The following is a 56,379-nucleotide window of genomic DNA, read 5'->3' on the forward strand; positions in this document are numbered from 1 at the left end:
GACGGGTTTAAGGGCACACTCGGCGCATTTGGGTGAGCGGGCTATGCACACGTAGCGGCCGTGCAGGATCAGCCAGTGGTGAAACCGGGGCACCAGTGCCGTCGGGATGTGGGCCATCAGGCTTTTCTCAACGGCCAGTGGCGTAGTGGCCGTTCTGGGCACCAGCCCAAGCCGGTGCGATACCCGAAACACGTGCGTATCGACCGCCATCGCCGGTTGGTTGTAGACCACCGACACAATCACGTTGGCCGTCTTGCGCCCCACACCGGGCAGCCGTTGTAACTCGGCCACCGTCGCGGGAATTTCACCGCCAAATTCACTCATCAGGAGCCGGGCCATGCCGACCAGATGCTTCGCTTTGTTGTTTGGATACGACACCGAGCGGATGTAGCTAAACACCTCCTCGACAGAGGCTGCCGCCAGCGACTCGGGCTCGGGAAAACGGGCAAACAGAGCGGGCGAAATCTGGTTGATGCGCTTATCGGTACACTGCGCCGACAGGATTACCGCCACCAACAACTCATACGGATTACTGAAGTGTAGTTCGGTTTCGGCGGTGGGGAAGTGCGTGGTAAAGTAGTCGATCAGGAAGCGGAAACGGTCTTTCTTCAGCATAGCCAAAGATACGGCTTCCGCGCCGCTACATAAACTCAAACCCTTTCATGAATTCGTCGCGGTACGACCGGCCAATCGGCAGGGCGTGTTTACCCACGATCACCTCGCCTTCGCTGAAGCTGTCGATGTGGCGCGTATTGACGGCGTAGGAGCGGTGAATGCGGCAGATTTCGGGGCTCTGCATTTTCTCGATTACCTTGCTGAGCACCTCGCGCAGCGTGTATTTCAGGTCGCGCGTCACGATGTCGGTGTAGTTGCCTTCCGATTGCAGGAACAGTACATCGTCGAGCCGAAACTTCACGAACCGGTAGTTCTGCTTGATAAAGAAATGATCTTTCACCAGCAGCAGCGTTTCGTTTTTCAGCATCGCCTCGCTGGCTTCGCTGGTAACGTGCCCCGGCGACAGCGCCGATTTTTGCAAGGCAAAATTGTGAATCGCCAGATCGATGGCGATGCGCAGATTGAGGTCGTTGAAGGGCTTGGTAATGTAGGCCGAAGGCGACACCTGCCGGGCGCGCTCGATGGTGGGGCCGTCGGTGAGGGCTGTCAGGAAGATAAACGGGATGGGCTGCAACTGCCGCAACCGCCGCGCCGACTCGATACCGTCCCACTCACCTTTGATGTTGATATCGAACAGCACCAGATCGACGGTCATTTGTTTTACGATGCCCAGGGCCTGCGGGCCATTGTCGACGGTATCGACAACAGTATACCCCAGATCGGACAGCCGTTGGGCAAGGTCCATCGCCAGGATCGCCTCGTCTTCCACAATCAATATAGAAATCGCATTCATAGGGTAAGCTAAACGAAATGAAAGGGCATGTCGAGCTGAAACACCAGCCCGTTGCCCGATCGGAACTGGCAGGTGGCCCGCAGCTGCTTTGTGAGCGACTGCACCAGCTGCATCCCGAACGTTTTTGATCGAATGGCGGGTGGCACCGTAGCCGTAACCTCGCCGGGCAACGTACCCATATCTACCAGCATCGCCTCGGTGCGAAACAGACTCGGATGGCCGTCGGGCAGGCCCGGTCCGTTGTCCTGCACCGTCAGCCGCAACTGCGCGGGTCGGCCAGCGCCCAGTATTGGCGGATCGATGGTCTCCAGCCGCACGGTCAGCGCCGGCCGGTCGACGGTACGGTAGGCATATTTAAACGAATTTGTGATTAGCTCATTAATAATCAACCCGAGCGGAATGGCCGTGTCGGTATCGAGCCGTTGTTGCGTAATGTCGAGCGTCAGGTCGAAGTCGTCGGGCCGGTAGCCGTAGGTCGTCATCAGGTTTTCGACCAGATCGGTCACGTAATTGCTGAAGTTAATGGCCGTTACGTCGTCGTTGGTGTAGAGGCGTTGATGTAACATCGACATGGCTTCGACCCGGCTCTGCCCCTCGCGCACCGCCGCCCGCGCCTGTTGATCGGTGAGCCGCCCCGATTGCAGACTCAGCAGACTCGACACGATTTGCAGGTTGTTTTTCACGCGGTGGTGCAGTTCGCGCATGAGCAGCGTCAGTTGGTCCGACTGGCGTTCGATCTGCTCTTTCTGGCGCTGAATCCGCCGGGCGTCGCGCTGTTTGAGTCGGTACAGCGCCCATACCACCGCCAGCAACCCCACCACCAGCAGCAACCCGGCCACCAGCCACCGCAGCTGCCATTTACGCAATTCATTCTCCCGGTCCAGAAAGGCAATCCGCTGCTCTTTCTTTTCGGTTTCGTAGGTTACCTGCAGGTACGAAAACTGATCACGAAAGCCCGCCGTGTAGAGCGAGTCGCTCAGGGCTTCGTTGGCTTTGCGCACAGCCAGCGCCTCGGCGGGCTGGCCGGCATCTTCCAGCACCTCGGCCAGGATGGTGTTGGCTTCGCGTCGTTCGTTTTTGTTGTGCGCCTGAAAAGCCGCCATTACGGCATCGCGGGCCTGCCCAATCGCCACATCCTTGCGACCCAGTGCACTGGTGGCCTTGGCCAGGTACATCAGCGATTGCGCCAGCATACCTTCGTTTTCCTGCCGGGCCAGTGCCAGCGCCTGGCGGGCGTGGCGCTCGGCCTGCAAAGCCTGCCGTTTCACCAGACACAAGCGGGCCATCAGCACGTGCGCCATGGCCAGCTGGGTCTGCATGTTGGTTTTGCGGGCCTCGCGTAAGCCCCAGTTGGCAAGCGGCTGCGCCGAATCGGGCCGGTTCATGTCGAGGTAGTTCCCAGCAATCATCAATCGGCACAAATTAGTCGACTGCGGATCGTTGGACGCCATAAAATGACCAGCGGCCTTCCTGAGCATCTGAATGGCCCGCTGCGGATTGTCGAGTTGCGAATAGATGTTGGCGATGTTCCCCTCGGCCAGCCCCATCACGTTCTGGTCGTTTTGCCGATCGGCTTCGCGCAGGGCCCGGTGGTAATGGCTCAGCGCCTGCCCGTAGTTGCCCAGATTGTCATAGAGCATACCCAGGTTATTGACGATCAACGGCCGGATATCATCCTGCTCGGGACCAGCGGCGCGCGCGAGGGCTTCGCGCATCATGGGCAGGGCTTCGGCGTTGCGCCCTTCGTCGACGTAGGTGAGGGCCAGGTTCATCAGCATCCTCACCAGCTTGTCATTGTTGTGCTGGGTTTTGGCCAGTTGAACGCCCACTTTGAAACATGAATCGGCGCGGTGTGTCTGCCCCATCGTCGAATAGGCCCCCGCCAGGTTATTGATGGCGATCAGGTGGAGCGTATCGTTGGGAAAGCGTTTCAGCAAGGCCAATCCCTGTAGCGCATAGTCACGGGCCTGCGTTACGTGGCTGTACAGCAGCGCATCTGACAGGCGGATGGCTAGTTCGGCATGCCTCGGGCCAACCGGGCGGCTATACAACGTGCGCAGGCTATCGATCCGCCGCAACTCGGCCACCTGCCCGAAGGCAAGCTCAGTTGTGGCCAGCCAGCCACTAATCGACGATATGATGACCAATAAACGCACAGGGAGGCGGGCAATTTCGCATAAACATACGCCGATTGCCCGCCTCCCTGGCCAATTCTATTGTTCGCTTTGTTGCTTATTTGTTAAGCGGTAGGTAACTACCTAAGCGTATACTTACTTCGTTATCAATGGCTCGCAGTGAGTTCGCTATAATGAGCCAGGCAGGCATCCCATAGGCCGATGCGGGCTTCGATGGACCGGATAGCCCAATCGGTGGCTTCCTGCCAGCGCCCCGACTCATCGCCGCACAGTTCGCTCACCATCTGCATGGCCAGGTGGCTGTGGTGGTCGCCGTCGACCTCGATGTGGCGCTCCAGGTAATAGCGGAACGTTTTGAGCGGGCCGGGCGCGGCTTCGTCCATCCGTTGCACGAATTCCAGAAACATGTCGGGGATGAGGTCTTCACGCCCAAACGTAAAAATCGACGCCATGATGTGCGGCTGTTGGGTGGCAATGGCCTCGAAGGTAAACGCCACGAACCGCCGAACGCCCTCTGGCAGGTCGGTCGCTTGCAGGGCGGCCTCCACCGACGTCCCCCGCCGCAACTGATCCAGGAAACCATCGATCAGCGTGGGTTCAGCGCCCATCTGCTGCATCGCCAGCCGGTAGAGTTCGAAGTGGCTGATCCGGTCGTTGGGGTCACCGAGCCACGCGGGCATTTCGTCGCTTTCTTCGCCCGTCACGATCTCGTTAATCAGGTAGCGGGTGGTGCCGGAGCCCACGGGCATCCAGGGTACCGTTACGCAGGTCAGGTCGCGTTGCAGGGCTTTCAGCAGCGACATAAAATCCCACACGGCAAAGGCGTGGTATTTGGTCAGGTCGCGCAGGCCGTCGAGATCCTGCACGGCCTGGTAGATGGGGTGAGTCAACAAGCGTTGCCGTACTGGCGCCAGGGCGGTGTTCAGGCTGTCGATATGAGCGTTCATGGAGTTGGATGATCAACTGTGATCTTGTTGATTGGGTAATCGTTTGTTGGGGAAAATGGTTTGCGCCGTTGCTACCGAAACGGGCCTTATCCTGAACTATTCTTTCCCAAACGTTAGCAGAGGCTACGCAAACCGTTCGCAGGCCGTGCGGGCTCATAAAAAAACCTGCCTCGATGCCGAGGCAGGCTTCAGGTACGTTACCCGATCTCTACGCTATTCTTCCTGCAACACAGGTACGTGGTTGAGGTCGAGTTCGTTTTCCCACTTGGCGACCACGGTGGTTGCCACAGCATTACCCATCACCGACGTGGCCGAACGCCCCATGTCGAGGAAGGGGTCGATGCCCAGGATGAGTGCCAGCCCTTCGGTGGGCAGGTCGAACAGCGCCATCGTGCCGGCGATGACCACCAGCGACGCACGCGGTACGCCCGCAATGCCTTTGGAGGTGACCATCAGCGTGAGCAGCATCAGCACCTGCTGTTCGAGCGACAGCGGCACGCCGTAGGCCTGCGCCAGAAAACCCGTGGCAAAGGTCATGTACATCATCGAGCCGTCGAGGTTGAACGAATAGCCCAGCGGCAGCACAAAGCCGATGATGCGGTTGGAGACGCCGAAGTTTTCCAGCACCTTGATCTGCTGCGGCAGCGACGCCTCCGACGACGCCGTACTGAACGAGAGCAGCAGGGCGTCTTTCATCACCTTCAGCAGCCGGAAGAACGGGATTTTCATGAACGTGCAGATGGCGAACAGCACCACAAACACGAAGAACAGCAGCCCGCCGTAGAAGCACAGTAGCAGGTAGGCATACGAGACGAGGATGCTCAGGCCTTTCGACGCCACGACGGCCGCCATCGCGCCCAGTACGGCAAACGGGGCCAGCTGCATCACGTACCCCACCATCTTGAACACCAGCTCACTAAGGGCATCGAGGGCTTTAGTAATACTCTTGCCTTTGTCGCCAATGGCGCCCAGCGCCACGCCGAAAAAGAGCGAAAACACCACGATTTGCAGGATTTCGTTCTCGGCCAGCGCCCGAAACGCCGAGTCGGGAAAGATGTGCAGGATGAATTCTTCGATTGAGTTGAGCTTTTTGCCTTCAATGCCCACCGACGTACCGGCGGCCGGCCGTGGCCAGCTCTGAATGGAGCCCGGCTTGGTGATGTTGACGACCACCAGCCCAATGATCAGCGACAGGATGGTGGCAAAATAAAAGTAACCCAGCGTTTTGATACCGATCCGGCCAACGACTTTAAAATCACCGAGTTTGGCAATCCCCACCACCAGCGTTGAGAACACGAGCGGGCCGATGATCATCTTGATGAGCTTGAGAAACACCTTGCTGACGATCTGGAATTTTTGCCCGATGGCGGCTGCCGCGTCGGCATCGTAGGTGCTGTGCAGGATTTGGCCGATCAAAACGCCCAGCACAAAGCCGATGACGATTTTGGTGGTAATGGTAAGTTTCATTGATGATAGGTTAATCGAGTGCCTGATAGACGGCAATGCGAAACTTACGAACGAAATCGGAATAATACGCGTAAGGGTGCACATTGGTGAAGACCAGCATCACGAGGTTTTCGGTGGGGTCAATGGTGTATTCGGAGCAATACATGCCGCCCCAGGTGTAGGAACCGGGCGTGGCCTGATCGCCGTAATGGCTGTTAGGCGTGATGAGTTGCAGGCCCAGCCCAAACTTATCCTGCCGGTCCCAGACGTTGGCATCGCCCAGCTGATTGCGCAGCATCATCTCCACGGTTTTGCGCCCCAGAATGCGTTTGCCGTTGAACGAGCCACCGTTGAGCAGCATTTGGCAGAAGCGGGCGTAGTCTTCGACGGTACCCACCAGCCCCGCCCCGCCGGAGAAATACGTTTTGGCCCCCGACACCGAAAAGGTGCGGTACGTATCGTTGGGGTTCACGATCAGCGGCCCGTCGGTGGTCTTCGAATACAGCTCCACCAGCCGACCCACCTGACCGGGCGGCAGGTAAAAATGGGTGTCGTTCATGCCCAGCGGATCGAGTACGCGTTTGCGCATCGCCACGTCGAGCGGTTGGCCCGACAAAATCTCGACCAGCCTCCCGATGATGTCGGTGTTGAGGCCGTAGGTGAAGCCGTCGCCGGGATCTTTCAACAACGGCCGTTTAGCCAGCCGGTTGACCACGTCTTCCAGCTTATCGGGGTCTTTCGAGCCGAAAAACGGCACCCGAAACTCGACGCGCCCATCGAGCGGGTGTTCATAGGGAATACCGGCGTTGTGTGCCAGCAGTTGCCGAATCGTGATCTCCGATTTGGCCGGTCGGGTTTCGTAGTTGCCTTTGGCGGGGTCGTTTTTGTCGTAGCTGACCAGCACCGTGGGGTTTTTGAACGCCGGAATATAGGTCGAGATGGGGTCGTCGAGCAGGAATTTACCTTCCTCGAAGAGCGTCATCAGGGTGGTGGTGGTGATGGCCTTGCTCTGCGACGCAATGCGGTAGATGTCGGATGTTCGGGCGGGCGTCTTTTTTTCAAGGTTGCTGTAGCCATAGGCTTTGTGCAGCACCACCTGCCCATTGCGCGCCACAAACGCGACGGCATTCGGGGCGATTCCCTCATCGACAAATCCCTGCAACACCGCGTCGACGCGCTTGAGCCGTTCCGCCGAAAAACCGTGCGTAGCGGGCAGCGCATTGGGCGAAAACTGCTGCGGTTTCGGCTGTGCGATCAGCGTTATGGGAAGCAGCAAAAAGTAAAGTGCTTTCATAGAAGCAAAAACACGTAGAGACGCATAGGAATGCGTCTCTACAGATGTTGGTTACTGGCCGAAGGCGTACACCGTCGTTTGGGTGTAGGTCTGCCCCGGCTTCAGGATGGTGTTTGGGTACGTGGGGTGGTTAGGCGAATCGGGGTAGTGCTGCGTTTCGAGCGCCAGCGCTTCGCGCAGGTTGATGGCCCGGCCGTATTTGCCTTTGTCTTTCCCGTTGAAGAAGTTACCCCCGTAGAACTGGATGGCGGGCTCGGTCGTCATGATCGTCATCTTGATGCCCGATTTGTCGCCCGTGACTTCCGCAATTTTGGCCAGCGTGCCCACTTTCGTGTTTAGCACCCAGTTGTGGTCGTAGCCACCCGCGAATTTTAGTTGCTCATTGTTCGGCGTATCGACCCGCGCGCCAATGGGCGTGGGCTTCCGGAAATCGAAGGGCGTACCGGCCACCGGCTGCGGCTCTCCCTGCGGAATCAGCCCTTTGTCGACCACCGAGTACCGGTCGGCATCGATCATCAGCACGTGGTTGTTGATGGTGCCGCTGCCTTCGCCGTTCAGGTTGAAAAAGCCGTGGCTCGTCGGGTTGACGGGCGTCGCCTTGTCAGTCGTGGCTTTATAGTCCAGCTTCAGCGCGTTGCCGTCAACAATCGAATAGGTAACGGTGGTGGTGAGGTTACCGGGGAACCCGCCCTCGCCGTCTTTCGACAGGTACGTTAGTTGGAGCGTTTTGTCGTCGATCTGCTTGGCATCCCAGACATGGCTATGGAAGCCGCTCGGTCCGCCGTGCAGCGTGTTGCCGTTGTTGTTCTGCTCTGTCTTGTAGGTCTTGCCATCGAGCGTAAACGTAGCCTTACCAATCCGGTTTCCGAAGCGCCCGACAACCGGCCCGAAGAAGGCCGCACCCGGCTTTTCGTAGTCGCTGATATTGCTGAACCCAAGCGCTACGTCGACGGGTTTGCCGTCTTTGTCGGGGGCAATCAGGCTGACGATGCGGGCACCGTAATTGGTGATGGCCACCTGAATTTTATCGCCTTTGAGGATATAAAGGGCCGTTTTCTTGCCCTCGATGGTGCCGTCGAAGGCCTTAGGATCGGGCAGGGCGTAGTTGATGGCGCTGGTATCCGCCGTGGTCGAATCGGTTTCGGGCGTACCGGCAGCCGGGGTATTAGCCATTTCAGTATCTGCTTTTTTGGTTGAAGATTGGCAGGCAGCGGTCCAGAGCAGACTTAGCACCGCGGCCGAAAGCATCAGTTTTTGCATATTGAGCAAGAAAAAGGGTTTAGCGAGAAAACACAAAGAACGGCCTCATCAGGCCACGCAACAAAAAATACGTCGGCCATAGACCGACGTATTTTGCGATTACTAACCTATGATGAAACAAGTTCACAATCCACAAAGCAGTTTGGGTCCTTATTCTACATCATGCCTCTGAGGCAACGGGAAAAATGGTTATAATGAATAATGTATAATGCACGATGTACAATGCTCGCCTCCTGCGCTGATGGCGATCGCGAAACCATTGTACATCATACATTGTGCATTATTCATTACAACACCGAGTTCATGCTGCGGACGGCGTCGGCCGATTTGGCAAAGGCAGCCTGCTCTTCCTCATTCAGTTTGTAATCGATAATTTCTTCCCAGCCGTTTTTGCCGATCACCACGGGTACGCCCAGGCAGATATCTGACTGACCGTATTCGCCGTTGAGGGCCACGCAGCAGGGGAAAATGTGTTTCTGATCGCGCACGATGCTCTCCACCAGTTCGGCCACCGCCGCGCCGGGTGCATACCAGGCCGACGTACCGATGAGCTTCGTCAGCGTGGCACCGCCCACCATGGTGTCGGCGGCTACTTTCTGGAGCGTGGCCTCATCGAGGAATTGGCTCACGGGCACACCGTTGCGGGTAGCCAGGCGCGTCAGCGGGATCATGGTCGTGTCGCCGTGGCCGCCGATTACCGTGCCGTGGATATCGTTGGGCGGGCAGTCCATCGCCAGCGACAGGTACGTCTTGAACCGGGCCGAATCGAGGATACCGCCCATGCCGATGATCCGGTTTTTGGGCAGACCCGACGTTTGCAGCGTCAGTTGGGTCATGGTGTCCATCGGGTTCGACACGATGATGATGATCGCATCGGGCGAGTGTTGCAGGATATTCTCGGTTACGCCTTTTACGATGTTGGCGTTGGTGCCGATGAGTTCTTCGCGGGTCATGCCCGGCTTGCGCGGAATCCCCGACGTGATGACCACCACACCCGAGCCAGCCGTTTTGCTGTAGTCGTTGGTGCTCCCGGTGATCTTGGTATCAAATCCGCAGAGTGTGGCGGTCTGAAACATGTCGAGGGCTTTGCCTTCGCTCAGTCCTTCCTTAATGTCGAGCAGTACGACCTCCTCGGCCAGTTCACGGCGGATGATGTTATCGGCGCAGGTCGCCCCAACGGCACCGGCTCCTACTACGGTAATTTTCATGCAGAATTGTGTTAAAACGGGTAAAACAAGGGCAGTAAAGGTAAGTGAAAGGGTGAATGCCTGCTAAAACTACTCCGAAATCATGACGGCACGGATGCGGTTGGGTAGCCAGCTAGGTTAAGCAAGCGCCCAGGCTTTTGTTTACCGGTATGCGAACAGGCCATTGGCTTAGTAGCGGGCTTCGATGCTTGCTGTCAACAGCTTATAAAGCTGGGCTACCTGCGGCCGGTCGCTCAGGTACGTTAGGTGGGCATCGATCACCTGCCTGTCGTGCCGCCGGGCGGGGCCGGTTTGTACGTCGGCAGGATGGTCGGCGTCGAGGGCTTTCCGCACGGTTTCGCGGATCAGGGGTTTCAGCAGGTCAAACTCGAGGTCTTCGGCGCTCGTGATGTCGTTGGCCAGCGCCATCAGGTGGTTGCTGAAATTACAGGCCAGCACCGCCGCTACATGCAACACCCGCCGCTCGGCCGAACTGACCAGATAAACGATGGTGCTGACGGCCTGCCCCATCGTAACCAGTTGCGTTTCGGTGTCTTTGTTGTCGGCTTCGATGCAGATCGGGATTTGTTCGAAATCGAGCAGATTCCGGCCCCGCGTAAACGTCTGTAACGGATAAAAAACGCCGGTATGCACCGGTACGTCGCTGTACACGTCCATCAGGTGCCGCAGTTTCGCCAACGATTGCCCGCCCGAGGTATGAATGAGCGTGGCTCCTTCGGGCAGCACCAGCCGCGAGCACACCTCGTCGATGGCGTCGTCGGGCACCGACAGGATAAACAGATCCGACGAGTTGTCGGCCATGTTGAGGTCGGAAACGGGCCGGGCATCGTAGAGGATGCTGGCGAGCTGCCGGGCGTGGGTGAGTTGTCGGCTGTAGACCGCAACGACATAATGGCCGATGTTTTCTAACGCGGGGGCCAGGTGCCAGGCAACATTCCCCGCACCGATAAACGTGATGGACATGCGGGAAAGTTAATGGACAATGTACAATGAACAATGGGTGATGTAGCCTGTATGATAAACAATGCACGATAGCAACGTACCCATGACGAAGGCAGGCATCACACGACCAATCGCCAAGCCATTATGCCTCGTACATTGTTCATTCTACATCGTTCATTGTACATTCACCCCATGCGCTACCCATCGTTCCTTCGCCCGCTTGGCCTTGGCCTGTTTCTGTTTGGTTTTGCCGTCTGGCTCTACACGCTCACACTGGGTACGTTCCGGCTGACCGACGAGGTGGTTCGGCAAACGCTGAAGCCCGAGCATCAGGTGGCGCTGAAAACATCACTGGCCCCGTTGCTGGGCCGCGACTATAGCTCGAACCTACGCTTTATCAGCGACCTGCGTGGGGCCATCGACAGCTACAATTCGTCCCAACAGGCCAAGCAAAACTGGAAAGCCGTTATCTACGACGAGTACTTATTTGACCTGGTCAAACGCTCGACAATCGGCGGGCCCATGGAGGCCGCCGGGCTGTGGTTCTGGCTGAGTATCGGGCTGGCGATACTGGGCGGGCTGCTATATGCGTTACCCCGCCTCAACGATCAGCCGGGCATCCGCAACGACGGGCTGGTGCGCCACCCCGCCACGCATCGCGGTTGGATCGGTATCGCGCTGGGTACGTTCCTGATCGGGTTTTACATCCTGCTGTATTTTTACCCCGAATACCTCACCAACTGGACCGCGCTGGTCGATCCTATCAGCCGGGCGCTAAACGGTGGCCCCGCCAGCCGGTGGTTTCTGTATGGCTTTCTGTATACGGCGATCGTGCTGGTGATGGGCGTCCGGATGCTTATCAACTACCGCCACAGCCGCTACCAGCAGTACCGCACCTACTCGGTAATGGCGTTTCAGTTGTTTTTTGCCTTCCTCATTCCCGAGCTGATGAGCCTGCTCAACGCGCCGTATCAGGATCTGAAGAGCATCTGGCCACTCGACTACGACTTCTTTTTCGACTACGAAATCAAGGCCAAACTACAGGCCGGCACGCTGGGCATTTTCATGTTTGTGTGGGGCACGGGCCTCTCGGCCGTGGGGGTGCCGGTAATCACCTATTTCGTGGGCAAGCGCTGGTATTGCTCGTGGGTGTGCGGCTGCGGCGGACTGGCCGAAACGCTGGGTGACCCCTACCGCCACCTGTCCGACAAATCCTTAAAAGCCTGGAAGATCGAGCGGGTGCTGGTGCATGGCGTACTGGTCTTTGCCGTGGTGATGACCGCGCTTGTGTTGTATAGCTACCTATCGGGGCAATCGGCACTGTTTGGCTTTCTGGATTCGTATACGGTGCGCAAAACGTACGGGTTCCTGATCGGCTCCATCTTCGCGGGGGTAGTCGGTACGGGTTTTTATCCGCTGATGGGCAACCGCGTCTGGTGCCGGTTTGGCTGCCCACTGGCGGCGTATCTGGGGCTGGTGCAGCGGTTTAAATCGCGGTTCCGCATCACCACCAACGGCGGGCAGTGCATCTCCTGCGGCAACTGCTCGACCTACTGCGAAATGGGCATCGACGTGCGGGCTTATGCGCAACGTGGGCAGGACATTGTGCGATCGTCGTGCGTGGGCTGCGGTATCTGCTCGGCGGTTTGCCCCCGCGGCGTGCTCAACCTGGAAAACGGCCCGGTTAATACCCGGCGCATTTGAGTAACGCATTGACTGTCTACAGCTTACCTTCCGCTATCCCGATAGATTCAGCGCTAATACACACCTCTATTCATCATGCACCCTTACGTACAAGCCAGTTTGCGGGCTTTCTTCGGTGGCATCCTCCTAGCGCTGTACCATGCATTCATTACTGGCCTGAACCCGTTTTTGGGATCGGTTGCGCTATTTCTGGCTTTACTAGCGATAGGCGCCTACCTCTTCTCGTTGCGGAAGAAAGGCATGCTCTACGTAGGTGTCTTTCTCGTCAGCCTGACGGTGTTCACCAGTCTCTTTGTGGCGCTGGACAATGGCTTTTTCGAGCATAGCCGGCGCTACTACGCCGTTGAATAAATCGCTTATCTTCCTGAATATCAGATCTTTAACGCTCCGAAACGGACCGCCCAGGTATAGGTTTATCAGGGCGCTTTTGAAGGCGCTACGGTCTGCTGGCTCGCTTTGAGGCGGAGAATTTCCTGTTCCAGGCTGTTGGCTTTGAAGTACTGATAGAGCCCGAAGACCAGGAATATTTTCGACAGCACAAACACTGCGATAAAGGCCGCCCGCCAGTATTTGTGTACGCGCAGGTACGTGTCGCTGACCTCTACGTCTATGTAGGGCGAACGACTGGGTTCGGGCTCGGGGGGCGGGGGTGCCTGGGTCGTTTCCGGTTCCCATTTTTTCAGTTCCGAGCCGAACAGCCGCTCCTGCAACGCCAAACCGACACTGGGGGGCGGGGGCACGGCGCTTTCCAGAAAATGCGCTTCCATAGCTAGCTCCAGTTCGTCCAGTTGAGCCATTACGTCCGGATCAGTAGCAAACAGTTGCCGTGCTTCCTCCCGTTCAGCCTCAGACAGCACGCCGAGCAGGTAAGCCTCCAGCAAGCCATCAGTCATGTACTGGTAATTTTTCACAGTCAGTAGGATTTGTGGGAAGGAGAAAAACCGAAAAATTCGCGAACAGCCCGAAACACCGTCGGGCGCTGAATCTGTAGCCCTTCGGCAATGGATTCAGGCGACTGATTGTGGTAGAAGAGCAGGTTAAAGATATGTTCGGCTTGTTGAGCCGCTTCCGTTGTCTTGTGGGTGGGTAACTGCCGGTTTTGCCTGTACTCAAGCGCCTTCTTTCTGGCGAGCCGGATGATGGTGCAGGTAGTACTGGCCGAAAACGGTAGATCGGCCTGTAATTCCGGCGCGGCAAATACCTCGATCAGCACGTCCTGTGCCTGTTGCGGATTTGGCACAATTTTTAGGATAACCCCGTGCGCTACAGCCCCATACCGCTCATATAATCGGAGCCGATTGGAGCCGGTATTGGCCGTTTCGAGTACCGCCGTTTTACCCACAGACCGGTTTAACACATTCATAAGTTGTCAGCCGTTGATTTGTAGACTAGTTGACGTAGCTGGCACCAAAAACCAGACCATTCGCTGCACGTACGAAGGCATAAATTTACAGAAATATGTAGCACAAGCTTACCAAAATCCCAACTAAGTCAACAACGAAGCAGCACGGCCCCTTCCTGCCGACGGGGGTGAACGATCCATAACGCACCAAACGACCGGTAAGCCGGATCAGAATCAGCCGACTCAACGAATGGCGGGGTGGGGCATCTGTCGCAATGAGCGTTGCCACTCTGGCTATCCTTGTCTAATTTTGCCCCGTCTTCTGAACGGCTGTTGCTAACTGTCGTTCGGTTCGTAAGCAGCTTTCAACGCACAGTTCCATGAGAGAAATACAATTCCGCGAAGCCCTACGTGAGGCCATGTCGGAAGAAATGCGCCTTGACCCGAAGGTCTACCTGATGGGCGAAGAAGTAGCCGAATACAACGGAGCTTATAAAGTCAGTCAGGGTATGCTCGACGAGTTCGGGGCGGAGCGCGTCATCGACACGCCCATCGCCGAGTTAGGCTTTGCGGGTATCGGTGTCGGGTCGGCCATCAACGGCCTGCGCCCCATCATCGAATTCATGACCTTCAACTTCTCGCTCGTTGCCATCGATCAGGTGATCAACTCGGCGGCGAAAGTGATGTCGATGTCGGGTGGCCAGTACTCGTGCCCCATCGTGTTCCGTGGTCCAACCGGCAACGCGGGCATGCTGTCGAGCCAGCACTCGCAAAACTTCGAGAACTGGTTTGCCAATACGCCGGGCCTGAAAGTGGTGGTTCCGTCGAACCCCTACGACGCCAAAGGGTTGCTGAAAAGCTCGATCCGCGACAACGACCCCGTTATTTTCATGGAGTCGGAGCTGATGTATGGCGACAAAGGACAGGTGCCTGAAGAAGAGTACCTTATCCCCATTGGGCAGGCCAACGTAGTGCGGGAAGGCACCGACGTGACCATTGTGTCGTTTGGCAAGATCATGAAAGTGGCGCTGGCGGCGGCCGAAGAACTGGCTAAAAATGGGGTGAATGCCGAGGTGATCGACCTCCGGACGGTGCGCCCCATCGACTACGCCACGATTATCAATTCGGTGAAGAAAACCAATCGTTGTGTGATTGTGGAAGAAGCCTGGCCGCTGGCGGCGATCTCGTCGGAGCTAACCTACCACATCCAACGCCACGCGTTTGATTACCTCGACGCGCCAGTGGTTCGGGTCAACAGCCTCGACTTACCCCTCCCCTACGCACCTACCCTCATCGAAGCCATTCTGCCCAACGTGAAGCGGACACTGGCGGCGGTTGAGGCGGTTACGTATCGCTAACTGTACCGATAGCGCATACTAACTTTGGTATACATGCAAAAAGCCCGCTGCCAGTACTGGCAGCGGGCTTTTTTGGCACTATTTTACCATCAACAGAAAAATAGTTTGATAATTTATCGTCAACTCGCTGACTCTTACCCTAGATTGAGTGGATTATGCGCAGTCAGGCTCTTACCATCTACGAAGTCACCGTATTACCCATTGGCTCACTCAACACCGTACGGCAACGCGAACCAACGGTCGTCTTTTTTTCCAACCTGCGCAAGGCAGTCGATGCCATTATGGGCGAACTGGCGCTTAACGGCTGGCCCGCCAAAGTCAATTACACGGCCGTATACCGGGGCGTGAAGGAACGCGGGTTCTACAGTTGTGACTTCGACGTAGCCGGGGCGCGGGTTTTCCGGGTCAAGGTTTTACCTAAGCTACTCAACCCACCGCTCCCCCGGCTTGGCATGGACGAGCATCCGGGGGGCAAATGAAGCAAGCCTACGCCCACCAATAGACTAATGCGCTGACTGCGTAGTCACGACAGGTATGTTGGTCTTTTTAATGGCGCCCATGCCGCCTTCCACGTTTACGACATTGTCGAAGCCACGCGCTTTCAGCATGGAGTTGGCCACCATCGACCGGTAACCGCCCGCGCAATGCACATACACCGGCTGGGTACGTGGCAACCGCGCTAAGTGGTCGTTCAGGTTATCAAGGGGCATATTCTCGGCATCGGCTACGTGTTCGGCCTCAAATTCGACGGGTTTCCGAACGTCAACAATGAGCGCACCGGGCTGCTCGGCCAAACGCCGGGCAAATTCATCCGCTGAGATCGACTCGACGGTGTCTACTTCGTGGCCCGCTGCCTGCCAGGCGGCAAAGCCCCCATCGAGATAGCCGATGCACTGATCGTAGCCAACCCGCGCCAGCCGCACGATCGTCTCGTTCTCTAGCCCGACGGGCGTTACCAGCGCGATGGGCTGTTTCAGATCGGGAATCAGCGCACCAACCCAGGGAGCAAATTGCCCGTTCAGGCCGATATTGATGCTGTTGGGGATGAAGCCGTTGGCAAACTCAGCGGCTTCGCGCACATCGAGCACCAGCGCCCCGACTTCGTTGACGGCGGCTTCAAACGCGGCGGGCGATAGCGCCTGACTACCCCGTTGCAGCACCCGGTCGAGCGATTCGTATCCTTCTTTATTGAGCCGGGCATTTTCGGCAAAATAGGCCGGGGCCTGCGTCAGGCCGTTAAGCACCTGTTCGATGAATTCGGCCTTCGAGCCCGCCCGCAGCGCGTAGTTGAACCGCTTCTGATTGCCCAGCCGGTCGGTGGTTTCCTTGCTCATGTTCTTCCCGCAGGCCGAGCCTGCCCCGTGCGCCGGATACACAATCACATCGTCGGGCAGGGGCAAAATTTTGGTGTGCAGGCTATCGTAGAGCATACCCGCCAAATCCTGCTCGGTGAGGTCGCCTTTGATCGCCAGATCGGGCCGACCCACGTCGCCGATAAAGAGCGTGTCGCCGGTAAAAATGGCGTGTTCGCGCCCTGTTTCATCGAGCAGCAGGTACGTTGTCGATTCGAGCGTATGACCGGGCGTGTGCAACACCTTGATCTGTACCTTACCCAGTTGAAACACCTCGCCGTCTTTTGCATGATGCACCGGATAGGCGGTGTTGGCATTGGGGCCGTAGACGATCTGCGCGCCGGTTTTACGGGCCAGATCGAGGTGCCCCGACACGAAGTCGGCGTGAAAGTGCGTCTCGAAAATGTACTTGATCTGCGCGCCCGCCTGCTCGGCTTTCCGCACGTAGGGCGTAGTCTCCCGCAGCGGGTCTATGATGGCCGCTTCACCTTCACTTTCGATATAATAGGCGCCTTGTGCCAGGCAGCCGGTATAGAGTTGTTCAACAAGCATAGGTTGTGACCTCACCCCCGGCCCCTCTCCTTAAATTAAGGAGAGGGGGGAATACAACGACTAGCTAATCGCCCTTCAGCAGACTGAGTCCAGTCAGACGGAACAAGAGCGGGTTATCCTTGAAGTCTCCCCTCTCCTTGGTTTAAGGAGAGGGGCCGGGGGTGAGGTGTTAAAGCAATTCTTTCCAGATCATATAGAGGGCAACCGTCAGCACAAACCAGCCGAAGCCCTGACGAAGCCGGTTGGGCGGCACAAACCGGGACAGATACATCCCCAGAAAGATGCCGCCAATGGATAAACCCGTGAACGGAAGAATAAAATTCCAGTTCAGCTGCGTGTGCTGCACATCGCCCAGAAAACCAACGAACGAATTGATGGCAATGATGAGCACCGACGTGGCCACGGCCCGATGAATGGGCAGGCCCGCCAGTAACACCAGCATGGGCACGATGAGGAAACCGCCACCGGCACCGATGATGCCCGTCAGCAGCCCAACGGCCAGCCCGTCGAGCGCCAGGGGTACGTAGCGCGGCCGACCATCGGGTGCCAGCCCCTGTTCGGGCTGTTTGTCGCGGATCATGGCGCGGGCGGCCAGCAGCATTACCACGGCGAAAAACACCAGCATGGCGTTGCTTTTCGTTACAGGCAACGTACCCAGCCAGAACAACGGATCGGGCAGGGCGGGCACCAGGTAGCGCCGACTCAGGTAGACCGACAAAAAGGAAGGCAGCGCAAACGTAGCCGTCAGGCGCAGGTCGACGCGCCCCTTCCAGATATGGTTGATCGACCCGATCAGCGAGGTAGCCCCCACGACAAACAGCGAGTAAGTGGTAGCCAGCACCGCTGGTATGCCAAAAATATACACCAGAATAGGCACCGTCAGGATGGAGCCACCGCCACCGGCCAGCCCAATCACCACCCCGACCAGCACCGCCATGGCATAGCCAATAACTTCCTGCACGGTCATCACGCGACAAAGCTACGCGACGCCGGGCAACAGTCGACCTGCTGGTTGGGCGGGTTCAATAGAGTACCCAGGTGTCTTTGCCGCCCCCGCCCTGCGAGGAGTTGACCACCAACGAGCCTTTGCGCAGGGCCACGCGGGTCAGCCCGCCGGGAATCACGTTGATCTGCTCGCCGTAAAGGATATAAGGGCGCAGGTCGACGTGGCGGCCTTCGGCGTGGTCATCGATGAGGCAGGGCACACGCGACAGCGAGATAGTCGGCTGGGCAATGTAGTTACGCGGGTTGGCGGCAATTTTCTTGCGGAACGCGTCGTGTTCTTTCTTGGTCGCTTTGGGCCCGATCAGCATGCCGTAGCCGCCCGCTTCGTTGGCTTCTTTCACCACCAGATCGGCGATGTTGTCGAGTACGTACTGCCGGTCATCGTCTTCGCCGCAGATATACGTCCTGACGTTCTGGATGAGCGGTTTTTCGCCCAGATAATATTCGATGATCCGGGGTACGTAGGCATACACCACTTTGTCGTCGGCCACGCCCGTGCCCGGTGCGTTGGCCAGCGCCACACGCCCTTTTTTGAACACCTCGAAAATACCCGGCACGCCAATGAGCGAATCGGGATTAAAGGTTTTGGGGTCGAGAAACGTATCGTCGATGCGGCGGTAAATCACGTCGACGATCTGGAAACCTTTCGTGGTCCGCATTTTCACGTACCCACCCGATACCACCAGGTCACGTGCATCGACCAGCTCGACGCCCATCTGTTGTGCCAGATACGAATGCTCGAAATAGGCTGAGTTGTAGATACCGGGCGTCAGCACTACCACCGTCGGGTTAGGGCGGTCGGCAATATGTTGCAGCATCTGCAACAGGCGCGTGGGGTAATCCGATACGGGCCGAACGCCCGTTTGGGCCAGCACTTCGGGGAAGGTCTGCTTGGTCAGCTCGCGGTTTTCGAGCATGTACGACACGCCCGATGGGCAGCGCAGGTTGTCTTCCAGCACCATAAACTCACCGTCGTCGCCCCGGATCAGGTCGGTGCCCGTGATGTGGCACCAGATGTCTTTGGGCGGCCGCAGCCCCAGGCAGGGCTCCAGAAAACACTTGCTCGACTCGATCAGCTCGCGCGGCACCACGCCATCGTTCAGGATGCGCTGCTCGTTGTAAAGATCGTGAATGAAGAGATTGAGCGCTTTGATCCGCTGAATAAGCCCCTGCTCCATCTGATCCCATTCCGCCGATTCGATGATGCGCGGAATGATGTCGATGGGCATGATGCGCTCGGTGCCTTCCCCTTCCGAATACACGTTGAAGGTGATGCCCATGCTCATCAGCGTCCGCTCGGCGGCCTGCTGCCGGCTGATCATCTCCGTGCGCCGAAGCTGCTCGACCCGCTGCCGGAAAGCCCGGTAGCCGGGACGTACCTGACCGTCGGGCGAGAACATTTCGTCGAAGAAATTCTCGGTCTGGTAATCGCTAAACGTGAAGGTTTGCGGCTCGGTGCTCTGCGACTGCGTTTGTCCGTTGAGCGTCTGCTTTTGTTTCATCAGGCGGGGTTGTATGCTACGGTGGAGCTGGTAAAGGCTACGGTGAAGCACCCAAGATACGAAACCAACGCAGTCGGCTCAATAGTCCTGCAATTTATCGGACTCAAAAACGTGTTTGCCGCTTAGTTGCTGCTGCATGGTCGAGAGCATGGCGTTGGCGACTTTCTCCGCTTCGATACCTTTGTATTTGGCCGGTATGAGTGGCGAAAGCAGGCGCATCACCCCCGCCCCGATGCGTTCGCCCAGCCGGTTTTCCTGCCGATCACCCAATAACAGGGAGGGCCGGAAAATCAACAGCGTAGGATACCGGAGTGCCGCCAGGTCCCGCTCGACCTCGCCCTTGACCCGGTTATAAAAAAAAGACGATTCCACACTGGCGCCCATTGCCGTTACAATCGCAAATTGCGAGGCGCCATTCTCCCGGGCCAGCCGGGCAATGTCGACTGGATATTGGTAATCAACCTGCCGGAACGCTTCTTTCGAGCCCGCTTTTTTGATGGTCGTGCCCAGGCAACAATAGACATCATCGGCCCGAACGAGCAGGCCATTGGGTGCGTCGAACTGAAAGGGAATCTCCTGAACACGGGGATGCTGCCACGACAGCGGCTTGCGCGTCAGTACAGTAATCCGGTCGTACAGTGCCGAATCAACCAGCCGATGCAGCAATATGTCGCCGATTAGACCGGTTGCACCGACTAGTAACGCAGTTTTTAAGGCAGAAGTGGTCATCAGAGGCGGTTAGAATTTGCTAATTTAACCGTCCGACTAGTAAACGGACGCTACATTTGTTTAAAACCTATTCAAATTCCATGCCCCTTTTTCGCTTTCGCCCCCTACTCCTCATGTACGGCGGGGTGCTGTGCCTATTGGCTGTCGTTGCCTTTCGCGCGGCCGACGAAGACCCCATCAACCGTATCCTGGACAAAATCCGCCTTTACACTGAGCAGTATCCACACGAAAAGGCCTACCTGCACACCGATCGGAACGCCTACCTGCCGGGCGAGACCATCTGGCTAAAGAGCTACCTGTTTCTGGGTGGTAACCGCAACATCGACTCCGCCAGCGGTACAGTCTATGTCGACCTGATTAACCCCAACGGGCGGCGCATCCTGCTCGACACGCGCCTGCGCCAGACAGGCGGCGTTGGTGAAGGCTACCTCACGCTCCCCGATTCCATGCCCACGGGCCGCTACACGCTACGCGGTTACACCAACTGGATGCGCAACTTCTCGGAAGACTGGTATTTCCGCAAAACCGTCGACATCATCAGCCCCAAATCGCCCGCCCCCAGTGGCTCTATGGGCGACGATCAGCTGCGATTCGACATGCAATTCCTGCCCGAAGGCGGCCAACTCGTCACGGGCCTGACCAGCCGCGTCGGCTTCAAGGCGGTAAGTTCGTCAGGGGTAGGCCTCGATGTGCACGGGTTTGTGTTGGCCGACAAAGACACGGTGATTGGGTTTGATAGCCAGCATCTGGGCATGGGGCAGTTTCAGTTCATGCCCGAAGCCGGTAAAACCTACACCGCCTACGTGCGGCCGGCCGGCACCACGACCCCATATACCTCCTACACCATGCCCGCCCCGGCAGCCTCGGGCTACGTGATGCTGGTGGATAACCTGGGTAGCAAAGAAAACATCCGGGTGTACGTGACCCACAATGTGGAACCCACCGCCCCGGCCTCAGGTACGTCGGGCGCTAAGCTGTCGATTGTCGCCCAGGTAAACGGGCAGCCGGTTCATGCTGCGCAAGCTCCAATCAGCCGTAAATCGTTTATGGTGCCCATTCCGCGCACCAAATGTCCTGAGGGCATCGTGCAGATTACACTGTTCGACGACAAAGGCAAACCTGTTAGTGAGCGGCTGGCGTATTCGTCGCAAAACGACCAGATCAACCTGACCGTGACGCCCCGCCGCCCAACGGTTGGCCCCCGCCAGCGCATCGACCTCGACGTGACGGCGACCGACATGGCGGGTAAACCCGTGGCGGCCAACCTCTCCATGGCTGTTACGGATGCGCACCAGCAACCCAAGCCCCGCCCCTACGGTCCCACGCTGCTCACGTACCTGCTACTGACCTCCGATCTGACGGGCTACATCGAACAACCCGGTTATTATTTTGACCCGGCCAATAAAGACCGGCTACTCAAACTCGACCTGCTGCTGGCGACCCAGGGCTGGCGGCGTTTTACCTGGGATAAGGTGCTGGCCGAAACGCTGGCAGCGACACAGTACCCGGTCGATCCGGGCCTGACACTCACTGGCACGGTATACCGGGGTACGTCGCGCAACCCGGCCGCCAACGTAGCCCTGACCGTGATGATGACCCGTAAAGACTCGACGCGCGACCTGTTTACGGCCACCTCCGATGTGCAGGGCCGCTTTTTGGTTGCCGAAGCCGAATTGGTTGATACCACCTCGGTGTTTGTGCAGGCCAGCCAGGGTAACAACCGCAACTTCACGGTCACGCTCGACAAGCTGTTTTCGCCCGCCGTGCGGCTGGTTCGCCCGCCCTTCGTTCCGTTCGACGTGGCTTACGACGAGCTGGCTGAATTTCTGAAACGGCAGGGCGAATACCAGGCCATCGAGGCGCAGATCCGGCGCAACCGCGAGATTCAGTTGCAGGCGGTGGTCGTGAAAGCTAAAAAGGCCGACCCGTATGCCCAGCAACGGGGGCTGTTCGGTCGCCCTGATGCCAGTATCAAAGTCGATGATATCAACTCGGCGGGCGCGCTTACCGTCTTCGACATTCTGCGGGCGCGGGTGGCGGGCGTTACCGTCACGGGTACGGGCATGGATGCGTCGGTGCAAATTCGGGGGGCGGCCAATTTCAGCGGCCCCATCGAGCCGCAGTTCATGATCGATGGCATGCCCGTCGACAAATCGGCGGTGGCGTCGATGAGTCCGCGCGACGTAGCGTATATCGACGTGATCAAAGGCGCGGGAGCCGCCATGCTGGGGTCCCGTGGGGCCGGGGGTGGCATCAACGTGATCACCCGACGCGGAGGCGACACCGGCGATTACCTGAATAAGGTGGTGCCCGGTGTACGGGTCGAGAAAGTGGTGGGCTATATGCCGAAACGGGAATTTTACGCTCCCCGCTACGACAACCCGACGCCCGAAGAGAAAGTACGCCCCGACTACCGAGCTACGCTCTACTGGGCCCCAATGGTGAAGACCGACGCCTCTGGCAAAGCGACCGTATCGTTTTTCGCGTCCGACGCCAAAACGACGCTCAACATTCACACCGAAGGCACGACCCTGACCGGGCAACCGGGAGCCGGTGAGACAACCCTGAAAGTGCAATAAAGACAATACAACACCTCGCGGTTGGCGTTTATACAGTACGCCAACCGCGAAGGCAATTCATCAACCAACGAGATTACCCCAATGACATTCGACGATCTGTTTCCCAATCTGGCCGCCTGGGCCGAGTTGGGCTATGAACTCCACATCAACCACCCACAATCGAAAGCGCTGATCCAGGGCGTTGTCGACGGCAGCCCCGTCTATCAATCGCCCCCCGACACCCGCGACCTGCAACAGGCCCTCACCCTCGCCGACGCCGCCCTCGGCGAGTGGCTCGACGAAAATGAGGACGATTAGCGCGCCCTAGGCTACCTTTGCCGCGTCCATTAACGTACCTGCGCTTTGTTACTCGCCTTACCCATCTGCCTCGCTCTATCCACTGGTTTTGTGGTCGTGGGCGTTTACACCGAACGGAAGCTATCGGCCTTCATTCAGGACCGGCTGGGGCCGATGGAGGTGGGTAAATGGGGCCTGCTTCAGCTCATCGCCGATTTGCTGAAGCTGCTTCAGAAAGAAGACATTGTGCCTCGTGCGGCCGACCGAAATCTATTCCTGCTGGCTCCGGCGGTCATCTTCGCCTCGGTGTTTGCGGGCTACGCAGTGCTACCCTTTACACCCGATCTGCAAGGGTCGGCGGCAGCGGTAGGCGTGTTCTACCTGATGGCCGTCCTCTCGTTCGACGTGGTGGGTATTCTGATGGCGGGCTGGGCGTCCAACAACAAGTACTCGCTCTTTGGCGCCATCCGCTCGGTCGCACAGATCGTTTCCTACGAAATTCCGCTGGGCTTCACCATCCTGTGCGCCGTCCTGGCCGGGCAAACGCTGAACCTTCAGGAGCTTAGTTTTCAGCAGGGCATCTACACCCCTCAGACCAACTACCTGTTTGGCCTGAAAGCGACGGGTATCGACGTGACCGACTGGGGCGGCATTTTCGCCTGGAACATCCTGCGTAATCCGTTTTTGCTACCGGCTTACGTTATCTTCTTCATCTGCACACTGGCCGAAAGCAACCGCGCGCCCTTCGATTTGCCCGAAGGCGAATCCGAAATCGTGTCGGGTTTTCAGACCGAATATTCGGGTATGCGCTGGGCACTGCTCTTCCTGTCGGAATACGCCATGATGCTGCTGGTGTCATTTCTAGGCGCGATTCTGTTTTTGGGTAGCTGGAACACGCCCCTGCCCAACATCGGCCCCGTTCGGCTGGCCGACTGGACAAGCGGCGAACCGGGTACCGTCTGGGGCAACGTAACCGCCGTCTTCTGGCTATTCAGCAAAGCGTTTCTGGCGGTGCTGGTGCAGATGTGGGTACGTTGGACGCTGCCCCGCATCCGCATCGATCAGATGATGTATCTCTGCTGGAAAGTGCTCACTCCTGCCGCCCTGTTGCTGTTCCTGATCTCGGCCATCTGGCGATTGCTATAGGGTCGTTTTCACCACAGAGCCACAGGAAGCCGCCAAGTTATCTGGTGCTCTCTGTGGCTCTATGGTGAACTAGATTAAGCTTCTTTCTTCTCGGGAATCAGGTATGAGGCCAATACGCTGGTCGCCAGAATGCCCAGAATCACGTAGAGGCTGTAGACGGGTTTAAAGCCCCAGTCTTCCAGCTGGTGTTCGAGCAACATCTTCACGCCAATGAACGTCAGCAGTACGGCCAACCCCGTTTTCAGGAAGCGGAACTGGCTCATGATGCTCGACAGGAAGAAGAACATCGACCGTAGCCCCATGATGGCAAACACGTTGGAGAAAAAGACGATGTAGGGGTCTTTGGTGATCGAGAAAATGGCCGGAATCGAATCGACGGCGAAGATCAGATCGGTGAAGGCCACGACCACCACCACGATAAATAAAGGCGTGACAAACAGCTTGTTATCCGATTTACGGCGGATAAAAAAGTTATCGGTCACATTACGCCGATAGACGTTGAAGTACTTCGACACGAACCGCACCACCGGATGGTTCTTGGTGTCGATCTGTTCGTCTTCTTCTTTCTGGAAAAAGAGCTGAGCCCCCGTGTAGACCAGAAACGCGCCGAAAATATAGATAATCCATTCGAAGCGCTGTAGCAGTGCCGCCCCCAGGAAAATAAAGACGAACCGGAGGATGATAGCCCCCAGGATACCCCACACCAGGATCTTTTTGTAGTACCGTTCTCGGACACCGAACGAACTGAAAATCAAGATAAAGACAAAGATGTTATCGGCCGACAGGGAGTACTCTACCAAATAGCCCGTAATGTATTCGAGGGCCATATTTTTCTGGAAGATCGACAGGTTTTCGGCGAACGTACTGGCCGTTAGCTGAACGTGATCGGCGTATTTGTCGCGCACTTCCTGCAAGTGTTCCGGCGTGGTGATGCCGTGCACCAGATAGCCATAGCGGCTCAGGAAGAAATAGAAAATCACGGAAAGGCCGACCCAGACGGCACTCCAGAAAGCGGCTTCCTTAAAACTGACAACGTGGCTCTGCCGGGCTTTTTTCGACGAAAAAACGCCCAAATCGAGCGACATCACAAAGAGAACAAAAACGGCAAAGCCGAGAAAAAACAATGTTTCGCTGGAGAACATACACAATGAATGACACAGCAAAGTAACGCCACAGCCCCGGAAAAGTTAGTGCTTACGTATAAATCAGGCGAAAACAAACCCAAACCGACCGGCCACTGTGGTAGTACTCAAGGATCGGTCACCTGGCCGGGCTACCGTTCGCGTTGGTAGATGTAATAATTTTCGTCGGGCACGATAGCGGGCGCAAACGCTTTTACGCACTTGAACTGATACGTCCCCTCGTCCGTGTGCAGTTGGTACCGGGTTCCCTCCCGCACGTCGGGGTGCGAGAAGGGATGATAAGCCATGACCAGCAGGCTGTTGGGGTACTTGCGGTTGAAAGCCAGATAACGCGTGAAGAGCACGGAATCAGGTTCGCTCAGGCGGGCTTCGTTCCAGTCATCGGCCTTCCACTGCACATACGAGCCCCAGCGGTTGGTGCTCAGCGTGTATACATCTCGTTGCAGATAACCAGCTACCGGTGTCATCAGGTGATTATAACTTCCCGCAACGGCCACCGTTCCAGGGTAAGTCCGTTTCAGGTACGTTACCAGCGGCCGCGCCATCGAAAAAGCGTAACGGCCATCCATATACGCCGCGTACAAACCAGCAACGCTCTGCACGACCAGCAATACACCAAATAGCCATGACATACCTGTTTGTGGCGCCGCCCCATTGGCGCGGTATACCCAATAACTGACAATCAGCGCGATCATGTAATGGCCATTGTGCCGCAGGCTGCCATGATACCGGGAAAAGGTAAAAGCAATAATGAGCAGCGCCGGAATCAGAAAGATGACTAAACTGACGGGCTCTTTCCGAAAAAACCAACAGATGGCGACCAGACAACACAGGGCGATCAACACGGGTGCCATCGTGCCCGCCAACCAGTTGGTGTTCCAGAAATTGACCTGAAACACCGGGAGGGGAAAGAACCCCTCGTAAATCGTTTTTAGCGAATCAACCAGATTGTCGAAGCGCCATTGCCAGTTCCAGGCGGTATTGAATGAGCCGTCGGGGGGCGTCTTGGTGGCCAGCCACGCCCTTACCAGCCCCACAACCGCCAGGCTCATAGCCAGTAGCGCATTGAGGGTGAGCAACTTCCTGTCTTTCAATAAGCGAAGCAACCAGCCTGCACCAATGCCCAGCCCAACCAGCATGCCAAACGCGTTGGTCTGAAAAAGTAGCGCCAGCCCAACACCCAGCAGAAGTGGGCGTTTCGTGGCCAGCGGCCAGATGGCGGCGATCCCAAAAGCCAGCAGAACACCAATCTGGTAGTTGCGGCTAATGGTTCCGTACTCAAACAGCAGGTAATAGCCAAACAAAAGCAGGGCTTTCTCCCAAAAGCGAAAAGGGCTGCAAAAGACCAGCAGACTGGCAGTAGCCAGGGCTAGTCCCGTATGGACGATCTGTATCAGCACGGCGTCTGTCGACAGTCGCGACACGGGCCAGAGCAGTAGAAACCAGAGATCGGGGTGGCCCTCGTATCGTTTGAGGTAAAGTAATTCGCTCAACGAACGGCTGTGGGTTGCCAGCGTCCAGGCCTGTAGCTCGTCACGCCACATTTCGTGTCGACCTACCAGCACACATAAAACAACCAGATAGCTTATTAAAAGAACCCAATCTGTTCTTTTGGCTCCATAAAGTATCATAAAGAATGCTGTGTGGATCGCTTTGTGCTACGGTATATCAAGATATACGTGCGTAAGTAACTGTAAAAAACCAGTGGTCGCAAGGTTAGTTGATGGCTAGTTATGAAAACTTGGTCCCAACTCCCGGCCGCCGCTGTCAGTTTGATGGCACTTACATCCTATATTTCTTTGAATAGACGTAGTTTTGCAGCAATGTATAATGGTAAAAAAGTGGTGGTCGTGATGCCGGCCTACCGCGCCGCCCTCACACTCGAACGTACCTATCGCGAAATCCCATTTGACCTCGTCGACGAGGTCATTTTGGTCGATGATCATAGCCCCGACAATACCGTCGAGGTAGCGCGGCAATTGGGGATTCAGCATGTGATCCGGCACGACATCAACAAAGGCTACGGGGGCAACCAGAAAACCTGCTACCGCAAAGCCCTCGAAATCGGGGGTGATATCGTAGTGATGCTCCACCCGGATTACCAGTACACGCCGCTGCTGCTCACGGCCATGATTTCGATTATCGGCAACGGGCTCTATCCGGTCGTGTTTGCATCGCGCATTTTGGGCAAAGGCGCCCTGAAAGGAGGCATGCCGATGTATAAATACGTTGCCAACCGCTTCCTGACGCTCACCCAGAACATCCTGATGAATCAGAAACTCTCGGAGTACCACACAGGCTACCGGGCGTTTTCGGGCGAGGTGCTGCGGGCCCTCGACTTCACGCATAACGACGACGATTTCATCTTCGACAACGAGATGATCGCCCAGATTTTCTACAAAGGCTTCGAAATTGCCGAAGTCACCTGCCCCACCAAATACTTCGAGGAAGCCTCGTCCATCAACTTCCGGCGCAGTTCCATCTACGGCCTGGGCGTACTGAAAGTATCGCTGCTCTACCGCCTCACCCGCTGGGGCCTCATCGACTGGAACGTGCTGAAGTAATTGCTTCTGTCCAGCTACTAACGTACCTGCACCTGATCGGTGAAGGCTTTCACGGTATACGTACCTGCGGGGGCGTTGCTTCCGCCGTAGTGCGCCCGGATCTGCATGAGGGTGACACCCAGCTTGTTGCCACCGTGACCATCGTTGTTATCGCTCCAGTAATCGTCGCGGCCCTGCGTCTCGTTATATTCCAGCAAATACGAATCGCCGGTGGCCAGTAGCCCAGCCTGTAGGGTGGTGTCGTTGACTTTTGCCGTTAGCACTGCTTGCATGGCGCCGTCGCGGCCCTGCCCGGCGTAGCTCATGTCGGGTGATGAAGCCCCTTTTTCACCTGCCACGCCTCGTTACCCGTTGTCGTCTGTTCAAAAGCCTGCCGCGCGGAAGCATCGTGCCACCATTTAGTACACTGGAAGGCCGCCTCCGCCGTGTGGAACGTACCTGTGACGGTATCAATGGTGAGAACCAGGCTGCAGGCATAGAAATTACCCAGAAAAGGCGCCTGATAGATTCGGTCCCAGTTCGTTTCCTTATCCGGATAATAGAAGGCGATCAGCGTGTAGGATTGCCCGTTGATACTAACCGGAGCGGGTTTTGGCGTGAAGAGTGTAAGCGCTTGCATGGTGTGTTTCCTGGCAGTAGTTCGTTGACAAGCAATGTATTACAAATACAGGCACACCAACAGGAAATCAGGTAGGCGGTACAAACGCCCTTTTGCAACGGATCACAGCGCCTGCGCTATTTCAGTTGTAGCTTGATGGTGAACGTACCGGCAGAGGGGCCGCTCGCCATCTGGCTGGGACTCATACGAAGCCGGACCAGCCCCGCCTGTTTCAGCGGATACGTGAGGGTTTGCCCAAACGGTCCATCGGTAGTGCCATTAGGCAGGTAAATCTGCGAAAACCGGATGTTCTGGTCTTTTTCCGACGGCACAAGCTGCGCCAACAGGGTGCCAGCTTCAGCCACCTGTAGCGCGCAGATAACCGTCGGATGCAGCGAATCAGACCGCATGGTTAACGTCAATGGTGACGCTTCTTTGCCAAGGGATACGCGGACGGTATCGCCAGTGGCGCCATCGTTTCTGGTTGACGGGCTTGGTACGGTGTCGTCGGTAACCGCTACGCTACCCGTATCTGTGGGCGTCGATGTAGCGCTGTCCTGCCGGGTGTGCTGGCAGCCTAATACCCCAAAAACGACCAACACTGCCAGCAGGTAGCCACGTATAGGGTTCCTGAATGCGAGTGGCTTCTGGTGCCGGACAGGCAAGTGACGGTTAGCCTGGTTGAGTATCATATAACGAATTCGTCAGAAAAGTGGTGATCGCGTGACCGACTTCAGCCGGAAAGCCCCAATGCGCCACATGGTCACCGGGCACCGTGACGTAGGGTTCATCCGGTGGGCGAATGACCGGGTCACGTCGGGAGTGAATGCGCAGGTCGGGTAGGCGGGTTGGTGAAGGGACTGGTTTAAAAATAAGCGCATACTGCCAGTACAAATACGCCGGATCGATTGTGGCCAGTCGGTTGAGAGAAGCCTGCATCCGGTCGCGGGACGTCCAAAGCCGGGCGGCCGTTCGGGCAATGGTAATCACCCATTTGTGCTGGTAGAGGCCACTATCGACAAACGCCTTAAACACACGCAGATTACGCGTCGGTGCGTTGATCTTGCGGGGGTTGGTCCAGGAGTTGAGTTGAATGACGGTCGCACCGGTGGCCTCTTTAAGGTGTGCGGCAATCCAGCCGCCCATCGAATGCCCAATCACCACATCGTCAGAACCAATGGCGTATGTTTTTGCCAATTGACGGGCTACCTCAACTACGTCGACCGGTTGATTGGAGGGCCAGCTGCGAAACGTGGGCTCCAGATCGATACAACATCGTTCGCCTGCGGGCAGAAAGCGGAGTAGCCGCTCAAACGAAGCAGGTACGTCGAGATTTCCGTGAATAAAAATAAAACGGGGCATTGGCGTAGCAGTGCCATTGAGCCGGACCCTCCCGACCACGTTGGCCTCTTTGCTCAAACAACGGAAACAGCCTGCATTTTCTGGTGTTCGTCAACGACCTGGGTCTCCCCGCAAAACGTCGCTTCCAGAATCATCGATTCCAACGTGAGGCCGGGGCCGAAAGCACAGCTCAGGATATTGAACGTCTGTTTGTCCGTTGGCGCGGCCTGTTCCATATCGGCCCAGATGGCTTTCAACACAAAGAGCACCGTGGCCGACGACATATTGCCGAATTTACGCAGCACCTCGTAGGCATAGCGGTTATCGGCATTGTCGAGACCCAGTTGCCCTTCGATGACTTCCAGAATCCGGCGACCACCGGGGTGCATAGCGTAGGAACCAATGTCGCCGATAGTAAGGCCGCTCGTTTCCAGCAACCGCGACAACATCTGCCCGATGCCCTGCTGAATGACCGACGGCACTTCTGACGTCAGCGTCATTTCAAAGCCGTAGTCGGTGATGTGCCAGGCCATGTCGGCTTTCCCGGACGGCAACAGATCGCAGAAAAACGAGCGCAGGCGCATCGACCGGTCGGCGCGGGGTTTGCTTTCGATCAGCACGGCAGCAGCGCCATCAGCAAACAGGGCATTAGACAGCAGGTTGTCGAGGTCGGTTTTTTTCTGAAAATGCAGCGTACACAGCTCCACGCAGACCACCAGCACCACGGCGTCGGGCTGGGAACGCACGATGGCATCGGCCGCTTTGATGCCGTTGAAGGCACCGTAGCAACCCATAAAATTGATGGCCAGCCGCTGCGTCGTACCGGGCAGGCCCAGGGCCTCGATGATCTCGATGTCGGGTCCGGGCGCATAGAGGCCCGTGCAACTCACCGTCACGATATGGGTGATCCGCTGCCGGTCAAAACCGTGGCCGTCGGGGGTCAGGTACGTGGCTAGGCAATCCTCTATCGCCCTGATTGCCAGCGGCACAGCTTCCTCACGATAAATTTTCATCCGCTGCCCGACCGTCGGAAACGGCTCCAGGCCTTCGGTGTTCGGGTAAAATGTATATTCACCACGTGAGCGGGCATAATCGGGCAACACGCTATGCCGCTGGTCGATGCGGGTTTGTCGGTATAAAGCGGACAGCCGGCGCTGATCGCGCTCGTCCATGCCCAATGCCTCAGCCATGAACCGGGCAATCTGCGTTTGTGGAATCTGATGGGTGGGAACGGCCGTGCCGATTGAATTGATAAAGCTGGCTGATGAATACATTCGTCGTTGCTCGCAGGTTGCATAGCTATAACTAATCGCTACCCGTAAGGTTGTTGATTGCGTCTGATAAACCCCATGAACCCAGCTCTACCCCCCACGCCCACTACGGCCACCTCCATGTCACTGCGCGACGTTTGGCTCCACCTGCGCCTGCCGTTTTCGCAATACCTGCTCCCTGTATGCCTCTTTGCGCTCACTCTGCCCCCCGGCATTGCCTCGCCCGACTGGGGCCGGGTGGTCTGGATCTTGGTGGTCATTCACGTGCTCATGTACCCCGCCGCCAACACCTTCAACAGCTATTATGACCGCGACGAAGGCAGCGTGAACGGCCTCGAAGCTCCCCCCCCCGTCGACCGGACGCTGTTTTGGGTATCGATGGGACTGGAAGCGCTGGCGCTCGTCGGCGGTGTGCTGATCAACTGGCAGTTTGTGTTTTTCATTCTGGTGTACGGCGCATTCATGAAAGCCTACAGCCACACGGCCATCCGCATCAAAAAGCGCCCCGTGGCCAGTTGGTTGCTGATCAGCACGTTTCAGGGCGGTTTTGTTTTTCTAATGACCTACGTCATCGTCCACAACATCAACCTGGCTACCGTGTTTCAGCCAGGTACGTGGCCCGCCGGCGTGGCGCTGGGTACGTTGATCTCGACGCTGAATATTCTGGCGCTGTACCCCGTCACGCAGGTGTATCAGCATGCCGAAGATGCCAGCCGTGGCGACCTCACCATCAGCCGACTGATGGGCGTTCGGGGTACGTTCGTTAACGCCTGGGTCTGCCTGGTAGCGGCGGCTGTTTGCTTCTTCGTGTTTTACAGCGGTGGCTGGCCGTTCTGGCTCATGGCGGCGCTACTGGCTCCGGGTCTCATTTACCTGGCCCTGATCACCGCCCGCGTCTGGCAAGACCCCACCACTGCTACCTACCGCGCCGCCATGTGGATGACCCGCCTGACGGGTTGGGGCATGAACCTGTTTTTCCTGATTTTGCTGGCTGGTCAGTAGCCCTGTTCGTTTCTTGACATACCGGCATTTCCTGTCATGTCGCTTTTGTCATGCCGACGCAGGAGGCATCTTAAGATAGCCTGACTCGAGCGTGAACTATCAGCAAGATGCCTCCTGCGTCGGCATGACAAAAAGCAAGCTCACGACAAAATAGAGCAATCAGTAACCCGAAAGCAGATACACCAAATTAATAGATCGCTTATTGCTTGATTAACCCAATTTAATTCGGCTATTTCAGGAAACACATCGTTTGCCATTCTCAACTTCGCCATGGCTTCCCGCAGACAGTTTCTTCGCCAGACCACCGCCCTCACCACGGGGGCGCTCACCCTCCCGCCGTTCTTGCTCGACAGCCAGGCCCGGGCCCTGCCCAACCTGGACTTGAAAACACCCGCCGAGTGGGCGCAGGACGAAGATTTCTGGGCGCGGATCAAGTCGGATTATACCGTGTCGCCGACGTTGCTCAACCTGAACAATGGCGGGGTGTGTCCGCAGCCGAAAGTGGTGCAGGACGCTCATATCCGGTTCTACCAATATTGCAACGAAGCGCCGTCGTATTACATGTGGCGGATTCTGGACCAGGGACGGGAAGCACTGCGCGACAAACTGGCCGATCTGGCGGGTTGCTCGTCGGAGGAAATTGCCATCAATCGCAACACCACCGAGGGGCTCAACACGGTCATTTTTGGCCTGAATCTGAAAGCGGGCGACGAGGTGGTGCTGACCAAACAGGATTACCCCAACATGCTGAACGCCTGGCGGCAGCGCGAAAAACGCGACGGCATCAAGCTCGTGTTTCTGGACTTGAAACTCCCCAGCGAAGACGAAGCGGGGCTGGTCGATCAGTTTGTGCGGGCTTTCACGCCACGGACCAAGGTCGTACACGTCACGCACATGATCAACTGGGTGGGCCAGATCCTGCCCGTGCGCCGCATTGCCGACGAAGCCCACAAACGCGGGATCGAAGTCATCGCCGACGGGGCGCACTCGTTCGCCCTGTTCGACTTCAAAATCCCCGATCTAGGCTGCGATTATTTTGCCAGCAGCCTGCACAAATGGCTGGGAGCCCCTTTCGGCAGCGGCCTGCTCTACATCCGGCAAAACAAGATCAAAAACGTGTGGGCGCTCCTCTCCAACACCGAACCCGACGGACCCGACATCCGCAAATTTGAGAGCCTCGGTACGCGCTCGTTCGCCTCGGAAATGGCCATTGGCACGGCGGTCGACTACCACAACGGCATTGGGTCGGCGCGCAAGTTTGCCCGGGCGCACTACCTCAAAAATTACTGGATGGAGCGCGTGCGGAACGTACCTGGCGTGACCCTCCACACCTCGCTCAAACCCGAATGGGCCGGGGCCGTTGGGCTGTTTGCCATCGACGGGATGAAACCAGCCGAAATCGACGCCCAACTGATGAACAGGCACAAGATTCACACCGTGGGGATCGACTGGGAGACGATCCACGGCATCCGGGTGACGCCGCACGTGTACCATTCGCCCAAAGACCTCGACCGGCTGGTGGCGGCCATTACGGCGATTGCGGCCAAATCGCGCAAAAGCTAACGTACCTGAGCGCGGGGTCTGTCAGATCTTCTCCCGGTGCATAAGCGTCGCTACGCCGCGCATGGTGATTTTGCTGGTCTGTACATCGCGCACCTCGCCCAAAATCTGCGCCACGTGCTTCAACGGATCGGTCGATTGCACGGTGAACGTCACCTGGTAGTCGGTGTCGACGAACATGGGGCGCAGAAACTCGAAGGTCTGCCCCATATACACCGACCCGTGACCCGGGAACTCGGTGCCCAGCACTTTGGTGAACACGCTGCCACCCAGCATCCCGTGGATAATCGGGCGTTTGAAGGGCGTGGCGGCGGCAAAATCAGCATCGAGGTGGAGCGGATTATTGTCGCCCGTTACCTGCGCGAAGGCTTCGACATCCGCCTGCGAAAAGCGAAAGTCGTACTGGTACGTATCGTTGGGTTGGAGCATAATAAAACGTCATTGGTTGTCATTGGGCTACGCCGTCATTGATGGTCATTCGTTGTAAAAACAATCAATGACCATCAATGACGGCGTAGCCCAATGACCCCTTCTATCAATCTGCGTTGTTGTAAAGTAGCACGAACGGCTGGCGGATGGGCGACTCGCCGATGTCGTTGAACGTGAGCCATTCGCCGCCGGTGCACAGGCTTTGCGTGTACTGACCGCCCATTTGCGGCGTATGGCCGACCGTCTGATTGAAGCCTTTGAGTGGGTCGAGTTCCAGCTCGCGCTGATCGCACCAGATGGGGCCACCCGAGGGCGACACCCCGCCCCGTTTCAGGCCAACCGTGGCGATCAGGTCGGTGAGCGGGTCAGGGACTTTCTGCGTCAGGAAGCTATTCAGCACCGGCACCAGATTATCGGTATCGAACGTCTGCCGGGTACGTTGCTCGTAGGTCTTCTTGAACTCGTTGAACCACCAGTTGGTAAAACCCGCATGACTCGCCAGCGTGCTGTCGAAGCGCGACGTCAGCCGGAACAAATCAAGGTTTTTAACCAGCAGATGATGCCAGGCGGGAGCCACCTCTTCATGATACCCCGACCCAATGTAGTTGGGGTTATTGTAGAGGTAATAGAAATCGTGGTTGCCCAGATGCAGGCGCACCTTATCAGGGTGTTGGCGCTTCAGCTTCAGAATGTTACGGAAGTTACTTTCGATCCGATACGTGGTCATGTTCAGATCATGACTATCGAAGTAGTCGCCCAGAAAGACGATCTGATCGGCGGGTTCGAGCCAGGTTTTCACGACGCTCTCCCAGTGGTGGCGACCATGAACATCCCCAATAAAAACGGCTTGCTTGTGTGTGTGCATAGGTAAAGTCTGCCGAAATTACGATTTATTGAGCATTCGCTTCGCTGTCACGCGTGGTCATTCGTTGTCAATGATTGAAAAACAACAAAAGACGGCAAGCCAGTGGCACTTAATGACCGCAACTCACTATGTATTTTCTTGGACTTGATCTGGGCAGCTCGTCTGTTAAAGCCTGCCTGCTGAACGCCGATACCAATTCGGCGGTGGCGTCGGCCTTCTTTCCCGAAACCGAAATGGCGATGGACGCCCCTCAGCCGGGCTTCGCCGAACAGCAGCCCGATTTGTGGTGGCAAAACGCCACCAAAGCCGTACGGGCCGTGATGAGCGCCGCCGGAGCCGCCGCTGCCGACGTCAAAGCGATCGGGATTTCGTACCAGATGCACGGGCTGGTGGTGACCGATGCGCAACTGAACGTGCTGCGCCCCGCCATTATCTGGTGCGACAGCCGGGCTGTTCCTTACGGCAACCGCGCGCTGGAAGCCCTCGGCCACGACCGCGTGCTGAGCCACCTGCTGAACTCGCCGGGCAACTTTACGGCCGCTAAACTGGCCTGGGTGAAAGAGAATCAGCCCGACGTGTATGCCAACGTAGCCCACTTCATGCTCCCCGGCGACTACCTCGCCGCTCGCCTGACGGGTGAGGTCGTCACGACGGCATCGGGCCTGTCGGAAGGGATTCTCTGGGATTTCCTGGAAAACCGCCCCGCCGAGTTTCTGATGCAGTATTACGGATTTGCGCCCTCGCTGATGCCTCCCCTGCGCCCCACGTTTGGCCTGCAGGGTGAACTCACTGCCACCGCCGCGGGCGAGCTGGGCCTGGCCGAAGGTACGCCGGTAACGTACCGGGCGGGCGATCAACCCAACAATGCCCTATCGCTCAACATATTGGAACCGGGCGAGATTGCCGCCACGGCAGGTACGTCGGGGGTGGTGTATGGGGTCAGCGACAAGGCGCAGTTTGATCCGCAATCGCGGGTGAATACGTTTCTGCACGTCAACCACACGGCCGAGGCCCCGCGTTACGGTGTGCTGCTGTGCGTCAACGGCACGGGCATCCTGAATAGCTGGCTGCGTAATACGTTGTTTCAGGGCCAACTTTCCTACGCGCAGATGAACGAGCTGGCGCAGAAAGCCCCCGTTGGGGCCGACGGGCTCGCCTGCCTGCCCTTTGGCAACGGGGCCGAGCGCGTGCTTGAAAACCGTGACCAGGGGGCTTCCTTCTCGGGCCTGAACCTGAACCGGCACGGGCTGCCGCACATGCTGCGGGCGGCACAGGAAGGCATCGTCTTTGCCCTGTATTACGGCATCCGGGTGATGGAGCAGGTGGGCGTTGGTCTGAAAACCGTGCGCGCGGGTGAGGCCAATATGTTCCTGAGCCCGCTTTTCGCCACCACGTTCACCAACCTGACGGGCACGACCGTCGAGCTCTACAACACGGATGGGGCGCAGGGAGCCGCCCGTGGGGCCGGCCTCGGCCTGGGCCATTACGCCAACCGCGACGAAGCGTTCAGCGGCCTGCGCGTGGTGCGCACCCTCGAACCCGACATGCGCGCTCAACAGGCCTACCAGGACGCCTACGGCCGTTGGCTGGGTGTATTGGAGCAGTAGGCATCGAAACCAAACCTATAAGGGCTGGGTCGGTACGCCGCGCGGCCCCCGTCCAGGACCTTATAGGTTTAAACTTTCAATACTCCTCATTCTGATCAATACTCGTTGTTCTGCGCGGCAGCTTCGTCGGTCAGTACGGTTAGGAGGCTCTGCGTAATGGGCGTTTCCAACTTTTTGCCCATCCGGCGGGGGTTAGCGTGACCGTCGGGGGCCGGGTCGGGCAGGAGCGTGTTCACCCACGACGACACATCGGCGACCAGACCGGGCAACAGGCCATGAATAGCGCCGGCCAGTTTAGCGGGAATCGAAATTATTCGCTCGGCCTCGCCATAGCGGCAGGCGTCGATGATTTCCGCCGCAACCGATTCGGCACTGACGGCCAGCCCCGGCAGCGAATCGCCGATCTTGAACCAGGCGTATTCTTTTTCGTGTTGCCCGCGAACCAGCGCCTGCCGCGGGCTACCCGTGCGGATCAGGCCGGGGCAAATGGTCGTAACAAACACGTTATCGCGGGCCACTTCAGCCCGTAGCCCTTCTGAATACCCCACCAGGGCAAACTTGCTGGCCGAATACGGCAACAGATGCGGCACCGACACTTTCCCCCCAAACGAAGCGACATTGACAATCCGACCCGACCGGCGGCGTTGCATGTCGGGCAGCACGGCATTGCAGGTGTGGTAGGCAGCCCAGAAGTTGATGTTCATGGCTTCCTCAAAATCGGCGTCGGTGGTGTTGGCGTAGGGCCCCGCCAGAATGACGCCGGCATTGTTGATGAGCACGTCGACGGGGCCCACCGTGTTGCGCACGGTCGTGAAAAAGGCTTCGCGTTGGTTGGCGTCGGTCAGATCGCAGCGGTAGGCCAGCACCGGTACGTTGTAGGCACGGAGTTCGGCCGCGGCCGCGTCGAGCTGATGCTGGGTACGTGAGCAGATCGCCAGCCGGGCTCCTTCCTGCGCCAGTTGCCGGGCCAGCACGAGTCCCAGGCCGCGGGCGCCGCCTGTGACGACGACCGTTTTCCCCGAAAAGTCGAAGCGGCGGTTGGTGCGCTGAACATGCCGAACCGCGAGCGCCGCCCCCACGCCCAACAGGCTCCAAAGCAATGGTTTATTAGTCATAAGCTGAGTTGTGGCCATTGGATGCAGGCCTGCATCCGGCGTTTTCTTTCTGAGCTAACAGCCCGCCGCCGCGACCTTCCCGTTTAATCTTTTTTCCGGGCGTTTTTCGGGTCGATTGGTTATGATCGTATGTACGCAGGGCGGCCCTTTAGGCTGCTGGTCGCCCAGCCAGTTAACCCTGTTATGATTACTGACGAACGACCATCAAAAGTGGGCCAACCACTCGTGCCACCCCAATCCAGCTACTGGCACAGCACGCCCGACGCCCTGGCATCCGTAGTAGCAACCATCGCCGATCTGGCGCCCGATACCGATGAAGAGGGGGCTTTCCCCGAAGAAGCTTTTCAGCTACTGGCCGAGTCGGGGTTGTTGGCGGCAACCCTGCCCGGCCAGCCGCTCGACAACCACGGCCAGCATACGGCCCAGTTGTTGCACCTGCTGAAGCGCATCGGCGCGGCGAATCTGGCCGTTGGGCGGGTGTATGAAGGCCATATCAATGCCCTATTGCTGGCTCACCTGTTCGGCAACGCCGAGCAGCACCGGCGCTGGCAGGCCGACGTACAACGTGGCGCGCTGTTTAGTGTCTGGAACACGCAGGCCGACGACGGGGTACGTATCCACGCGCTGGGCGGGGGCCGCTACGCGCTCGAAGGCCATAAAACGTTCTGCTCGGGGGCGGGCTGGATTACGCGGCCGCTGATCACGGGCGAACTGCTGTCCGGCCCGACCAGCGACGGACGACGGGGCTGGCAGATGTGCATCGTTCCGACCGAGCACGCCAAGGTAATCGGGCAGGACGACCGGTTCTGGAAGCCACTCGGCATGCGGGCGTCGGCCAGCTTCAAACTCGACTTTACGGGCGTCGAACTCGACGAAAGCGATCTGCTGGGGCAGCCGGGCGATTATTTCCGCCAACCGTATTTCAGCGGTGGGGCCATCCGGTTTGCCGCCGTGCAACTGGGCGGGGCCGAAGCCCTGCTCGAAGCCACCCGCGACATGCTCCGCTCGATGGGCCGCACCGACGATGTGTTTCAGAAAACGCGGCTCGCCGAAATGGCCTACCGCATCGAATCGGGTAACCAGTGGCTCAACGCCGCCGGGACCAACAACGACGCCTGGTTGCGAGCGGGCGAGGCCGATAGCGCCAGCCGGATCGTCGCCTATGCTAACATGACCCGCACGGCCATCGAGGAAATCTGCCTGAAGGTGATGCAGTTGGCCGAACGCTCCGTTGGGGCTCGCGGGCTACTGCGCCCCCTCCCCTTTGAGCGAATCCACCGCGACCTGACCATGTATTTGCGGCAGCCCGCGCCCGATGCGACCCTGGCCGACATCGGCACCTACGTTAGTCAACAATCCGCCCCAACCCACCGGCTGTGGGCCTAAATCCGTCAGGTGCTAGGGGCGGCTACGTTCACGCCCGGCGCCTGCTTTTTGCTGATGACCCATTCCCTGGCCAATTACTTACACGAAGACCCGCTGCCCATCGATGCACGAGCGCTGGGCAAAACGCTGGTGCTGGCTCCCCATCCCGACGATGAATCGCTGGGGTGTGGTGGTACGCTGGCGCTGTTGCGGCAGGCCGACTACCCCGTCCACGTGGTTTTTGTGAGCGATGGTACGCAGTCGCACCCCAACTCGCCAACGTACCCAGCCGACCGCCTGCGTGACCTGCGCGAAGCAGAAGCCCGGGCGGCGCTGGTTGAGCTGGGCATACCCGAGGCGATGAGTACGTTTTTGCGCCTACCCGACCGGGCTGTACCCGTAGCTGGCGCGCCGGGATTCAACGAACAGGCCGCAGCGTTAGCCGAACAAATTCAGTCGTTTCGGCCAACGACGGTGCTGGTACCTTACGAACGTGACCCCCACCCCGACCACCGGGCCACCTACCAGCTGCTGGACGAGGCGCTGAAAGCCGTTCCTACCAGGCCCCGCGTGCTGGAATACCTGATCTGGCTCTGGGAGTTGGGGCGCCCCGACGATCTGCCTAAACCTAATGAGCGCATCGTCCTGAAGATTGATATTCACACGGCGGTCGAACAGAAAAATCGGGCCATTCAGGCGCATCAGTCGCAGGTGACGCGGCTGATCAACGACGACCCGTCGGCGTTTTATCTATCGCCCGAGTTGCTCAGCCACTTCGATATGCCGTATGAATTGTTTGTCGAAAAAGTCATTGATGGTCATTGATGGTCATTGATGGTCATTGGGCTGCGCCGTCATTCATTGTCACTTGCCTTCGGCGTCATTCATGGTAAAAAAACAAGTAATGACCACAAATGACGGCGCAGCCCAATGACAACAAATGACCATACATGACCACAAATTCCCTTCATCATGAATACAGAGAAAACCACCCTGGGTACTGATTATTTTGATGGTGTCTATGCCGCCAATGACGATCCATGGCAGTTTACGACCAGCCCGTATGAGCGCGACAAATACGCCGCCACGCTCGCCGCTCTGCCCAATCCTATTTATGAATCCGCCTTCGAGATTGGCTGTTCCATCGGCGTGCTAACCCAGCATCTAGCCAGCCGCTGTCGCCGGCTGCTGTCGGTCGATGTGAGTGAGGCGGCGCTCCGGCAGGCCCGGCAACGACTCGCCGGCAGTCCGCAGGTACGTGTCGAGAATCTGGCCGTGCCCGGCACCTTCCCCAACGAATCGTTTGACCTGATTGTGGTCTCGGAAGTAGGCTATTACTGGTCGATGCCCGACCTGCTGAAAGCGCGGCAACTGATACTTGATCATCTGGAACCGGGTGGGCAATTGTTGCTGGTGCACTGGACGCCCGAAGTGCCCGACTACCCGCTCACCGGTGATCAGGTCCACGACACGTTTATGGAGCTCGCTGGCGAAGGCAAGCCGTTTCGCCACCTGCTCAACCAACGCCACGAAAAATACCGGCTGGACCTGTTGCAGAAAGAGTGAAAGAGATAAAGAGTGAAAGGGCTGACGCGTCTATTGTGCCTGCGTCAGCCCTTTCACTATTTCACTCTCTATCTCTTTCGCTTTCGCTCTTTACCAGTCTCAACTGCCGGATGGCTTCGGTGATGGGTATGGGGGCGGGGTGTGGCAGTTGGGCAAACTGGGCGTCGGCCTGTTCCCAAAGCTGACCAAAATAGGTACTGGTGGCCATGCGCGCCATGAGCCAGCCCGTCGTGACCCGCAGCCGTTCGGCCATTGGGCGTAACCGCACCAGACTGCTCGGCTCAAACCGGTGTTGCCAGGCGTCGCGCAGGTCGCGCCGGAGTTGAAAGCGCGCCATCGACACAGCCGGATCTTCGACCAACTGGCAGCAGCCTGCCTGCCGCTGGCTGGTCCATTGCTGCAATTGCCACGACAACCCCACCTCGACCCGCCCCTGCAACCGCGCCGACGTGTAGACACGTACCTGCGGGCTCTTGCGCACCTTGGCGTCGATGCGCTGTAGGGCTTTGAAAAAGGCATCGTCTTCCAGGTACCGCACCACCGGCAAGCGGCCCGCCCGCACGTAGGCCTGGCAGGTCACGGCCAGACTGGCCCCAAAATGCTGAAAATGCCGCGGCCAGGGGTCGTGCTGGCAGGGGTCGATCTGGGCTTCGGCGCGGGCCAGCAAGCAGCGGTAGGTGGCGTCGCGCAGGTGAGGTAACCGAGCCGGGCTGTCGTCACGCAGGGTCAGAATCCGGCCGCCAACGGCATCATTACCCGCCTCGATTTCGGCCACAATCTGCGCAATCCAGTGTGAATCGACCAGCGTATCACCATCGGTCGAGGCGATTACGCCCTGTGGGTGACCCGCCTGCAACAGACGGCGGCAGGCTTCGTCCATCAGTAGCCGCCGTACCGTACCGATATGAGCCCGCTCGGGGGGCAACTGAATATCAACCACATGTAATCTGAAAGCGGGATACTGCTGCTGATACCGACGTACCTGCGCGTAGGAATCATCGGTGCAGTTATTGGTCAGCACCAATACCTCGTAACTGTTGGGGTCGAGCCGGTGGCCCGCACAGGTACGTTGCAGCCGCAGCGCATCGAGCGTGTGCGCAATGGCCTCGGCTTCGTTGCGAACGGGCACGATCACCGACACGCGCAGCGCCGGGACAGGATCGGTTTGGTCGAAGAGGAAACGAGGGTGTTGGCCTTCGTTGGTAAGCAAATCATAGTCAGCCAGCATACGCTTGGAACCGACACAGTCAGGAAACCTATGTCGTCTTACAGACGAACCCGCTCAACCACTCAATGTTAATTAAAGTGAGTAGCGGGTCTACTTACCCATCCATTTTTTGAAGTCGGTCGCCCGTTCGCGACTCACGATCACCTCATCGGTGGGGGCGGGTTTCAGCGTCAGTTTCAACTTGTTATTGAAATACGGGTGGATCTGCTGCACCGAGTTGATGTCGATGATAAACTGGCGGTTAGCCCGAAAAAACTGCGACGGATCGAGCATGGCTTCGAGTTCGTCGAGGGTGTAGTCGAGCGAGTATTTCTGGTTGGCGTTGGTGCGAAACAGGCTCACACCGTCTTCGGAATAAAAATAAGCCACGTCGGAGACCTCCACTGGCACCCACTGTTGCAGGTGACGCACCAGAAACCGCTTGCGGTAGTCGGTGGGCTGAATCTGCTGCCGCAGTTGCTGCACCAGCACGTCGATCGACACGCGCCCGGCGTCGGCTGAGGGAGGTGCGGTGGGGTTGAGGCTACGCAGCCGGTGGTGTTTTTCCAGGCTGGCTTCCAGGTCGCGCCGTTTGATGGGTTTGAGCAGGTAGTCGATGCTGTTGACCTTGAAGGCTTTCAGGGCGTATTCGTCGTAGGAGGTGGTGAAAATCACGGGCGACTCCACGGGCGTCTGTTCAAAAATATCGAAGCTCTGTCCGTCGGCCAGTTCAATATCCATCAGGATCAGATCGGGTGCCGGATCGCCCGATGTGTGGTTTTGCTGCAACCAGTTGACGGCGGTGCGCACGCTGGCGGCGGTGCCCATAACCACGATCGACGGGTCCACTTCCTGCAACAGCTTGGTCAGTTTACGAACGGCCAGATCTTCGTCTTCGACAATAAATACGTTTAGCATGACTTTGTGGCTTGGGCTCGGATGAGCATGGTCAACGGTTAGCGGATTAAAAGTAAGCTCAATTAGGGGCGGGGTCCAGCAGCAAGCGGGCGAACGGGGTAAAAATAGCGTTGAACCGGCTCGTTTATCCGGTGAAACGGCTAGTGGCCAGACGGGGCCGTTTCGGTACCGGGCGGCCCCGCTCGTTCGGGCGACAGCAACGGTAACGCCACGCTGAAGGTATCGTCGTCTTCGCGGATGTCGATGCCCCCCTCGCCCAGCAGGCGGTACTTGGTGGCGATGTTTACCAGCCCCAGTTGGCTGGAGTCGGGCCGGCCGGGCTTGCGTTGCAGGTTGTTGCGCACCACCAGCTTACCCTCGCGCACCAGAATCTCGATCTGTAGCGGTTGCCCGGCCAGCATGATGTTGTGCCGCACGGCGTTTTCGACCAGCACCTGTAACGTGAGCGGCGGGATCAGGTACGTCTGCTCGGGTTCGGGCACCGACACATACAGCTCGATGCCATCGGTATAGCGCGTTTTAAGCAGATGAAAATACGAATCGATAAACGACAGTTCGTGCCGCAACGTCGTCAGGTCCGACTCGTTGCTGCGCAGCATGTAGCGATAGACCGTGCTGATCTCATCGACGAAGGCTTCGGCCTGTTTCGGGTTCTCGCTGATGAGCGACGAGAGCGAATTAAGGTTGTTGAACAGAAAATGCGGGTTGATCTGGTTTTTGAGCGAGTCGAGCTGGCTTTGCAGGTTGGCTTTTTTCAGGGTCTCGATCTCGACGTAACTCTGTCGCCACTGCCGCAGCACGTAGCCCCCTTCGTAGACCACCATGTACACGCAGTGGTAGAAAATCTGGATGCCGAGCGAATAGGTGTAATCGGCGGGGTTGGGCCAGTACCAGGCCCGGTTGTCGGCCGCCAGATGCGCCAGTTGCCGTACCAGCCAGGCAAAGTTGACCAGCACGGGCAAGGCCAGCAACAGCCAGCCAAAGCGCGTTTTGGTCTGGTTGAGACCGGGGTATCGCTGCTGAATGCCCAGCACTACCCGCCTGGTTACCTCCCAGCACAGGTAACCTGCCCCCAGGGCAATCAGGTTCGACTTGATGATGTCGCGCGCCGACAGCTCGAAGTACCAGTTCAGCCGAAAAAAGATGGTTCCGAACAGGAACAGGGCGGGCGGCCCCAGCAGCCTGAGTCGTATGTCATTGAGCGAATTCACAAGCACTAGTTCATAGGTAAGTCATAATCTGGTCAAGATGCCCCGACGCCAGCAAATGCCCAATCCCCATCGGGTTGAAGCCGCCTAAACCCCACCTGAACCGACAAAGCACCGGGGTGAACCGGAACAGTTGATGATTAGCGTTTAGCGCCCACCCTTTTGGGACCAACGCGCCCTTCTCTTCCCACTTAATCCCTCATTTCTGCCGCTTGAGCGGGCTGAAACGACACTTCCTACAGGCTGTGCTTCCGTGAGGGGGCGTGGTGGGCTCACCTTTGTCCCGTCGGACGACAAGCCCCGACCAACCGGCCGTCGGGTCGGGAACCAAGCCAATTTTTCAACCAAACAACAAGTACACCCATGACACGTTTCTTTCGCTCTGCCCTCCCTTTTTTGCTCGGCCTGCTGGTTTCGGTAACCGCCTGTAAGAAGGGAGAATCGGATGTTGTGCCCAACCCGGATACCGGCAACCCCGGCACACCAACCGCCGCGTTTGTCGGTATTCGCTGGCAGATGGCCAGCTTTGAACTTGACCCACCCATGGACCTCGACGGCGACGGGGACATCGATAAAGACCTGCTGGTCTTCCTGCGCCCCTGCGACCGCGACGATACCGTTAAATTTGAAAAAGGTGGCGCCATGTCGGGCGATAGCGGCGCCCTCAGATGCGACGATGAACCCGCCCCCGGCAAACCCGGCACCTGGACCTACAACGAGGCCACCAAGAAGCTGAAAATCATCGACGGCGACGACGGTACGGCCTCCGAATGGACCGTGCTGGAAGCCACCACCAAGGTATTGAAAGTGAAAGCCACGATGGTGGAGGACGGGCAGTCGCTCACGACCATCATCACCTGGAAAGCTGTCTAGCCCGTTTTCTGACCCGACCAAACCGCAGGGGTGGCCAGTTAGTGGCTACCCCTGCGGTTTGGTATAATATCGTTTTATGGCGTCTGCTCTGTCTCACCAAACCCGCTCCCCGGCATGACCTTCGAAACCTGGAATGATCTGTTCGTTGGCATGATTGTCTCGATGCTACTGTTGAATGTGGTTCAATGGTCGATCTACCGGGAGCGCATTTATGGGCTTTACACGCTCTACATGCTGGTCTGGCTCATCTTTTTCGGGGCGCGCATGCCGGTTGTCAGCGCGTTGTTGTCGGGGCCGATTACGCTGTTTATCAAGGCCTGCGTGCCGTCAATAGGGTATTTTATTTATTTCGACTTTGCCGATGCCTTCATCCAGGTACGTCGGCGGCTACCTCGGCTCCTGCGGTTGTTTCAGCTGGCCAAGACCCTGATTATTCTTTACCTCGCGGTTCAGGCCTGGGCGCTTTTTATCAGCACCGTCTGGCAGCCCGGCCGTTTCAACGGGGTGCACACGGGCATGCGGGTGCTGTTGGCCGTGCTGGCGATCGTCGGCATTGCCAACCTGTTTCGGCTCCGCACCACGGCTACCCGCTATTTCGTGACAGGCTCGCTGTTTCTGGTGGTGGGCGCGCTGGCGTCCATGGTGCTGACGTTTGTGTACCCCACCACGCCCGACGACGCGCCGTGCTGGCACGCGCCCCTGTTCTGGTTTCAGCTGGGCATTCTGGGCGAGCTGCTTTGCTTTGGGCTGGGTCTCAACTACCGGCAGCGGCAGGCGGCCGTCACGAGCGCGCTGATTGCCCAGGAACTGGAACAGGAGCGCCAGAACCGCCACCGCGAACAGCTCGAAAGCCGGCTGGCCGTGCAGCAGTTGCAACAGGAGATGCTGGAGGTACAGATGCGGGCGTTGCAGGCCCACCTCAACCCGCACTTCCTGTTCAATTCACTCAACTCCCTGTCGTCGCTCATTGCCGAAGCCCCGGCGCAGGCCGAGGCCTTTGTGGATGAGCTGGCCAGCGTATACCGCTACATCCTCCAGACCAACGCGCAGGAGCTGACGGCGCTCGACAACGAACTCCAGTTTATGGATTCGTATTATCACCTGCTCCAGACGCGCTACACCCAGGGCATTCAGCTTCAGATGCACATCGATGACCGCTACCGAAACCACCTGATCCCGCCGCTGACGCTGCAACTGCTGGTGGAAAATGCGGTCAAGCACAACGCCATTCTGGCTGACGCCCCGCTGGTCATTGGCATCTACACCACGCCACAAGCGCAACTGGTGGTACAGAACACGCTACAGCGCCGCCAGGTGAGAGTGCTGAGCAACGGCGTGGGACTGAGCAACATTCTGGTCAAATACCAGATGCTGGGGCAGCCGGTGCCGGTGATCGAGGAAGCCGACGGCCAATTTGTGGTGACCCTGCCGCTTATCGACCCACCTGCCCAGTAAGCCACGTACCCACCGGTTCAGCCAGCCCGCCATGACGCTTCATGAAGGGCTTTTGTCGGTTCAGCCGGTTTGGCATTGGCCCGGTCCCGTTGCCCGGCGAGTTTTACGTCGTAACTCCTCAAACAACAACTACGACAATGAAAAAAGTGATGAAGACCGTCGGCCTCGCGCTGGGCGGGGTGGTGCTGCTGGTGGCTAGTTTCTGCGCCTATGTGGCCCTCACGGGCATACCCACCTACGACCCGCCCGCCACGCCCGCCCTCTCGGTCGAGGTAACGCCTGCCCGCGTGGCGCGGGGCGAAGCGATCGCCAGCATTCAGTGCATGAGCTGCCACGCCAACCAGGAAAACCGCCTGACGGGCAAATACATGGCCGAAATACCGCCGCTGTTCGGTAAGATTTACTCCAAAAACATCACGCAGGATAAGGTCCACGGCATCGGCAACTGGACCGACGGCGAACTGCTCTATTTCCTACGGACGGGCATCCGGCGCGACGGTTCGTATGCACCCGTGATGCCGCAATACCCCAATCTGGCCGACGAAGACCTGCTATCGGTGGTAGCCTGGCTGCGCTCCGATCGGTTCCCGGTGCAGGCCACGGCGCAGGAGCCGCAGCCCTCGGAGCCGAGCTTTGTGACGACGCTGCTGACGCATACCCTGATGAAGCCCCTCCCCTACCCGCAAACGGTCATTGCACGGCCCGACACCAACGACCTGGTCGCGTTTGGCAAATACACGGCCGATGCTTTCGGCGATTGCTATGCCTGCCATTCGGCCGATCTCATCGATCAGGACAAGGTGACGCCGAGCAAGACCAAAGGCTATTATGGCGGGGGGATCGAGATGGTCGGCGAGGGCGGCCAGAAGGTGGTCACAGCCAACCTGACGTTTGATGAACAGACGGGAATTGGCAAAACATACACCAAAGAGCAGTTTATCCGCGCCGTTCGCAACGGCGTACGGCCCGACGGCAGCATCCTCCGCTACCCGATGGAGCCCAAGATGGGCCTGTCGGAACGCGAAGTGGGCGCCATCTACGAATACCTGAAAACGGTACCGAAAATCCACAACGACATCGCTCAGAAAAACGCGGCGATCCAACTGGCCGAAAAAAACTAAGCGGCTCCGTAACCCTCAGCCAACGACCCGGCTAGTACTGCTGGCTGGGTCGTTGGCTGAGAATTACAGCGTTTGGGCGAGTTGAATGCGGTTGCCGCAGGTGTCGTCGAAAACGGCCAGCCGGACCGGACCCATCTGCGTGGGCGGCACGCTGAATACCACCCCGAGCCCCAGCAGCCGTTCATAGTCGCGCTGCACGTCGTCTACGGCGAAGACCGTCAGGGGGATACCCGCATCGTACAGGGCTTTCTGGAACGTTTGGGCGGGCTCGAAGCGGGTGGGTTCCAGCAGTAATTCAACGCCGTCGGGCCGGTCGGGCGAGACAACCGTGAGCCAGCTGGCATCGCCGAGCGGGATGTCCCGTTTTTTCTGAAAGCCCAGAATGTCGGTGTAAAAAGCAAGCGCCCTGGCCTGATCAGCGACCAGTAGGCTTGTTACGTCAATGCGCATGGGAATGGTCTGTTTTGGGCAAAATTGCGGCACCCATCCCACTTTTACTTCTTCATTCTTGCTCTTTTCAACGTACCTGGCGACTGCCCCATCCGCTTTTTTACCAGCGTACTGAACGTACCCAGGCTCTCGTAGCCAACGGCCCCGCACACCTCTGCTACAGGCCGGTTGGCGTTCAGCAGCCGCCGGGCTTCGGCCATGCGTTTGTCGGTCAGGTAGTGCAGCGGCGTCAGGCCATAGTGGCGTTTAAACTCCCGGCTAAAATGATAGGGCGAACAACAGGCCGCAGCGGCTATGTCGACCAGCGTCAGGGGCTCGGCGAAGTGGGTGTCGATAAACCGCCGCGCCCGCACTACGCGCGCTGTCTGGTCAGCGTTGGCGTAGAGTTGTTCGGTCAGTTTAGTTAGTTGATCGGTGTAGAACGACATGGTTTATGGCTATGAGAGTAGCCCCATTGGCAGCACAGGGCCTGCGCTGCCAATGGGGCTTGTGGCGTATTCTGGGTACGTTCCTGCTCTATTCGCTTCGTTTGGGCTGATAGTGCAACACCACGATACCGCAATCAAACGCTACAGCCTTCATCAGGGTCAGCGCCTGTGTGGTGTCCAGCCCGCCAAACACCGGCATGCCGTTGCCGATAGCGGCCGGGTTAACAAACAGGTGCAGGTTGTCGATCAGGCCCGCCCGAATCAACGACGCCACGAACGTGCCCCCGCCATAGGTGATCAGGTCGCCGCCGGGCTGGCTTTTGAGCGCGTTGATTTCGGTAGCCAGGTCGCCGTTGGCCAGGCGCGCATTGGGCCAGGGCGAGGCGTCGAGCGTTTTGGTGAACACGACTTTGGGCGCGTTGTTGAACAGGTCGGCACCGGGCTCGTCGGGGTGAGCTGCCCAGTGGGGAATAAAGCCCTCCGCCAGCTTACGCCCCAGCAGAATGGTGTCGACCGGCGCTGATAGCGCGGTCACATACTGACCAATGTCGTCGGTCCAGGGAAAGGTCATCCAATCCATTTCACCGTTGGGTCCGGCCATGAAGCCATCGACCGTTACCTGTACCTGCAAGTTGAGCGTACGCATGTTGAGTTGATTTGTTGTTTACGGGTACAAACCTACAACCCCATCGCCACTGCCAAAAGGGGCCGGAATGCCAATAAACGGGGGGCCACGTGCCGACCCGAACGTACCCGGCGATCCTAACCCATCCGTAGGGATTGGCGGTCGGCTGCTTTTATAAGCGCAGCCAGGTTTGGCTTACGTTTAGCCGTTGAGTATGAAAGCATTAGGGTTCGCGCTGCTACTAGCGGGGTTTGGACTGGGCCTTTTCCAACAGTGTTCGTCCGTAAAAACGACGGCATCGGCCATCAGAACGCCACCAAACCTCATCGTCATCCTGGCCGACGACATGGGCTACGGCGACGTGGGCTGCTACCGGGCCGCCAGCGCCGGGCCTGCGCTCATCCAGACGCCCAACCTCAACCGCATGGCGGCACAGGGGATGCGCTTCACCGATTTTTACACGGGCAGCACGGTCTGCGCGCCCTCGCGTTGTGCGCTGATGACGGGGCAGCACACGGGGCATACCCAGATTCGGGGCAACGGCGAAAAACCCCTCCGGCAGGAAGACGTCGTGATTCCCGAGCTGCTCAAAAAGGCCAACTATACCACCGGCATGTTTGGCAAATGGGGCTTGGGCATGCCCGATACCGAGGGCGCGCCGCATCGCAAAGGCTGGGATGCCTTCTTCGGCCACGTCAACCACGAGGAGGCCCATTTTCAGCAACACCCGTTCTTGTGGCAAATCAGCGATGGCGCCACCGTGAAGGTCGAGCAGCCCGCCGGGTCGTACAACAACGATGCGTTCACGCAACAGGCGCTGGCGTTTCTGGATCGGCAAACGACGAAACCGTTTCTGCTGTACTTGGCCTTCACCCTCCCCCATGCCGAGTTGCACACGCCCGACACCTACCTGAATCAGTACCGGGACGCGACCGGAAAAAGCCGGTTTCAGCCCGAAAAACCCTGGCCGGCGGGTCGGCATTATGGCGAGCAGCCCGAACCCAAAGCCGCCTATGCCGCCATGGTCTCGCAGATCGACGGGTATGTGGGGCAGGTGCTGGCCAAACTCGACCAGAAAGGACTGGCCAACAACACGCTCGTGCTGTTTGCCTCCGACAATGGCACGCACATCGAGGGCGGACGTACCCAGGACGACGTAAGCTATATGCAAAGCTCGGGGCCACTGCGGGGTGTCAAGCGCGACCTGTTCGACGGGGGCATCCGCACGCCCTTCATCGTCCGCTGGCCCGGCCACGTCAAAGCGGGGTCGACCACGGCGTTCGTGGGGGCGTTTTACGATCTCCTCCCCACGTTCTGCGAGCTGGCCAACATACCGCCGCCCGCCCGCATTGATGGCCTTTCCTTCGTGCCGACGCTGCTGGGGCAGAAAGGCCAGCCCACGCACCCCTACCTTTACTGGGAATTTATGGAGCGGGGCTTCAGCCGGGCCGTGCGCAGTGGCTCGTGGAAGGCCGTGAGTCTGGAACCCAGGCGAGGGCAAGAGACCTTTTTTCTGTTCGACCTCAGCCGGGACATCGGCGAGCAAACCAACGTGGCCGCTCAGCACCCCGACGTGGTGGCTACGATGCGTCGGTATATGGCCGAAGCTCATGTTCCGTCGCCGCTGTTTCAACCCAATTACGGCAACTAACGCCTTCTCGTTCACTTATTCTGCATGACTCAACGATACACCTCCCGCCTGCTTAGTCTCGGCTGTCTGCTCATCCTCAGCCGTTTCGGGCTAGCCCAACCAGCCGCGTCAGCTCAGTTAGTGGTTCGACTTGACCCGAGCCAGACCTACCAGACCATGCACAGTTTCGGCGCATCGGACTGCTGGTCGGCGCAGTTTGTGGGTAAAAACTACCCGCTGGCCAAGCGCGAACAAGTGGCCGACTGGCTTTTCAGTCTGGACGTCGATCGGGCGGGGAACCCCAAAGGCATCGGCCTGTCGATGTGGCGGTTCAACATTGGTGCGGGCAGCACCGAGCAGGGCGATTCGAGCGGTATCCGCAGCCCCTGGCGCCGGTCGGAGTGTTTTCAGCGGCCCGATGGCTCGTATGACTGGACCAAACAGGCCGGGCAACAGTGGTTTATGGAAGCGGCCCACCGGCGCAAGGTGCCTTACCTGCTCGGCTTCACCAATTCGCCCCCGGTGCAGTTTACGGCCAACGGCAAAGCCTACGCCTCGGGTACGTTGGGCGACTACAATTTTAACCGGCAGCGTCTGGGTGACTACGCCCGGTTTCTGGCTGATGTCGCGCAGCATTTCGACAAAAAGGGGCTTTCCATGCAGTACTTGAGCCCGTTCAACGAACCGCAGTGGGATTGGGGTATTAAGAAAGGGCAGAAAATGGCCACGCAGGAAGGCACCCCCGCCACCAACGCCGACATGGCAGAACTGACCCGCGCCCTCAGCCGCGAACTAAGCACCCGCAACCTGCGCACCCGCCTGACGCTGGGCGAGGCCGGGCAGCTCAACTACCTCTCGCAAAGCGGCACCAACCGAAGCCAGACGGGGCAGGACAATGTAGCCGAGGCGTTCTTTTCGCCCGGCAGCCCCGCCTACATCGGTGATCTGCCCAACGTGGAGAAACTGGTCTGCGGGCACAGCTATTTTACCACCTCCCCACCGAGTCAGCTGCGATCGGTGCGGCAGCAGCTGGGCGCGAAACTCAAGCAGGTGGGCGTCGGTTTCTGGCAGTCGGAGTATTGCGTACTGGGCGACAACGCGGGCGAGATCGACGGCGGCGGGCGCGACCTGGGCATGACCACCGCCCTCTACGTGGCGCGCGTGATCCACGCCGACCTGACGCTGGCCAACGCGACTTCGTGGCAGTGGTGGCTGTCGATCAGTGCCAACAACTACAAGGACGGGCTGGTGTACCTGGAAAACGGCGGTAAGATGGGCGAAAACGGCCCGAATCAACTCGACGGCGACGTGCTGGCCTCCAAGACCCTCTGGGCACTGGGCAACTATGCCCGGTTTGTGCGGCCGGGCATGGTGCGCATCGCCGCCAGCACCAACGTACCTGACAGCCTCGCTAACGGCCCGCTGGTATCGGCGTACCGCAGCGAAAACGGCAAACAGTTCGTGGTGGTTATCGCCAACCCCGGCGACGCCCGCGCTCTTCGGCTGGAAGGGTTGAGCCGACAGCCGGGGCAGGTGGCCGTCTACGAAACCACCGACACGGCCGATCTACGCAAACGCACGCCCTCGCTCGGTACGCTCATGCTGGCCGCCCGCTCCGTCACGACGATTACGCTGACGCGCTGATCAGAGGTCTTTGACGCAGCGGAAACCTACGTGCATCAGCGCCGTTTCGGCCGTGCTGCCCGACCGCCCCGACACCCGGTAGCCGTGGCACCAACCCGGTTCGCACAGGAACGAGCCGCCCCGTTGCACCCGCTCGGTAGCCTCGGTGATGCGGGGCGGCGTTTGGTTCAGCCAGTCGGTATACGCCACTTTAGGATTCTCGCACCATTCCCACACGTTGCCTGACATATCGGCCAGGCCAATGGGCGATGGACCGAACGTACCCACGGGCGCGGCCCGGTGAAACCCATCGCTCACGGCGTCGTGGTCGGGGAATTTGCCGTTCCAAGTGTTCGCCAGCCACTTGCCGTCTTGGGTCAGGTTATTGCCGAAGGGGTAGAGCGTCTGGCTGTTAGTTGCGTTACGGGCGGCGTGCTCCCACTCGATCTCGTGCGGCAGGCGCTTACCCGCCCAGTTGGCGTAGGCCTGCGCATCGTTCCACGACACCTGCGTCACAGGCATGTTGTCGGCGGCGGGGCCTGCCTTGGGGCCATACGGGTACTGCCAGTTGGTGCCTTTGACCAACTCCCATTCCTTGGTGGTATCGTTGAAAACGCCGCCATCGCCAAATCCTTCGGCCTGCGTCTTGTAGCCCGTGGCCTGCACAAACGCCCGAAACTGCCCAACCGTCACCTCGTGCTGATCCATGAAAAACGGTTTGACCAACACCCAGAAGGTGGGCTTCTCCTGCTCCAGCCCCTCCTCCGAGCCGATGTGCGTGTAGCCGCCGGGTACGTAAACCATGCCTTCAGGTACGTGGCCCGGAGGCTGGTTGGGCTGCGCTGGCTTGGCATCAGGTTCCGACGCAAAGACGGTGATGGTGGGGGCGAAGGCAAATTGCGCTGGGGCGTCGGGCTGGCAGGCCACCCCAACCAGTCCCAGATAGCCCAGCCAGGCGATCCGCTTCAGTATGATACTCGTCGACGATAAGCGCATACGGACTAAAGCCGGTTTAGACAGCGATCGTTTCCAATTCAGTTGGGTAATAGGGTCTGTGCGGTCTGGGGAATAGGGACCGCGTGAGCCGTCGGCTAAAGGACGGGGCCGTTTGTCGATGCCCACGCAAAGCAAACCACCAAACGTACAGGACGTACCCTGTTTGCTTGTTAGTGGCTGCTATCAAACCCGCAGTGAACCCCGAAATGCCCGGGCGGCGTAGTACGACGACGCCCCGTTGTGGTACACGAAGACGGTATTGTAGCGAAAATCGGCAAAGAGCGCGCCACCAAGTTGTCGGATCGCGGGGGGCGTTTGCAGCCAGCTCGATGTTTTCGCGTCGAATTGGCCAAGCGTTTGTAATTCCCGGTATTGGGCTTCCGTCAGCAGGTCGATGCCTAGCTCAGCGGCCATCTCCACGGCGCTATTGTCGGGCTTATCGTCTTTTCTCGCTTCCAGCGCGTCGTGGTCGTAGCAGAGGCTGCGGCGACCCGTGGGGCTTTCGGCCGAGCAGTCGTAAAAGACGTATTCGCCCGTGCTGGCGTCATAGGCAACCACGTCGGGTTCACCGCCGGTATCTTCCATCGCCTGAAGCGCCCACAGCTTTTCCGGTTTGGCTTCCAGCCTTGCCTGAACGTCAGCCCAATCGATGCCCGCATGGCGCTGCTTATTTTTCTCGAAACGAGCTTTTACTACTTTAATCAGTTCGTCGCGCTCTTCGGTCGACAGTTCCTTTGCCATAGCGGGTTCAATTTGCGGGTTATGGTTTATCATTCAAGCAATTGATTATCATCAGTATGCACCTACGCACCTGGCAGTTGCACGCACACAAAGGCTATTCCTCGCGGATAGGCCCGGCGGGTTACAACTGGGTAAGCTTATCTAGTCTAAGCTGAATACGTTGCCGGTCTGCTGGTGTCTTGGCGAGCGCATAGGCCTGCCGGTAACTGCCCACGGCCTTCAACACGTTGCTTGTTTCATACAACTCACCAAGCAATACGAAGTAGAAATGATTCAGGGTGAACGTCAGCTTTTCGGCTACAGCTAAAGCGGCTTGGGGGCCACTGACTTTATACAAGGCGTAGGTACGGTTCAGGGCGACGCTGGGCGAATCATTCACCCGTATCAACTGATCGTAGAGGTCTAAAATGGCCGTCCACTTGTCGGGCGTATCTTCTTTCTGGCAATGCCAGGAAGCGATACGGGCTTCCAGATGATATGAACTGACCTGATCGCCCTGCATCGACTGGCGCAGAAACAGAAAGCCCTGTTGAATCAACTCAGGATTCCACAAAGCCTCGTTCTGCTGTTCATAAAGCAGGGGCAATTCATCACCTGATTGGTGCCTGGCATCGAATCGGGACGCGTGAAAACACATCAGCGCCATCAACGCACTGGTCTTTGGTTGATTGGTGCGTTCATACTCGATTAATCGGGTACCCAGCCGCATGGCTTCCAGGCACAGCTCTCGCTGTAGCGTCTGGTTTCGGGTTTTGGAATAGTAGCCTTCGTTGAACAACAGATAGATAACATGCAGCACATTGTCGAGGCGGCGGATCAACTCACCTTCCGGTGGAAGCGTCATGGTCACGTTTGCCAGACGAAGCTTTTCTTTGGCCCGAAAGAGCCGTTTGTTGATCGTCTCTTTGTTGGACAGAAACGCCTCGGCAATTTCATCGATACCAAAACCGCAGAGAATCCGGAGCGCCAGACCAATCTGCGCTTCCGGGGCGATAGTGGGCGTACAAACCGCAAACATCATCTGCAACTGGCTGTCTCGAATCGTCTCCTCCGAAAAGTTTAACGTTGTCCAATCATCGGTTTCGGCCGATCGGTTGCTCAGCTCGGGAAGAATTTTCTGGTCCAGCAATTTACGCCTCCTGAACTGATACAGGGTTTTCTGCCTAGCAACAGCATACAGCCATGCCGTCGGGTTTGGCGGCTGGCCGCGCACACCCCAGGTTTCGGCGGCTAGCAGAAAGGTATCGCTCACGATATCCTCCGCCAGTTCTATATGCGCTAACCCAAACCGGTTGCTGATCACCGCCACCATCTTGGAAAATTCCTGCTGAAAGATCTGCTTGAGTGATTCCGGTTCCATCGGAGAAGGCAACACAGCCATAACGGCCTAGTTGAGCATAGCCCGTATCTCTACACTCCCTTGAGCATCCAGCGCCGGGCAGCCATGAGCCAGCTCAGTCGCTTCATCCAGATGGCTGGCCCTGACAATCAGAAAGCTGCCCAGCCGCTCTTTCACCTCTACAAACGGACCATCGGTGACGATGCCACCGGCCTTCAGCACCTTCCCTTCCGATGCCAGCCGGGGCCCCGTCGACACCAGTTTGCCCTGTGCGGCCAGGCTACCCACCCACTCTTTCCATTTGTTGGCGATCGCTTCAAACTCGGCGGGCGACAGTTGACTGGTGTCATAACTCGGCTGACGGAATAATAACATAAACTCGTTCATAGCGAAAACGAAACGAAATGATAAAACAAAGGCGCCATCTAAGACACTGTCTAGCAATAATTTACATTTAATAAACCGTTTCCTCAACTGCTTTTTCGTGTGTCGTTTGTAGTCGGCGGTTGGCTGGTCGTAGATACCAGGACAGCACGGTTAAGATCGCAAAAACAAACGAGGCAACCCACTGGTAGAAGGCATCACCGGAAGCGATATGAGAACTAACAGCGCCCGTCAACAGAAAAAAGAAACCGGCGTAGGCCCATTCTTTCACCAGGCGATAACCCGGTATGACCAGCATGAGCCCGCCCGCCATTTTCCAGAGGCCAATAAGTTTCATTGAATACAAGGGGTAGCCAAGCCGAATAAAGCCATCGGCATTGACCTTCGCCTGGATGAATTGAGCAAAACCGCCGCCAATCATAGCCATTGCCAAAAATCCGGTAATGATCCAGTAGGCCATGCGTTTCCCTTTGCCTGCTTTGCTGTCGTGTTCCATGTCAAATTGCTGTGTTGGTTTACACGACACCAATGACTGAGCGGTCGGAAATTGGACAAGCTGCAACAACTTTTTTTACATCGGCAACATACGTACCTGGCTGCGCTGATTTGTTCCGGTAAACCAGCGCAGCCCAAAACGCTACAAAATTTCTACGTACCCCTCGGTGCCATTTACCCGAATGCGTTGGCCGTCGCGAATCCGTTTCGTTGCGTTGTCGACGCCGACGATGGCGGGCAGGCCATATTCCCGGGCAATTACGGCGCCGTGGGTCA

55 protein-coding genes and 1 pseudogene (2 of these 56 running past the window's edge) are annotated in these 56,379 nt (G+C 58.0%); 19 read left to right on the plus strand and 37 right to left on the minus strand.

Annotated features, from left to right (window positions below; all coding sequences use genetic code 11):
• The 9 genes from nth to FAES_RS23640 all read right to left on the minus strand — a co-directional run.
• Positions 1 to 615: the 5' portion of an endonuclease III gene (nth, locus tag FAES_RS23600; RefSeq protein ID WP_015333709.1), read on the minus strand. 42 nt of this gene lie to the left of the window's left edge; the window shows 615 of its 657 coding nt (coding positions 1-615); it begins with the start codon at positions 613 to 615; its stop codon lies beyond the left edge, outside the window.
• Between the two features lie 25 nt (positions 616 to 640).
• Complete coding sequence (locus FAES_RS23605; protein WP_015333710.1) at positions 641 to 1,408, minus strand: response regulator; 768 nt, start codon at positions 1,406 to 1,408, stop codon at positions 641 to 643.
• Positions 1,409 to 1,416: 8 nt separating this feature from the next.
• Positions 1,417 to 3,564: a tetratricopeptide repeat-containing sensor histidine kinase gene (locus FAES_RS29300; protein WP_148289439.1), complete on the minus strand. Its 2,148-nt coding sequence runs from the start codon at positions 3,562 to 3,564 to the stop codon at positions 1,417 to 1,419.
• 125 nt (positions 3,565 to 3,689) lie between these two features.
• Positions 3,690 to 4,490 carry a DUF3050 domain-containing protein gene (locus FAES_RS23615; RefSeq protein WP_015333712.1) on the minus strand — a complete coding sequence of 267 codons (801 nt, stop codon included), beginning with the start codon at positions 4,488 to 4,490 and terminating at the stop codon, positions 3,690 to 3,692.
• A 213-nt stretch (positions 4,491 to 4,703) separates the two neighbouring features.
• Entirely contained in the window at positions 4,704 to 5,957 is a 1,254-nt protein-coding gene (locus FAES_RS23620; protein WP_041258333.1) for a dicarboxylate/amino acid:cation symporter, read from the minus strand.
• 10 nt (positions 5,958 to 5,967) lie between these two features.
• Positions 5,968 to 7,230 (minus strand): serine hydrolase domain-containing protein, encoded by a 1,263-nt coding sequence (locus FAES_RS23625; protein WP_015333714.1) that lies wholly within the window; start codon positions 7,228 to 7,230, stop codon positions 5,968 to 5,970.
• A 51-nt stretch (positions 7,231 to 7,281) separates the two neighbouring features.
• Positions 7,282 to 8,403, minus strand: a complete 1,122-nt coding sequence (locus tag FAES_RS23630; RefSeq protein ID WP_229364526.1) for an aldose epimerase family protein — start codon at positions 8,401 to 8,403, stop codon at positions 7,282 to 7,284.
• A gap of 374 nt (positions 8,404 to 8,777) precedes the next feature.
• Positions 8,778 to 9,698: a malate dehydrogenase gene (gene mdh, locus FAES_RS23635; RefSeq protein ID WP_015333716.1), complete on the minus strand. Its 921-nt coding sequence runs from the start codon at positions 9,696 to 9,698 to the stop codon at positions 8,778 to 8,780.
• Between the two features lie 168 nt (positions 9,699 to 9,866).
• Entirely contained in the window at positions 9,867 to 10,661 is a 795-nt protein-coding gene (locus tag FAES_RS23640) for a Rossmann-like and DUF2520 domain-containing protein (RefSeq protein ID WP_015333717.1), read from the minus strand.
• Positions 10,662 to 10,832: 171 nt separating this feature from the next.
• Between FAES_RS23640 and FAES_RS23645 the strand changes: the two genes are divergently transcribed.
• Positions 10,833 to 12,344 (plus strand): 4Fe-4S binding protein, encoded by a 1,512-nt coding sequence (locus FAES_RS23645; RefSeq protein ID WP_041258334.1) that lies wholly within the window; start codon positions 10,833 to 10,835, stop codon positions 12,342 to 12,344.
• A 75-nt stretch (positions 12,345 to 12,419) separates the two neighbouring features.
• Positions 12,420 to 12,695: a hypothetical protein gene (locus tag FAES_RS23650; protein WP_015333720.1), complete on the plus strand. Its 276-nt coding sequence runs from the start codon at positions 12,420 to 12,422 to the stop codon at positions 12,693 to 12,695.
• 65 nt (positions 12,696 to 12,760) lie between these two features.
• Here the strand turns inward: FAES_RS23650 and FAES_RS23655 are convergent, their stop codons facing one another.
• Positions 12,761 to 13,255 carry a hypothetical protein gene (locus FAES_RS23655; RefSeq protein WP_041258335.1) on the minus strand — a complete coding sequence of 165 codons (495 nt, stop codon included), beginning with the start codon at positions 13,253 to 13,255 and terminating at the stop codon, positions 12,761 to 12,763.
• 2 nt (positions 13,256 to 13,257) lie between these two features.
• Positions 13,258 to 13,707, minus strand: a complete 450-nt coding sequence (locus FAES_RS23660; protein ID WP_015333722.1) for a sigma-70 RNA polymerase sigma factor region 4 domain-containing protein — start codon at positions 13,705 to 13,707, stop codon at positions 13,258 to 13,260.
• Positions 13,708 to 14,051: 344 nt separating this feature from the next.
• Between FAES_RS23660 and FAES_RS23665 the strand changes: the two are divergent.
• Positions 14,052 to 15,044: pseudogene (locus FAES_RS23665) on the plus strand (pyruvate dehydrogenase complex E1 component subunit beta); the annotation flags it as partial.
• 155 nt (positions 15,045 to 15,199) lie between these two features.
• Entirely contained in the window at positions 15,200 to 15,523 is a 324-nt protein-coding gene (locus FAES_RS23670) for a hypothetical protein (protein WP_015333724.1), read from the plus strand.
• A 24-nt stretch (positions 15,524 to 15,547) separates the two neighbouring features.
• Here the strand turns inward: FAES_RS23670 and FAES_RS23675 are convergent, their stop codons facing one another.
• The 4 genes from FAES_RS23675 to FAES_RS23690 form a co-directional block, all read right to left on the minus strand.
• Entirely contained in the window at positions 15,548 to 16,948 is a 1,401-nt protein-coding gene (locus tag FAES_RS23675) for an MBL fold metallo-hydrolase (RefSeq protein WP_015333725.1), read from the minus strand.
• Between the two features lie 169 nt (positions 16,949 to 17,117).
• Positions 17,118 to 17,915 (minus strand): sulfite exporter TauE/SafE family protein, encoded by a 798-nt coding sequence (locus FAES_RS23680; protein ID WP_015333726.1) that lies wholly within the window; start codon positions 17,913 to 17,915, stop codon positions 17,118 to 17,120.
• 55 nt (positions 17,916 to 17,970) lie between these two features.
• Positions 17,971 to 19,455, minus strand: a complete 1,485-nt coding sequence (locus FAES_RS23685) for a circularly permuted type 2 ATP-grasp protein (RefSeq protein ID WP_015333727.1) — start codon at positions 19,453 to 19,455, stop codon at positions 17,971 to 17,973.
• A 78-nt stretch (positions 19,456 to 19,533) separates the two neighbouring features.
• Positions 19,534 to 20,184 carry an oxidoreductase gene (locus FAES_RS23690; protein ID WP_015333728.1) on the minus strand — a complete coding sequence of 217 codons (651 nt, stop codon included), beginning with the start codon at positions 20,182 to 20,184 and terminating at the stop codon, positions 19,534 to 19,536.
• A gap of 80 nt (positions 20,185 to 20,264) precedes the next feature.
• Between FAES_RS23690 and FAES_RS23695 the strand changes: the two genes are divergently transcribed.
• From FAES_RS23695 to FAES_RS23705, 3 genes are all read left to right on the plus strand, one after another.
• Positions 20,265 to 22,763, plus strand: coding sequence for a TonB-dependent receptor plug domain-containing protein (locus FAES_RS23695; protein WP_015333729.1), 2,499 nt, complete (start codon positions 20,265 to 20,267; stop codon positions 22,761 to 22,763).
• An 81-nt stretch (positions 22,764 to 22,844) separates the two neighbouring features.
• Entirely contained in the window at positions 22,845 to 23,060 is a 216-nt protein-coding gene (locus tag FAES_RS23700) for a hypothetical protein (protein ID WP_148289440.1), read from the plus strand.
• 45 nt (positions 23,061 to 23,105) lie between these two features.
• Entirely contained in the window at positions 23,106 to 24,185 is a 1,080-nt protein-coding gene (locus FAES_RS23705; RefSeq protein WP_015333731.1) for a complex I subunit 1/NuoH family protein, read from the plus strand.
• 74 nt (positions 24,186 to 24,259) lie between these two features.
• Here the strand turns inward: FAES_RS23705 and FAES_RS23710 are convergent, their stop codons facing one another.
• Positions 24,260 to 25,327: a TerC/Alx family metal homeostasis membrane protein gene (locus FAES_RS23710; protein ID WP_015333732.1), complete on the minus strand. Its 1,068-nt coding sequence runs from the start codon at positions 25,325 to 25,327 to the stop codon at positions 24,260 to 24,262.
• A 131-nt stretch (positions 25,328 to 25,458) separates the two neighbouring features.
• On the minus strand, positions 25,459 to 26,871 hold the full coding sequence (locus FAES_RS23715) for a hypothetical protein (protein ID WP_015333733.1): 1,413 nt from the start codon (positions 26,869 to 26,871) through the stop codon (positions 25,459 to 25,461).
• A gap of 279 nt (positions 26,872 to 27,150) precedes the next feature.
• Here FAES_RS23715 and FAES_RS23720 point away from each other — a divergent pair, with 279 nt between their 5' ends.
• Positions 27,151 to 27,891, plus strand: a complete 741-nt coding sequence (locus tag FAES_RS23720) for a glycosyltransferase family 2 protein (RefSeq protein ID WP_041258336.1) — start codon at positions 27,151 to 27,153, stop codon at positions 27,889 to 27,891.
• Positions 27,892 to 27,908: 17 nt separating this feature from the next.
• Here the strand turns inward: FAES_RS23720 and FAES_RS23725 are convergent, their stop codons facing one another.
• The 5 genes from FAES_RS23725 to FAES_RS23745 form a co-directional block, all read right to left on the minus strand.
• Entirely contained in the window at positions 27,909 to 28,196 is a 288-nt protein-coding gene (locus tag FAES_RS23725; protein ID WP_041258337.1) for an NADAR family protein, read from the minus strand.
• On the minus strand, positions 28,193 to 28,510 hold the full coding sequence (locus FAES_RS23730; RefSeq protein ID WP_015333736.1) for a hypothetical protein: 318 nt from the start codon (positions 28,508 to 28,510) through the stop codon (positions 28,193 to 28,195). Before FAES_RS23730 ends, FAES_RS23725 begins: the two co-directional genes overlap by 4 nt.
• 116 nt (positions 28,511 to 28,626) lie before the next feature.
• Positions 28,627 to 29,181 (minus strand): hypothetical protein, encoded by a 555-nt coding sequence (locus FAES_RS29305; protein WP_015333737.1) that lies wholly within the window; start codon positions 29,179 to 29,181, stop codon positions 28,627 to 28,629.
• Entirely contained in the window at positions 29,162 to 29,851 is a 690-nt protein-coding gene (locus tag FAES_RS23740; RefSeq protein WP_015333738.1) for an alpha/beta fold hydrolase, read from the minus strand. Before FAES_RS23740 ends, FAES_RS29305 begins: the two co-directional genes overlap by 20 nt.
• A 53-nt stretch (positions 29,852 to 29,904) precedes the next feature.
• Positions 29,905 to 31,104, minus strand: a complete 1,200-nt coding sequence (locus FAES_RS23745) for a type III polyketide synthase (protein WP_015333739.1) — start codon at positions 31,102 to 31,104, stop codon at positions 29,905 to 29,907.
• A 75-nt stretch (positions 31,105 to 31,179) separates the two neighbouring features.
• Between FAES_RS23745 and FAES_RS23750 the strand changes: the two genes are divergently transcribed.
• Together FAES_RS23750 and FAES_RS23755 are read left to right on the plus strand one after the other, a co-directional pair.
• Positions 31,180 to 32,103 (plus strand): UbiA family prenyltransferase, encoded by a 924-nt coding sequence (locus tag FAES_RS23750; protein ID WP_015333740.1) that lies wholly within the window; start codon positions 31,180 to 31,182, stop codon positions 32,101 to 32,103.
• Between the two features lie 270 nt (positions 32,104 to 32,373).
• Entirely contained in the window at positions 32,374 to 33,666 is a 1,293-nt protein-coding gene (locus tag FAES_RS23755; RefSeq protein ID WP_015333741.1) for an aminotransferase class V-fold PLP-dependent enzyme, read from the plus strand.
• A gap of 21 nt (positions 33,667 to 33,687) precedes the next feature.
• Here the strand turns inward: FAES_RS23755 and FAES_RS23760 are convergent, their stop codons facing one another.
• Together FAES_RS23760 and FAES_RS23765 are read right to left on the minus strand one after the other, a co-directional pair.
• A complete protein-coding gene (locus FAES_RS23760) occupies positions 33,688 to 34,092 on the minus strand; it encodes a MaoC family dehydratase (RefSeq protein WP_015333742.1) in 405 nt (134 codons plus the stop codon).
• A 106-nt stretch (positions 34,093 to 34,198) separates the two neighbouring features.
• Entirely contained in the window at positions 34,199 to 34,957 is a 759-nt protein-coding gene (locus tag FAES_RS23765; RefSeq protein WP_015333743.1) for a metallophosphoesterase, read from the minus strand.
• Between the two features lie 128 nt (positions 34,958 to 35,085).
• Between FAES_RS23765 and FAES_RS23770 the strand changes: the two genes are divergently transcribed.
• Entirely contained in the window at positions 35,086 to 36,564 is a 1,479-nt protein-coding gene (locus FAES_RS23770) for a xylulokinase (protein ID WP_015333744.1), read from the plus strand.
• Positions 36,565 to 36,659: 95 nt separating this feature from the next.
• Here FAES_RS23770 and FAES_RS23775 read toward each other — a convergent pair whose 3' ends face one another.
• Positions 36,660 to 37,679, minus strand: coding sequence for an SDR family NAD(P)-dependent oxidoreductase (locus FAES_RS23775; RefSeq protein WP_041258339.1), 1,020 nt, complete (start codon positions 37,677 to 37,679; stop codon positions 36,660 to 36,662).
• A gap of 183 nt (positions 37,680 to 37,862) precedes the next feature.
• Between FAES_RS23775 and FAES_RS23780 the strand changes: the two genes are divergently transcribed.
• The 3 genes from FAES_RS23780 to FAES_RS23790 all read left to right on the plus strand — a co-directional run bounded on the left by FAES_RS23780 (position 37,863) and on the right by FAES_RS23790 (position 40,610).
• Positions 37,863 to 39,065, plus strand: a complete 1,203-nt coding sequence (locus FAES_RS23780; RefSeq protein ID WP_148289441.1) for an acyl-CoA dehydrogenase family protein — start codon at positions 37,863 to 37,865, stop codon at positions 39,063 to 39,065.
• Positions 39,066 to 39,119: 54 nt separating this feature from the next.
• Positions 39,120 to 39,869, plus strand: coding sequence for a PIG-L deacetylase family protein (locus FAES_RS23785; RefSeq protein ID WP_015333747.1), 750 nt, complete (start codon positions 39,120 to 39,122; stop codon positions 39,867 to 39,869).
• A gap of 147 nt (positions 39,870 to 40,016) precedes the next feature.
• Positions 40,017 to 40,610, plus strand: a complete 594-nt coding sequence (locus FAES_RS23790; RefSeq protein ID WP_015333748.1) for a class I SAM-dependent DNA methyltransferase — start codon at positions 40,017 to 40,019, stop codon at positions 40,608 to 40,610.
• 61 nt (positions 40,611 to 40,671) lie between these two features.
• On the opposite strand, the gene FAES_RS23795 is transcribed toward FAES_RS23790, so the two are convergent.
• The 3 genes from FAES_RS23795 to FAES_RS23805 all read right to left on the minus strand — a co-directional run bounded on the left by FAES_RS23795 (position 40,672) and on the right by FAES_RS23805 (position 43,946).
• Positions 40,672 to 41,838 carry a glycosyltransferase family 2 protein gene (locus FAES_RS23795; protein WP_015333749.1) on the minus strand — a complete coding sequence of 389 codons (1,167 nt, stop codon included), beginning with the start codon at positions 41,836 to 41,838 and terminating at the stop codon, positions 40,672 to 40,674.
• Positions 41,839 to 41,928: 90 nt separating this feature from the next.
• Positions 41,929 to 42,735: a LytR/AlgR family response regulator transcription factor gene (locus FAES_RS23800; RefSeq protein ID WP_015333750.1), complete on the minus strand. Its 807-nt coding sequence runs from the start codon at positions 42,733 to 42,735 to the stop codon at positions 41,929 to 41,931.
• A 140-nt stretch (positions 42,736 to 42,875) separates the two neighbouring features.
• Entirely contained in the window at positions 42,876 to 43,946 is a 1,071-nt protein-coding gene (locus tag FAES_RS23805) for a sensor histidine kinase (protein WP_051054274.1), read from the minus strand.
• Between the two features lie 360 nt (positions 43,947 to 44,306).
• On the opposite strand from FAES_RS23805, the gene FAES_RS23810 reads away from it, so the two are divergent.
• From FAES_RS23810 to FAES_RS23820, 3 genes are all read left to right on the plus strand, one after another.
• Positions 44,307 to 44,816 (plus strand): hypothetical protein, encoded by a 510-nt coding sequence (locus FAES_RS23810; RefSeq protein WP_015333752.1) that lies wholly within the window; start codon positions 44,307 to 44,309, stop codon positions 44,814 to 44,816.
• Between the two features lie 114 nt (positions 44,817 to 44,930).
• Positions 44,931 to 46,271, plus strand: a complete 1,341-nt coding sequence (locus FAES_RS23815; RefSeq protein WP_015333753.1) for a sensor histidine kinase — start codon at positions 44,931 to 44,933, stop codon at positions 46,269 to 46,271.
• A 137-nt stretch (positions 46,272 to 46,408) separates the two neighbouring features.
• Entirely contained in the window at positions 46,409 to 47,392 is a 984-nt protein-coding gene (locus FAES_RS23820; protein WP_041258340.1) for a c-type cytochrome, read from the plus strand.
• A gap of 63 nt (positions 47,393 to 47,455) precedes the next feature.
• Here FAES_RS23820 and FAES_RS23825 read toward each other — a convergent pair whose 3' ends face one another.
• The 3 genes from FAES_RS23825 to FAES_RS23835 all read right to left on the minus strand — a co-directional run bounded on the left by FAES_RS23825 (position 47,456) and on the right by FAES_RS23835 (position 48,916).
• Entirely contained in the window at positions 47,456 to 47,842 is a 387-nt protein-coding gene (locus FAES_RS23825; RefSeq protein WP_015333755.1) for a VOC family protein, read from the minus strand.
• Between the two features lie 44 nt (positions 47,843 to 47,886).
• Positions 47,887 to 48,270 (minus strand): helix-turn-helix domain-containing protein, encoded by a 384-nt coding sequence (locus FAES_RS23830; protein WP_015333756.1) that lies wholly within the window; start codon positions 48,268 to 48,270, stop codon positions 47,887 to 47,889.
• Between the two features lie 88 nt (positions 48,271 to 48,358).
• On the minus strand, positions 48,359 to 48,916 hold the full coding sequence (locus tag FAES_RS23835) for a dihydrofolate reductase family protein (RefSeq protein ID WP_015333758.1): 558 nt from the start codon (positions 48,914 to 48,916) through the stop codon (positions 48,359 to 48,361).
• A 193-nt stretch (positions 48,917 to 49,109) separates the two neighbouring features.
• On the opposite strand from FAES_RS23835, the gene FAES_RS23840 reads away from it, so the two are divergent.
• A complete protein-coding gene (locus FAES_RS23840) occupies positions 49,110 to 50,546 on the plus strand; it encodes an arylsulfatase (RefSeq protein WP_015333759.1) in 1,437 nt (478 codons plus the stop codon).
• Between the two features lie 24 nt (positions 50,547 to 50,570).
• Entirely contained in the window at positions 50,571 to 52,169 is a 1,599-nt protein-coding gene (locus tag FAES_RS23845; protein ID WP_015333760.1) for a glycoside hydrolase, read from the plus strand.
• On the opposite strand, the gene FAES_RS23850 is transcribed toward FAES_RS23845, so the two are convergent.
• The 6 genes from FAES_RS23850 to rph form a co-directional block, all read right to left on the minus strand.
• Entirely contained in the window at positions 52,170 to 53,144 is a 975-nt protein-coding gene (locus FAES_RS23850; protein WP_015333761.1) for a formylglycine-generating enzyme family protein, read from the minus strand.
• A 183-nt stretch (positions 53,145 to 53,327) separates the two neighbouring features.
• Positions 53,328 to 53,885, minus strand: a complete 558-nt coding sequence (locus tag FAES_RS23855) for a DUF4256 domain-containing protein (protein WP_041258341.1) — start codon at positions 53,883 to 53,885, stop codon at positions 53,328 to 53,330.
• A 121-nt stretch (positions 53,886 to 54,006) separates the two neighbouring features.
• Entirely contained in the window at positions 54,007 to 55,245 is a 1,239-nt protein-coding gene (locus tag FAES_RS23860; RefSeq protein ID WP_041258342.1) for an RNA polymerase sigma factor, read from the minus strand.
• Between the two features lie 27 nt (positions 55,246 to 55,272).
• Positions 55,273 to 55,611, minus strand: a complete 339-nt coding sequence (locus FAES_RS23865; RefSeq protein WP_015333764.1) for a YciI family protein — start codon at positions 55,609 to 55,611, stop codon at positions 55,273 to 55,275.
• A 67-nt stretch (positions 55,612 to 55,678) separates the two neighbouring features.
• Entirely contained in the window at positions 55,679 to 56,104 is a 426-nt protein-coding gene (locus FAES_RS23870) for a DoxX family protein (RefSeq protein WP_015333765.1), read from the minus strand.
• 141 nt (positions 56,105 to 56,245) lie between these two features.
• Positions 56,246 to 56,379: the end of a rifamycin-inactivating phosphotransferase gene (gene rph, locus FAES_RS23875; protein ID WP_229364527.1), read on the minus strand. The gene runs 2,482 nt beyond the window's last position; only the last 134 of its 2,616 coding nucleotides appear in the window; the start codon falls outside the window, past its right edge; it ends in the stop codon at positions 56,246 to 56,248.

Source organism: Fibrella aestuarina BUZ 2 (assembly GCF_000331105.1).
Lineage (GTDB): Bacteria > Bacteroidota > Bacteroidia > Cytophagales > Spirosomataceae > Fibrella > Fibrella aestuarina.

Excerpts from the sequence above, each read along its gene's own strand:
- FAES_RS23605 (WP_015333710.1), bottom strand. The coding sequence starts at position 1,408 with ATGAATGCGATTTCTATATTGATTGTGGAAGACGAGGCGATCCTGGCG.
- FAES_RS23615 (WP_015333712.1), bottom strand. The coding sequence starts at position 4,490 with ATGAACGCTCATATCGACAGCCTGAACACCGCCCTGGCGCCAGTACGG.
- FAES_RS23620 (WP_041258333.1), bottom strand. The coding sequence starts at position 5,957 with ATGAAACTTACCATTACCACCAAAATCGTCATCGGCTTTGTGCTGGGC.
- FAES_RS23625 (WP_015333714.1), bottom strand. The coding sequence starts at position 7,230 with ATGAAAGCACTTTACTTTTTGCTGCTTCCCATAACGCTGATCGCACAG.
- FAES_RS23630 (WP_229364526.1), bottom strand. The coding sequence starts at position 8,403 with ATGGCTAATACCCCGGCTGCCGGTACGCCCGAAACCGATTCGACCACG.
- mdh (WP_015333716.1), bottom strand. The coding sequence starts at position 9,698 with ATGAAAATTACCGTAGTAGGAGCCGGTGCCGTTGGGGCGACCTGCGCC.
- FAES_RS23640 (WP_015333717.1), bottom strand. The coding sequence starts at position 10,661 with ATGTCCATCACGTTTATCGGTGCGGGGAATGTTGCCTGGCACCTGGCC.
- FAES_RS23645 (WP_041258334.1), top strand. The coding sequence starts at position 10,833 with ATGCGCTACCCATCGTTCCTTCGCCCGCTTGGCCTTGGCCTGTTTCTG.
- FAES_RS23650 (WP_015333720.1), top strand. The coding sequence starts at position 12,420 with ATGCACCCTTACGTACAAGCCAGTTTGCGGGCTTTCTTCGGTGGCATC.
- FAES_RS23660 (WP_015333722.1), bottom strand. The coding sequence starts at position 13,707 with ATGAATGTGTTAAACCGGTCTGTGGGTAAAACGGCGGTACTCGAAACG.
- FAES_RS23670 (WP_015333724.1), top strand. The coding sequence starts at position 15,200 with ATGCGCAGTCAGGCTCTTACCATCTACGAAGTCACCGTATTACCCATT.
- FAES_RS23675 (WP_015333725.1), bottom strand. The coding sequence starts at position 16,948 with ATGCTTGTTGAACAACTCTATACCGGCTGCCTGGCACAAGGCGCCTAT.
- FAES_RS23680 (WP_015333726.1), bottom strand. The coding sequence starts at position 17,915 with ATGACCGTGCAGGAAGTTATTGGCTATGCCATGGCGGTGCTGGTCGGG.
- FAES_RS23685 (WP_015333727.1), bottom strand. The coding sequence starts at position 19,455 with ATGAAACAAAAGCAGACGCTCAACGGACAAACGCAGTCGCAGAGCACC.
- FAES_RS23690 (WP_015333728.1), bottom strand. The coding sequence starts at position 20,184 with ATGACCACTTCTGCCTTAAAAACTGCGTTACTAGTCGGTGCAACCGGT.
- FAES_RS23695 (WP_015333729.1), top strand. The coding sequence starts at position 20,265 with ATGCCCCTTTTTCGCTTTCGCCCCCTACTCCTCATGTACGGCGGGGTG.
- FAES_RS23700 (WP_148289440.1), top strand. The coding sequence starts at position 22,845 with ATGACATTCGACGATCTGTTTCCCAATCTGGCCGCCTGGGCCGAGTTG.
- FAES_RS23710 (WP_015333732.1), bottom strand. The coding sequence starts at position 25,327 with ATGTTCTCCAGCGAAACATTGTTTTTTCTCGGCTTTGCCGTTTTTGTT.
- FAES_RS23715 (WP_015333733.1), bottom strand. The coding sequence starts at position 26,871 with ATGTGGCGTGACGAGCTACAGGCCTGGACGCTGGCAACCCACAGCCGT.
- FAES_RS23720 (WP_041258336.1), top strand. The coding sequence starts at position 27,151 with ATGTATAATGGTAAAAAAGTGGTGGTCGTGATGCCGGCCTACCGCGCC.
- FAES_RS23725 (WP_041258337.1), bottom strand. The coding sequence starts at position 28,196 with ATGAGCTACGCCGGGCAGGGCCGCGACGGCGCCATGCAAGCAGTGCTA.
- FAES_RS23730 (WP_015333736.1), bottom strand. The coding sequence starts at position 28,510 with ATGCAAGCGCTTACACTCTTCACGCCAAAACCCGCTCCGGTTAGTATC.
- FAES_RS29305 (WP_015333737.1), bottom strand. The coding sequence starts at position 29,181 with ATGATACTCAACCAGGCTAACCGTCACTTGCCTGTCCGGCACCAGAAG.
- FAES_RS23740 (WP_015333738.1), bottom strand. The coding sequence starts at position 29,851 with ATGCCCCGTTTTATTTTTATTCACGGAAATCTCGACGTACCTGCTTCG.
- FAES_RS23745 (WP_015333739.1), bottom strand. The coding sequence starts at position 31,104 with ATGTATTCATCAGCCAGCTTTATCAATTCAATCGGCACGGCCGTTCCC.
- FAES_RS23750 (WP_015333740.1), top strand. The coding sequence starts at position 31,180 with ATGAACCCAGCTCTACCCCCCACGCCCACTACGGCCACCTCCATGTCA.
- FAES_RS23755 (WP_015333741.1), top strand. The coding sequence starts at position 32,374 with ATGGCTTCCCGCAGACAGTTTCTTCGCCAGACCACCGCCCTCACCACG.
- FAES_RS23760 (WP_015333742.1), bottom strand. The coding sequence starts at position 34,092 with ATGCTCCAACCCAACGATACGTACCAGTACGACTTTCGCTTTTCGCAG.
- FAES_RS23765 (WP_015333743.1), bottom strand. The coding sequence starts at position 34,957 with ATGCACACACACAAGCAAGCCGTTTTTATTGGGGATGTTCATGGTCGC.
- FAES_RS23770 (WP_015333744.1), top strand. The coding sequence starts at position 35,086 with ATGTATTTTCTTGGACTTGATCTGGGCAGCTCGTCTGTTAAAGCCTGC.
- FAES_RS23775 (WP_041258339.1), bottom strand. The coding sequence starts at position 37,679 with ATGACTAATAAACCATTGCTTTGGAGCCTGTTGGGCGTGGGGGCGGCG.
- FAES_RS23780 (WP_148289441.1), top strand. The coding sequence starts at position 37,863 with ATGATTACTGACGAACGACCATCAAAAGTGGGCCAACCACTCGTGCCA.
- FAES_RS23785 (WP_015333747.1), top strand. The coding sequence starts at position 39,120 with ATGACCCATTCCCTGGCCAATTACTTACACGAAGACCCGCTGCCCATC.
- FAES_RS23790 (WP_015333748.1), top strand. The coding sequence starts at position 40,017 with ATGAATACAGAGAAAACCACCCTGGGTACTGATTATTTTGATGGTGTC.
- FAES_RS23795 (WP_015333749.1), bottom strand. The coding sequence starts at position 41,838 with ATGCTGGCTGACTATGATTTGCTTACCAACGAAGGCCAACACCCTCGT.
- FAES_RS23800 (WP_015333750.1), bottom strand. The coding sequence starts at position 42,735 with ATGCTAAACGTATTTATTGTCGAAGACGAAGATCTGGCCGTTCGTAAA.
- FAES_RS23810 (WP_015333752.1), top strand. The coding sequence starts at position 44,307 with ATGACACGTTTCTTTCGCTCTGCCCTCCCTTTTTTGCTCGGCCTGCTG.
- FAES_RS23815 (WP_015333753.1), top strand. The coding sequence starts at position 44,931 with ATGACCTTCGAAACCTGGAATGATCTGTTCGTTGGCATGATTGTCTCG.
- FAES_RS23820 (WP_041258340.1), top strand. The coding sequence starts at position 46,409 with ATGAAAAAAGTGATGAAGACCGTCGGCCTCGCGCTGGGCGGGGTGGTG.
- FAES_RS23825 (WP_015333755.1), bottom strand. The coding sequence starts at position 47,842 with ATGCGCATTGACGTAACAAGCCTACTGGTCGCTGATCAGGCCAGGGCG.
- FAES_RS23830 (WP_015333756.1), bottom strand. The coding sequence starts at position 48,270 with ATGTCGTTCTACACCGATCAACTAACTAAACTGACCGAACAACTCTAC.
- FAES_RS23835 (WP_015333758.1), bottom strand. The coding sequence starts at position 48,916 with ATGCGTACGCTCAACTTGCAGGTACAGGTAACGGTCGATGGCTTCATG.
- FAES_RS23840 (WP_015333759.1), top strand. The coding sequence starts at position 49,110 with ATGAAAGCATTAGGGTTCGCGCTGCTACTAGCGGGGTTTGGACTGGGC.
- FAES_RS23845 (WP_015333760.1), top strand. The coding sequence starts at position 50,571 with ATGACTCAACGATACACCTCCCGCCTGCTTAGTCTCGGCTGTCTGCTC.
- FAES_RS23850 (WP_015333761.1), bottom strand. The coding sequence starts at position 53,144 with ATGCGCTTATCGTCGACGAGTATCATACTGAAGCGGATCGCCTGGCTG.
- FAES_RS23855 (WP_041258341.1), bottom strand. The coding sequence starts at position 53,885 with ATGGCAAAGGAACTGTCGACCGAAGAGCGCGACGAACTGATTAAAGTA.
- FAES_RS23860 (WP_041258342.1), bottom strand. The coding sequence starts at position 55,245 with ATGGAACCGGAATCACTCAAGCAGATCTTTCAGCAGGAATTTTCCAAG.
- FAES_RS23865 (WP_015333764.1), bottom strand. The coding sequence starts at position 55,611 with ATGAACGAGTTTATGTTATTATTCCGTCAGCCGAGTTATGACACCAGT.
- FAES_RS23870 (WP_015333765.1), bottom strand. The coding sequence starts at position 56,104 with ATGGAACACGACAGCAAAGCAGGCAAAGGGAAACGCATGGCCTACTGG.